Origin of the sequence: uncultured Pedobacter sp., assembly GCF_913776295.1 — a bacterium.
GTDB lineage: Bacteria > Bacteroidota > Bacteroidia > Sphingobacteriales > Sphingobacteriaceae > Pedobacter.
This window is the reverse complement of the sequence record NZ_CAJYOJ010000074.1, coordinates 1-57,671: the sequence shown is the minus strand read 5'-3', so window position 1 is coordinate 57,671 and position 57,671 is coordinate 1. Positions and strand designations below refer to the sequence as shown.

Genomic DNA, 57,671 nt, shown 5'->3' with positions numbered 1-57,671 from the left:
GATGGTAAACATTTTGCAACGGTTGATGTTACCGGTACTGGTGTACCAACGCCTAACTTTATTGGGTACAGAAACGGAACAGCTACAGCACCAACGCTACCAGCATTACAAATACCTACTATTAATACTTATGCTGATGATGCCAAAATACCGGTAGTATACAAAGCAAACTTATCTTACAACAAACTGATAAATGATAGGATAAGAATAGGGATTACGGGTTACGCAACATTAGCTCGCCATAACTATATGTATGTAGACAGAAATATGGTCGCCGATCCTTTCTTCAGATTATCAAACGAAGGAAACAGGGGAGTTTATGTACCTGCAAATAGTATCATTCCTGGTAATGGAACTACCGATTGGAAAAGAGGCCGTTTAACTAATCAGTTTGGCAGGGTGTTAGAAATGAACAGCCAAGGCAAGGTAAATCAGTTTGCAGTTGTTGTTGATGGTACTTGGAGATACTTCAAAGATGGAGAAATTTCAGCAAGTTTTACATGGAATGATACTAAAGACAATACATCGTACAATGGTAACGTAGCCAATTCAGCAACATTGTCTTTACCAGTTATTGATGATCCACGCAATTTAAGTAAAATGACTTATTCAAATGGTCAATTTAGAAACAAGGTAGTGGTTTACGGAACATTGCCATCATTTTACGGTATTAAAGCTGGGATCCGTTATTCGGGCATTGGCGGCACGAGATATAGTTTATTATCTGGTGGAAATACCAATGGCGATTTCGTGGCCACTAATGATTTAGCCTACATCTTCGACAGGTCAAATACCAACGTGCCAGCCGCACTTAGAACTGCATTACAGACCTTGTTAGATAATGGTGCAGCAAGCCAGAGCTTGAAAGATTATATCACCAAGTACGAAGGCACATTTGCGGAGCGTAATGGTGGTATCAATGGTTTCTATGGTACAATTGATTTAAGATTAGCCTATCAGATTAAATTCGGACGCGGTAGAAAACAAAGTATTGAAATCTCTGGTGATTTGTTTAACGTAGCAAACGTGTTTAAGAAAACCTGGGGTACTTCGGAAACTTTAGGTACGCAGGCATTATACGCGGTAACAGGCTTTGATGCGACTACTTCTAACTATAACTATCGTGTAAATAACACTGGTGTTGTAACTCCGTCGGGTAACCCTTGGCAGGCACAAATCGGCTTACGCTACGGTTTCTAAAAAAGATTTAGCTAACTTTCTTAGCTTAAAGTCATAAAAAAAGGGAATGGTTTTTTATCCATTCCCTTTTTTTATGTTTGTACCTAAAACAACAAAACTTAATGGGATTATTACTCAGTTACCTGAAAAGCCATAAATGGATTGTGGCTTTGGCGTTATTGCTTGCAGGTTTAAATATTGGCTTTTCTTTGATGGATCCGCTTATTACCGGAAAAATTTTAGATCGCTTCATTAACAAAAAAAATACCTTAACCTATGCTCAATACCTTTGGGGTTCAATAGGCTTAATCGGCCTTGCAATCGGAGCAGCTATGGTATCGCGGATTGCCAAAAACTTTCAGGATTATTTTACCAGCGTGATTGTGCAAAAAGTTGGGGCAAAAATGTATGCCGATGGTTTGCAGCACTCGCTGAAATTGCCTTATCAGGTTTTCGAAGATCAGCGAAGTGGCGAAACCCTGGGTATTTTACAGAAAGTGCGTTTAGATTCTGAAAAGTTTATTACTGCCTTTATCAGTATCTTATTTGTTAGTTTAATCGGGATGGTATTTGTAATTGTTTACTCCTTTACCGTGAGTTACAAAGTTACCCTGGTTTATTTTTCGGCTATTCCCATCATTAGTTTCGTCAGCTGGTTTTTAAGTCGTAAAATCAAAACCATCCAGCGGGCTATTGTTGGCGAAACTACTGCTTTGGCTGGTTCTACCACCGAATCGCTTAGAAATATCGAACTGGTAAAAAGTTTGGGGCTGGCCGATCAGGAAATTGACCGTTTAAACAAAACCACTTATAAGATTTTGGGCCTTGAGCTTAAAAAGGTAAAATATGTGCGAAGCATGAGCTTTGTACAGGGTACCACCGTAAACCTGGTACGCAGTACCATGGTATTGGTTTTATTATTGCTCATTTTTGATAACACCATTTCTGCAGGTCAGTATTTAACTTTTCTATTTTATTCTTTTTTCCTGTTCGGACCATTACAGGAGTTGGGCAATGTAATTTTAGCCTGGAGAGAAGCTGAAGTTTCGCTTGGCAACTTTAAAAAGATTTTAAGTACACCAATAGATAAGAAGCCAGAAAGCCCTACCGAAATTCAGAAAATTAATGATCTAACCTTTAGCGATGTTGGCTTTAAACATCAAACTGCTAACCGCAATGCTTTAGAAAATATTTCTTTTAAAACCCATAACGGGCAAACCATTGCTTTTGTTGGTCCTTCAGGATCGGGAAAAACCACCTTAGTAAAATTATTGGTTGGTCTTTATCCGCCAAAAGAGGGTGAAATTTTATACAATGGTATTTCAAGCAATAACATTGATTTGGATGCCCTGCGGGAAAAGATCGGTTTTGTGACTCAGGACACACAGCTGTTTTCGGGTACGATAAGGGAAAACCTGCTATTCGTAAACCCTACGGCAACTGATGAGGAATGTTACAAGGTATTAAGCCAGGCGGCCTGCCAAACCTTACTGGCCCGTGCCGACAAAGGCCTGGATTCGATTATTGGCGAAGGTGGTGTAAAGGTTTCGGGCGGAGAAAAGCAACGCCTATCTATTGCCAGAGCACTATTGCGCCAGCCAGATATACTCGTTTTTGACGAAGCAACCTCATCACTCGATTCGATTACCGAAGAGGAAATTACCAAAACCATCCGTTCGGTGTCCAGTTTAACCGATCACATTACTATTTTAATTGCACACCGTTTATCAACAATTAAACATGCTGATCAGATTTATGTGCTGGAAAAGGGCCATATTATCGAACAAGGTAAGCATGAAGAACTAATTGCACAAAATGGCCTGTACCAGGCCATGTGGCGCCAACAAATTGGCGAACGGATTGTTGAAGCTTAAGTACTTAAATTTATTCGGATGTTATTAGCAGAAATCAACAGCAACCAGGTTGCTCTGTTTGTGATTATACCGGCCATTTTATGGCTGGCCTTAATCTTGATCGCCCTTTATCATATTTCCAGAAACAGCTCGATGGGTTTTAGCGTAAAGGTTTTGTGGTTCATCATTATTCTGCTTGCACCCTTTCTGGGATCTATTATTTATCTCATATGGGGTAAAAATAAGACGTTTTAGCATTCAAAGTTGTCAACTTTCTAGCACGATCAGCTATTCAGGTTGACAACTTTTTAAATAAAATTATCCAATGGTTTATTTGCACATCCGGCCTGTTCACCATTAATAGTAGCAAAAACCCAACTATGCTAAACCTGACTGTACGGAAATACTTTTTGTTGCACGGAATAACAAACCGTACTACCATTAACAAAAAGATTGGAGGAAAGGCAGGACTACCGAAAAATCTTGCATTCTATTGCTTTCCTATCTATAAAAAGCACCCTTCACCTTCGGTTCAATATCTGCACCAAACTTGAATGATAAACATACCAACTATAGCTTGTCGACTTCTTAACTTACCAACTATTAAAATTGACAACGTTTTGTATTAAATACGCTTAGTAGTTTGATCATTGATATCCTGTAAACTTAATTTGGTTAAAGACCTTGTTTTTAACCAGGTAATACCGGCAATGGCAATCGTCATGCTTCCTCCAAATACAACCGCAGGAACCAGATTCATCAGTTTAGCGGTTAAACCCGATTCGAACTCGCCGATTTCGTTGGATGAACCAATAAACATGCTATTTACTGCTGAAACCCTTCCCCGCATCTCGTCCGGAGTAAGTAACTGCATGATGGTTTGCCTGATGATTACGCTTACACTATCAAATGATCCTTCCAAAAAAAGAAAGAATAAGGTGAGATAGAAGTTTTTAGATAAGCCATAACCAATAATGCTTAGGCCGAAACCGGTTACCGCAATTAATAAATTACGCCAGGGTTTTCCCATCGGCGAAAAGCGTGTCATGGCCAGCATCGTAATTACAGCCCCTGAAGAAGCTGCACCGCGCATCATGCCCAACCCAAAAGACCCCAAATGAAAAACATCTTTGGCAAACATGGGCAACAAGGCTACAGCACCACCAAAAAACACGGAGAACAGGTCTAAGCTCATGGCCCAAACCATCATCTTCGTTTTAAAAACAAACTGGATTCCTTCTTTTAAACTATGGAAGATATTCTGCGTAGGTACATAGGTGGCTGGATGCTTTTTGAAGGTAAATATGCAGATCAATGACACCGTAACAAGAGTGACAATGACGCCATAGGCTGCGGTAATTCCCCATAACCAATTTACTAAACCGCCAAGCAGCGGCCCGATAATGGTTGCCAGTTGCCAGCTACTGCTGTTCCACGTACTCGAATTCGGATATAATTCTTTGGGAACAATTTTGGCCATTAATGAAAATGTTGCCGGACCAAAAAAGCCCCTGGCTAAACCGATGCAGAAAACCAGGCCATACATGATCAGTACGATGAGGTCTTCCCGAAGGTGAAGATATTTACTGGTAATAATCAGCATTAAAACCGAGGCCAGCCAAACACCTGAAAAAATTTTGATTAGCAAACCACGTTTTTCACTCTTATCAGCAATATAACCACCATAAAGGGCAATTCCAATAGCTGGAATGGCTTCACATAATCCAACCAGGCCAAGTTTTAGCGGATCGTGTGTTAAATCGTAAATGTGATACCCAATAACAACGGCCTGCATTTGATAAGCAAGCGTAAAAAAGAACCGCATGCCTAAGAACGATCTAAATTCCTTATAACGTAAGGCTGCAAAGGGATCTGGTTTTACAATAACGGAATTGGGGCCTGAATCTGCCATGGATAAAAATTATTTGCAAAACTAAGCTTTGAAAATTAAATACAGGAATAGGAAAAGGCTCAATATTGATATTTATATAAAAAAGTTTTGTGACGAATAACCTAAAACTTGAAGCATAAAAAACCCGATGAAAAATTATCCATCGGGTTAAGATATGCCCCAGCTTAGTAACCTGGATTTTGTTCGAGTAAATTATTCTTATTTACTTCGTCGCGGCTAAAGGGCCTAAAATAAAGCTTATTGTCCCAAGTTCTGTTTTCTTGTGCATTTTCTTCAACCGGAGTATAAGTGTAATCGTATACGGTAGGATCGTAATGGTAAGGAGCAGTCATGCTTTTGCCAGACTTAAACTTACCGGTTACCTTGATATAAGTAACTTTTCTACCTAAAGTTTCACTGGCAATTAACCACCTGCGTGCATCATGATAACGTTGTTCTTCATAAGCCATTTCTATGCGGCGCTCGTGGCGGTAAACGGTTCTAAGCCCTGCTTGATCTGTAACGGTTACAGCAGGCATGCCTGCCCGGAAGCGGATTTTATTTAACCAGTTTGTAGCATTACTAAGTTCCCCTAACTCGATACTGGCTTCAATATAATTAAACACCGCCTCTGTATACCTAAAGAAAGGCCATGGTACATTCTGCGACATAGAAGCATCTACAATTGTTGGATCCGGATCAATAAATTTATGATAGTAATAACCTGTCCAGCTACCGTTCCAATTTTCAATGGAACTTCCACGTGTATCCAATCCTCTAAAATCAAATCTAGCACCTTTATCGTCTAATAAATCATAGATACCCGTTTGGATCTGGCTTGCGGGATCGACATCACCGGAAGCTTTATCACGTGGTTTCCAGCCAGCACCATCGTATAAAATGGTTGCATAAAAACGAGGATCTCTATTCTGATAAGGATTAGCTTTTTGCGCAGCATTTGTCCAGCTAAACTTACTGCCATCGTTCATCTCATAATCATCAACCAACAAACCTATTGGCGTATTACCGGCCCAGTTGTGGTAACCATTCGGACCATTTTGCTGCGCATGTTTAATGTTGTTTTGAATAATGAAATAACGGGCAAAAATAAGTTCTGAAGAGGCAGAAGCATCTATACCGGAAGCCTTACTTGCCCCGCCCATGGCTATGCTTTTATAATTTATTTGGCCATCTGCAGCGGGCGCGGAAAGGTTTAATTTATAACCTGTGCCTAAATCCATCACGGCTTTAGCAGCAGTTTGCGCCAACCGATAACGATCAGCCTGATTACCGCTCGCATAACTTAAAAAATCTAATTTTTGAGCAGCAATATTGGTTACTTTAGCGGTAAGCTTTGCCCTGTCATGCAAATCGCTGGCCGCATAAATCAATACCCGGGATTTTAATGCTAAAGCGGCAAGGGCTGTAGTACGGCCTTTATCTAGTGTTTTCCCTGTTAACAACCTATTGGCTTCATCGCAATCTTTAACAATAAAATTTACACACTCTTCATAGGTATTACGTTTGATCTTAAAATCATCAGTTAATGCATAGGTTTTGGTTATGATAGGCACAGCACCGTAATAACGCAGTAACTGCTGATAGAAATAGGCACGTAAAAAATAGGCCTCGCCTAGCAACTGATCTTTTAAAGATTGGCTGCTCAAACCGTTATCGCCACCTACAATCCTTTCAACAGTAGTATTACAGGCCCTGATGCGATTATACATCTGTTTATATCCCCAGGTATCGTCTACCCAACCGAGTGTAGATGGATTGATCGTAGCATTGTTAACTAAATCGATACCTCTGGTAGGATGGGTAAATAAGGCTTCATCTGAAACTGAAGCCAGCATTTGCTCAGAAAAACCACCATTTCCCAATCCATTGTAAATATCGTTAACAAAAGCCTGTGCCAGTACAGGGTCTTTCCACACCAGTTCCGAAGATATTTTATCAGGCGGATTTACATTCATAAAATCCTTCTTACAGGAAACTGCAAAAAAGGTAATCGAAACTAATATATAGAGCTTTATATTTTTATTTACTGCTTTCATATTCTTGATTATAATTGATAAATAGCTATACATTAAAACGCGGCTTTAATACCAAAATTGATTACCCTGGCCTGTGGATAATACTGACCGCTTGAATTGGTTGACTCAGGATCCCAAATTTTGATTTTATCAAGAGTAGCCAGATTCAATCCATTGGTATATACCCTTACACTATTTAAACCAACTTTTTCAACCCAGCCAGTTGGCAGGGTATAACCTAATTCCACATTTTTAAGCCTCACGTAGTTATTGCTTCGCAACCAATACGTATTGTTTAATGCATTGTTACCATCGGTATAATAAGTAGCTCCGCGGTTTGACAAACGTGGATTTACTGAACTTGGATTATCAATACTCCAACGGTTTTTATACGACCATTCTAAGAAATTACCAATATCACCCGATTCTGTAATCCCTACAATCTGCATTCCGCCGGTTGCACCCTGAATTAGAACAGATAAGTCGAATCCCTTATACTGAAGATTCAAGTTAAAACCACCGGTAAAGGTTGGCGTACCATTTTTATCCAACCGTATTTTGTCATCGGCATTGATTTTGCCATCGCCATTAATATCTTTAAACTTCATATCACCGGGCCGAAGATTGCTGGTTAATGCACTATAATTAATTGTATTGGCATTAATTTCAGCCTGATCTTTAAACACACCGTCGTACTCGTACACTAACCAGGAGCTGGTTACCCTACCTGTTGATCGTTGCCACTCCGGGGCCCCGGGTGTTTCATCCCAAAAAATGATTTTGTTTTTGGCATAACCACCGTTTACGCTCACGCCAAAATTTAAATCCCCAACCCGATCGTTATAACTCAATTTAAACTCAAAACCTTTATTATTCACCTTTCCTAAGTTAACAGGCGGTAAACGATCTACAATACCTGAGCTTTCAGGCACCGAACTACTTCTGCTAATTAAGATGTTTGTTCTCTTGTTATAAAAATAATCCAACTCAAGTGATAATCTATTCTTTAGAAAAGATGCATCTAAACCGATGTTGGTATTATTGGCTACCTCCCATCCAAAATCTAAATTAGGTACATTGCCTTCTACAAGTGTTTTGGTAACCAGATCATTAATGGTATATGTTCCAAAATTCATCAAACTCAGATATTGATATTCTTGCAATGTATTTCCAAAATAAGCTTCAGCACCCATCTGGCCATATGATGCCCTTAATTTTAAATTATCCACGAACCTCACATTCTCTTTGAAAAATGCTTCTTCTGATAAACGCCAGCCTACTGATACACCAGGGAAGAAACCAAAACGTCTGGCTGTTGGAAAAATATATGAACCATCTACGCGCCATAAAAATTCTGCCAGGTATTTTTCTTTATAATTATAAGCAGCCCTTCCGAAATAACTTAAACGAGCCCTGTTAAATAAGTTATTCGGATCGCCGGGATTATTTCCTAAAGACTGTTCTTTCTCATCTCCTGCTAGTAACTGCTCAATGACTGATGAAAGAAAATATCTTCTAAAAGCAGTAAATCCATCATTTGTTACTTTTTCGCGTGTTACACCAGCCATTAAACCAATATTGTGATCGCCGATTTTTTTATCGTAATTGATCATTCCGGTTAAGTTAATGGCCAATTGACCGCCAGCAGTTTCCCTTAGTCGTGGATCAGTATATTGCGATCTTACTGTACCTGTTAATACCGGCGTTACACCATCTGCTTCAAAAGTTTTTTTGTCCCAATCGTAAAGTGTCCAGGGCAATTGCCAGTTTTTCTGTCTGCCAGAATATTTATCTACTGCTGCAGTTCCGGTTACTTTTAGTCCCTCAACACCTGGAATTTTAATTTCTACCTTACCTGTAGTTTGAAAATAATCTCTGATATCTTTGTTATAACCGGTTAAATCTGTTGTAGATATCACAGGATTGTAACCGTACTCGATATCTCTTCCAGGTTTACCATTTGGCCATATCGCAATTTCAGTCGGTCTTCCCCGCATTAAAAACCTGAAAATATCACCTGCACCAACCGTAGGGAAATTACGGTTTTCTTCTCTTGCTGTTACACCTAAGGTTGTGGTAATATATTTACTCAGCTTTGATTCGAGATTGAAACGCAAATCATATTGCTTATATCCAGTGGCAGAATTTTTGTAATAGCCATCCTGATCAAGATAACCCAGAGAAACGAGGTACTTTACATTTTCACTACCACCATTGATCTGAACATTATGCCTTTGCTGAGGCGACCAGTTTTGAAAAGTAGTTTTAAACCAATCGGTATTGGGATACCTTAACGGATCTGATCCATCGGCAAATTTCCTGATCTCATCCGCTTTATAAGCAGCATTAATTGTTTTTCCTCCAGTAGAAGTATAGGAACCCGTAGATTTGAAACTGTTCCATGCAGCCGCCCACTCATTCGGATTGATATCAGAACCAAAAATATTCAGCTCATTTAGAATTTCGGCATACTGTACAGAATTAGTCATTTTTGGTATCCTGGTAGGCTGCTGCAAGCCGTAACTGAAATCATAAGAAAACTGAGGCTTGCCGGATTTACCCAATTTGGTGGTAATTAAGATTACTCCATTAGCCGCCTGAGAGCCATAAATGGCAGCAGATGCATCCTTTAATACCGATACACTTTCAATATCGTTCGGATTTAAGCGCTCGATACCCCCCGCACGGTTAGGTATTCCATCGATTACAATCAACGCGTTATTGTTTCCAAGTGAGTTTGTACCGCGGATCCTAATGGTCGACCCATCGTAACCTGGCTCACCACTCCCCTGCAAAGCTGTTACACCAGGCAATCGTCCGGCTAAAGAGTTACTTAAATTTACCGATGAAGATTTGGCAAGCTCGGTACCTTTAACTGAAGCAACTGCGCCAGACACAACGGCTTTCTTTTGTGTACCATAACCCACCACAACTACTTCCGAAAGATTTTGGTTATTTTCTGATAACTTTACATTAATATTGGTTTGTTTTTTTACCTGAACTTCCTGATCCGTATAACCGATATAGGTAAATACCAGTGTGGCATCTTCAGGCACTTTAATGCTAAAATTTCCTGACCCATCGGTTACAGTTGCTGCTGCGCCTCCTTTTAGCTTCACACTTACACCTGGAACAGGACCTTTTGCATCTGTAACTTTCCCCTTAACAATAATATCCTCAAAAGGAATTTTGTAAAAATCAAGAGCTTCCTTTTCATGTAATGATGCTTTGGCAGACATGCTGGCAAGTGGAGAAAAAACAAGACCACCACTGCAAACAAGAAACATGCTACTTCTGGCAAGAGTCCTCAATAGAGTTTTTTTCATAGTTTTCAATTTATTTTGGTTAGATATTGATTGTAATACAATTTAACATTGATGAGTCATCACAAATTCCTGTATTAACACGATTTATTGCTACCCGTTCAATCACCTGTATCAATACTGACTAAGGTAAAAGGATCAAAAAATCAATGTAAATTTATGAATCCCCTATCTGATGTATAAACTTATAATAGCCGAAAAACTACGAATAAGATATCCTGGCATTACAGGCCTGTAGGATAAACAGTTCATATTTGGCGCATGCAAGATAGGGATATTGGTAATTTAAAAAAGGGGGTAAAATAATAATTGTAAGGGACTAACTCGTAAAAAAATAATGCCAAAAGCAGCCCGAGTAGGACAAATAATACAATAGTAAATATTATTGTCAAAACGCAAAAAATTAATGAGATTTTTTGATTAACTAATTTTATCAAAAGAAATTCCTCTTTCTAACTTTTGCAGATATACTTTTAAAGCGGCATGTTCAGGTTTTTCTAATTTTGGATCTTCCGAAAAAAGCCCGATAACCGTATTTCGTGCTTCAGATAAAATTATCTGATCTTTAGCAAGGTCCGCAAGTTTCAAATCCAGTACACCACTCTGCTGCGTTCCGGTAATATCACCAGGTCCGCGAAGCTGCAGATCAATTTCCGAAATTTCAAACCCGTTATTGGTGCGAACCATGGTTTCTAAACGGATCTTACCCTCTTTACTAAGTTTGTTGCCACTCATTAAGATACAAAAAGATTGTTCAGCGCCACGGCCTACCCTGCCACGCAACTGGTGAAGCTGAGACAGACCAAACCGTTCGGCATTTTCAATGACCATTACAGAAGCATTAGGCACATTAACACCTACTTCAATTACAGTTGTAGCCACCATAATCTGATTTTTCCCATCAATAAACTGCTGCATCTCGAATTGTTTATCTGCATTTGCCATTTGCCCATGCACAATACTGATCTGGTAAGCAGGACGTGGAAAATGGTAACTTAACTGCTCAATCCCCGCCTCAAGATTTAAAAGATCTAACTTTTCGCTCTCTTTAATCAAAGGATAAACAATATAAACCTGTCTGCCTTTGGCTATTTCCTGTTTCATGAAACCAAACATCCTAAGCCGTTGGCTTTCAAAAAGGTGTCTTGTTTCGATAGGTTTTCTGCCCGCCGGTAATTCATCGATAATTGAAACGTCAAGATCACCATATAAAGTCATTGCCAGCGTGCGCGGAATCGGTGTAGCCGTCATGACCAGGATATGCGGAGGAATAATATTTTTCCGCCAAAGCTTAGCACGTTGTTCAACACCAAAACGGTGCTGTTCATCAATCACTACCAGCCCCAGGTTTTTAAACTGAACCTTATCTTCAATCAATGCGTGTGTTCCGATCAGAATATCGATCTCTCCACTCTCTAACTGCTCATGCAAAATGGTACGCTCCTTCTTTTTAGTATTTCCGGTAAGGATGGCAACACGCACCAGGTTATCGGTTACGAGCTCGGTAATAGAAGCATAGTGCTGACGGGCTAAAATTTCAGTAGGTGCCATCATACAAGCCTGGTAGCCATTATCATTTGCCAATAGCATGCTCATCAACGCAACCGCTGTTTTACCACTGCCTACGTCGCCCTGAACAAGCCGGTTCATCTGAACACCCCGCTGTGTATCAATCCTGATTTCTTTAACCACCCGTTTTTGAGCATTAGTTAACTCAAAGGGCAAAAATTCGTTGTAAAAGCGGTTTACCTTGTCCCCAACTTTATCGAAGGTTGCACCTTTAAATTTTAACTGGCGTAAATGTTTGTTGTGTAAGAGCTGCAACTGGATGAAGAATAACTCTTCAAATTTTAATCGTCTTTCTGCCGCATTTAAATCCTTTTGATTTTTGGGGAAATGAATATTTAACAAGGCCAATCTTTTATCTGGCAACTGATATTTATCTATAATATACTGCGGTAAATTTTCCGGAACCTGTGGGATGATCTGATCGAGAAGACCTGCAATTAAACGCTGTAGCCCCTTTGAATCAAGATTAAACTTTTTAAGCTTTTCCGTTGAATTATAAACCGGCTGTAAAGTTAAATTGCCTCTTCCAACCGGTTTGCGCTGGTATAGTTCCATTTCAGGATGTGAAATACTAAATGTCCCGTTAAAAAAATTAGGTTTCCCAAAGGCTACATATGCAGTACCAACATTAATGTTATCATCAACCCACTTTAAGCTCTGAAACCAAACCAACTCCATCATTGCGGTTTCATCTTTAAAAACAGCCACGATACGTTTTGCTCTTTTATCTCCGACTACCTTTTTACTAACTACCCGGCCAATGATCTGTATATACTGCGAATCGGGATTGATCTGATTGATTTTAAAATATTTAGTACGGTCGATATACCTGAAAGGATAGTGTGCAAGCAAATCCTGATAGGTAAACAGGCCGAGATCCTTTTTTAAAACATCAGCACGGCTCGGCCCAACGCCTTTCAAAAATTCAACAGGTGTATCTAATACCGAATTAAACAAAATATTCTACTGTTTCTTGTAAACAACACTTTTTAACAACTGTGCATTAAAAATAACGATCGATAGCAGCAAAAGCAAATAAGCAAAAAGCTGGTGCAGATCTATTTGCTCTTTAAAATAGAAAAAGGCAACGGCAAAAGCAACAATAGGATTAACATAGATTAAAATACCCAGGGCAGAGGATGGCATTCCCATCAGCGCATAGGCATTTAAAAAAAGTGGAACAATGGTAAATACAATGGCGATCAAAAATATATGCAGCCAAAATATAGATGCCGTTGGAAAAGGCGCGGCATTGAAGAAATACAATGGCAGCATCATTAATCCTGATAGAATTAACTGAACACCTAAAAAGTTAAATTTATCTAGCCCTTTGATTATTTTGAGCAAAATAACATACAAAGCATAAAAGGAGGCTATGATAATGGCCCATATTACTTCATGTAAGGATCCCGTTGCTAATAGTATAATACTGATAAATGCAACAATCAGCGCAATAATCTTGGCCTTAGTTAATTGCTCTTTCAAAATAATAAATCCACAGAGCGCCGTTAACAGCGGGCAAACCATATAGGCAAAGGCAGCCGCTTTCAAGCTTACGCTATTTACGGCATAAATATAGGTAAACCAATTTCCAGTGATTAGAAATGACGACACCACAGTAAGCAGTATTAGTTTGGTTTTATTGCGGATGCTTAATGATTTTAAGAAATTCAGATCATTTTTTAATGCTGTTCTTCTGAATAAAAAAATAGTTGCCCAAATTAAAGTGATGGAGACGAATATCCTATAATATAAAATTTCGTGTGGCGGAAATCCCTTTATGTTGCGCAAAGGGATAGACATTGTTCCCCAGATGATGTAAGGAACAATGCCGGATATAAAATATTTACTTTTATTTTCTGCCAAAACTAGCCTAAAACGGCAATTACAGAGATTTCTACGTTAACATTTTTAGGTAATACCGAAACCTGAACCGTTTCCCGGGCAGGAAAATCAGCGGTAAAATATTGTCCGTAAACCTCATTAACCTGAGCAAAGGTACCCATATCGCTTAAAAAAATAGTAGACTTAACAACATGGTCGAACGTTAAACCGGCCTCAAGCAAAACAGCTTTTAGGTTGCGCATTACCTGATGGGTCTCTTCCTCGATATTCCCAATATTTAATTCCCCGTTTTCCGGATTGATGGCTACCTGGCCAGATACGAATAAAAAGTTTCCGGCTTGCACAGCCTGGCTATATGGTCCAATTGGGGCTGGAGCATTGGTTGTTTTAATAATTTGTTTCATATGATTTGGGGTTATTTAGCAAGCCACTGAATAAGCTTGTAGATGATACCTGCAAGAAAAATCAAGATGGCCAAAGCATTAATAAAATGCATAATCCTCAAATTGATGTTATTTGGTCTGTTGGGATCTTTTTTCCTAAAGAAGTACATGGTACAAACTTAGCTAAAAAGCTTAATACGCGAAACAAAATGGCATAAAAAAAGTCCCGATTTGCATCGGGACTTTCTTAACTTTTATATTGAAATACTAGTTTCTAGCAGTTTCAACACGACGGTTCTGGATACGACCTTCTTCAGTATCGTTAGAAGCAATTGGGTTAGCTTCACCATAACCTTTTGTAGCAACCTGACTAGCGTTAACGCCAGAGTTTACTAAGTAAGTTTTAACAGAGTTAGCTCTGTCTTTAGATAATTTCAAGTTATATGCAGCAGTACCTTCGCTTGAAGCATAACCATTTACAGTTACTTTACCACCGTTTTCACGTAACACTGAAGATAATTTATCTAAAGTAGGGTAAGACTCAGTTTTTAAAACTGAAGAGTTGAAATCGAAACCGATTTTTTCGAAACCAGTTACATTGCTTGTAGCAGCTGCAGGCTCTGTTGCTTTTGGAAGAGGACAACCTGAACCATCAACAGCAGTACCAGCAGGAGTACCTGGGCATTTATCGAATTGATCAGCAACACCGTCACCGTCAGTATCTTTTTTCAAATCTTCAACAGATTTCTCAACAGCAGAAACACGGTTTTTCAATGCTTCAACTTCTTGACGTAAAGTTGGATCTTTTAACTCATCGTACATAGTAGCTAATGGGTTAGTCCACTCTAAACTTGGTTTAGCAGAAGAACCTAAAGAGAATTCTAAACCAGCATAACCGTAAGAGAATTTGTCTTTAGTTTGACCTTTTGCGTAAACTCCATCTAAGTTGTCAGCATCAACAAAGTTCATGGTATAACCTAAGTTAAAGTTAACACGCTCAGAAACTTTGAATTTAACACCAGCACCAACTGGAATATAGAAACCTTTTACGTAATCTTTAGCCTCATGTCTGTCATCAGCAGGACCAATAGCTTTACCTTTCCAATCGATAACCTGACCATTACCAGTAGTAATTTTTGGCGCATAAGCCAACATACCAGCACCAGCGGTTACGAAGAAACCTACAGCGTTTTCACGACGTAAGAAATCGATAGAACCTACGTTTACAACACCACGTAAATCTACAGCATATTGTAATTGAGTTTCGAAATCTCTAACAGCAGGATTAGTAATACCTTCGTTGTTACCTGAAAGTTTACCACGTGTTCCGTTTAATTCTAAACCAAATGAGTGACCTAATTGCTTACGGATGTTTAAACCGTAACCTAAGTTAGCATCCCATTTGTTGAAATCGTTAGTACCACCGATAGCAACTACTGGCATTAAAACACCACCATGTACACCGATAGACCAAGTTCTGTACTGTCCTCTACCGCCAAATACCTTGACAGCAGAAGAGGTTGCAGGAGCATCCTGAGCGACAGCAAGAGAAGCAACTCCTGTTAATGCCACTAAAGAAAGCGCAACACTTTTCTTTAAAGTAGAATAGTTCATAATCTTTTTTCTTTTTTAAGGGTTAAACAATTTAATTGATTAATTTTTCAGTAAAGGCAAAAATAATCAAAATTTTAAATTTTCAAACTTTTATACAAACTCCGTTCCAAACTTCACCAGTCATTAATCATTTTATTACATTTGGTCCTAGCCCACATAAAATATCACTTCATGAAATATCCTACTATTCATCAATCATTATTTATTCTAAATCGAAAAAATTTATATAATAATCTAAAAAACAATTCACTAGCTATATTCAACTCAAGTGATGAATTCCCTAGAAGTGGGGATCAGAACTTTGTTTTTAAGCAAAATCCTGATTTATTTTATTTATCAGGAATTGACCAGGAACAAACAATTTTACTGTTATATCCCGATTGTCCTAATCCTTTGTACAGAGAAGTCCTGTTTTTAAGACAGACAAACGACTACATCAAAGTTTGGGAAGGATATAAATATACCAAGGAACAGGCAAAAGCCGCTTCAGGCATCCAGTCTGTGTATTGGCTGGAAGATTTCGACAACATTTTACACAGCATCGTTAACTATGCTGAACATATTTATCTGAATACGAATGAGAACGACAGGTATGCTCACGAAGTTCCTTATCGGGACATCCGTTTCATTGAGCAAATGAAATCAAAATACCCATTGCATCATTACGAACGCTCGGCGCCCATTATGAGAAATCTGCGTGCAGTTAAATCAGATATCGAAATTGAGTTGATCAAAAGGGCATCGGCAATAACCCGGGATGCTTTTATCAGGGTGTTAAAGTTCACAAAACCTGGCGTTAAAGAATATGAGATTGAAGCGGAGATTATACACGAATTTATACGCCAGGGTGCAACGGGCCACGCTTACACCCCGATTATCGCTTCGGGCCATAATGCCAACATCCTACACTATAACGACAATAACCAGGTTTGTGAAGATGGGGATGTAATACTTTTCGATTTTGGAGCAGAGTATGCCAATTATAATGCAGATATGAGCAGGGCCATCCCAGTTAATGGCAGGTTTACACAAAGACAAAAGGATGTATATAATGCCGTGTTACATGTCATGAAAGAATCGATCAAACTCATTAACGAAGGAACGGTATGGAATACCTACCATGAACAGGTTGGTGAAATCATGACTGCGCAATTAATTAATCTCGGACTCCTTTCTACCACAGACGTAAAAAAACAAAACCCGGCGTGGCCAGCCTATAAAAAATATTTTATGCATGGCAATTCACATCATTTAGGTATTGATGTACATGACTTTGCCGGAAGATACACTCCATTTACAAATGGGAACATCCTTACAGTTGAGCCAGGCATCTATATTCCAGAAGAAGGCTTAGGCATCCGTTTAGAAAACAATATTCTCATCACTGCAGATGGAAACATAGATTTAATGGCGGACATACCATTAGAAGCAGAAGAAATCGAGGAAATGATGAACAGTTAGTCAGTCTTCAGTTGACAATTTTTAGTTTTCAATTAACCACTTTAAACAGTTAATCCTTACTAAACTCATCCGCAAAACGATAAATATTGAAATCACCTTGTTTTAAGGCTGCCTGAATTTTTTCAAGCAGCCTTTTTTTATCGATATGCTTCATTTTTTGGTACTGTATAATCTTCCATGCTTTTTCAGCAAGCAAAAAAGATTTCCGGCTATCATCAAAAAATTCAGCATTAACAACCCACTTACACAACTCGTCGATACCTATGTTTTTATCGGCAACAGTTTTTAAGACCGGAATGGTTTTTACGCCTTGTTGAACGATTTTCTTTAGGTTATTGGCAAAAGTATCCGCGCCTTCCCGATCAGCTTTATTAACCACAAAACAACCGGCTATTTCCATTAAACCAGATTTGATATGCTGAATTTCATCCCCGGATTCAGGCACCAATACCACAATGGTTTTATCTGCCAACCCTGCAATTTCTACTTCCGATTGTCCTACTCCAACCGTTTCCACTATAATCAGATCAAAATTAGCTGCCTTTAAAATATCAACCATTTCGATCGTTTTTGCCGAAATACCGCCTAAGGCTCCACGTGTTGCCAACGAACGGATAAAAACATCTGGATGGTTAAACTGACCAGCCATGCGGATGCGATCGCCCAGCAAGGAGCCAAAATTAAATGGAGAGGTCGGATCTACTGCTAAGATGGCAATGCGTTTCCCTTCAGCAATAAAATAACCGGTTACTGCATTTACCAACGTGCTCTTACCTGCGCCCGGCGGCCCCGTAATACCTAGAACCGGAACATCAGCCCTACTATCTAAACTTCTTAAAATCGAATCAGCCGGCTCAATATCGTTTTCAACAAGTGTTAGTGTTCTTGCCAAAACCTTATAATTACCTGCTTTTAATTCGCTTGGAATGGATAGATGCGTATTCATCAATAAAACTATCTTTGTACAAATAAACAAAAATTATCAGCTAGAAAAAGCGCCCCCATAATGAAAGTTACCGGTTTTACCTTTTTAAGAAATGCTATTGCTAACGATTACCCTGCAAAAGAAGCGATACTTTCTGTACTGCCATTGTGCGATGATTTTATTGTAGCATTGGGAAACTCTACAGACGAAACTGCTGAAATGGTTAAAAGCATTGATCCAAAAATCATAACAATTGATACCATCTGGGATGAAAATATGCGCGAAGGCGGACGTGTTTTTGCCGATGAAACCAATAAGGCACTAGCTGAAATCAGTGCAGATACCGACTGGATGATTTATATACAGGGCGATGAAGCTATACATGAAGATTACCTCCCGCTGATCAAAAAAGAAATGGAAACAGAATTGACCAATAACCATGTGGAGGCCTTACTTTTAAAATATAAACATTTTTATGCTTCTTATGATTATCTGGCTCAATCCAGACGTTGGTACAGAAGAGAAGTTAGGATCATTAAAAACCTGCCTGGAGTTCGCTCCTACCGGGATGCGCAGGGTTTTAGAATTAACGACAGAAAACTCAAAGTTAAGCTAATCGATGCATACATTTACCACTATGGCTGGGTAAAACCCCCAAAAGGATTACAAGGCAAAGTGCGGAATTTTAACCAGTTTTATCAGACAGACGAATGGATTGAGGAAAATTATCCGGTGCAAGAAACCTATGATATGCACAATGCCGATCGTTTGGTTCATTTTAAAGGCAGCCATCCAAAAGTAATGCAGACCAGAATTGCAGCCGCAAACTGGAAATTTGATAAAGATCTCACGAAAGAAACACCGAAAATGAATTTTCGGAGAAGAATTTTGCAAAAAATTGAAGATCTCACCGGATGGAGGCTATTTGAGTACCGTAACTATAAAATCATAAAGTAGACTTCAATTTAAATCTGCTTATATTTGCATTATTAATTACTTCTTTAATGAAAAAGCCCAATGTCTTAGTCACCTTCGATTCCATGAAAGATGCCAACTGTGGTTATTTTTCTTTTGGAAAGGGATTGGGAGATGCCTTGATCAAAGAAAACAAAGGAAAATTCGAGTTCAAGTTTTATCTTTTTAAACACACTCAATATCTTTTTAACGGACTAGTTGATATTATCTACCTATCCAGGTTGGACCGTTTATTTTTTAAACGAAAAAATGACTTCGACGTTGTTCATCTTTCCGATCAAACCTGCAGATTAAGGCCTAATAGAGTGAATGCAAAAAAAATAATGACTGTTCATGACATGAACAAGGTTCATTTAAAGTTTAGCAAACCACACAGAATCAAGGTATATCTGAAAAAATTAGGTAAACTTATTTCGCAATGTGATCAGATTGTATGTATATCGCAGTTTGTAGCGAATGATGTTGTGCATTACTTCCCCGAAGCCAAAGCAAAGGTTAGTGTGATTTATAATGGTGCAGATAAATTGATTTCGGATGAAAAACATTGCCCGGACTTTGTGCCTCCAAAACCTTTCTTATTTACGATAGGCTTATTATCTGTTCAGAAAGGCTTTCACTTGCTCCCGGCTTTATTAAAAGGAAATGATTTTCACCTCGTTATTTCGGGCAGAGAAACCCCTCATAAGCAAATAATCTTGGAAGAAGCTCAGAAATATAACTGTTTAAACAGGGTACATATTACAGGACCAATCTCTGATGAAGATAAAGCCTGGTACTATAAAAACTGTGATGCCTTCTTATTTCCTTCTGTTGCCGAAGGTTTTGGTCTTCCTGTAATAGAAGCGCTTCACTTTGGAAAACCTGTTTTCCTTTCAAAATTTACTTCACTTCCTGAAGTTGGCGGCGATGTTGCCTATTACTTTGACAATTTCGACCCCGTGCATATGCAAGAGGTATTTAACAATGGAATGATGGATTTCACCCAAAATAACTGTGCTCAAGAAGCTATAGTACAGGCCGAAAAATTTTCATGGGAAATAGCGGCCAACCAGTATATGGAGCTATATCGTGAATGCCTTAAAAATTTCCTACCGTAATAAGAGAGTGGTCTCGAGCCATTCTTTCGTTCTATTCTGCAGCATTAATGTTAAATAATTGAAATATATCGGCAGTAAAAAGATCCCATCTATCCATTCTTAAAAGCCAGGAATTGTAATTTTAAACCTTACTCTTTTCAAAAAACCGCAACGTTTAATTGAAAAGCTTAACTTTGCTGAGTTTTTATATAGATTTTTTAGGACAATACCTGAACCATCTTCCTTTTTACATATTCCATTTTATATAAAATGAAGACTTATTTTCGTTTATTATCATTTGCCAAACCCATAGAAAAGTTTGCTATACCATATGTTATTGCAACTCTGCTTTCGATTCTATTCGGAACCTTTAACTTAGCATTGTTATCGCCACTGTTCGAAACACTTTTAAATGCAAACAAGCAAGCTTGCCAAACACCTAGCTTAACAGATAAAGCAGCTTCCTCATTTAGTTTGTTAGGAAAATTAAGAGACTTTGTTAATTATTCCATCAAAGTTAACACTATAGAAAGTACGTTGATGTACATCTGCATCATTATCGTTATCTCTGTATTGCTTTCCAATTTGTTCAGATATTTTTCTCAGCGTTACATGGAAGATTTAAGAGTGCATACCTTGCTTAACTTTAGAAAGCGGGTTTTTAACAATGTGATGAATCTTCATATAGGATATTTCAACAATGAAAGGAAGGGTGATATTATTTCTAAAGTAGCCTCTGATGTTCAGGTTGTTCAGTTTACAGTTACAAATACGCTTCAGGTTGTCTTTAAAGAACCTGTAACATTAATCGTATATGTTATTCTTCTATTTAATATATCAGCAAAGCTAACTTTATTCTCTTTGTTAGTAATCCCGATTTCCGCATTTATTATCAGCAAAATTGTAAAAAGATTAAAGCAACAAGCTAAAGAATCGCATGAATCTTTCGCTAAAATGATTGGCTTTTTAGATGAAGCCTTGAGTGGGATTAAAATTATTAAAGCCTTTAACGCAACAGAACGGATCAAAAATAAATTTAACCAGGAAAATATATTCTATTCTAACCTGACGCGCAAAATGGTTAGACGTCAACAACTGGGCTCGCCGGTTTCCGAATTTCTAGGTGTTTTAATGATTTCCGTTATCGTTTGGTATGGGGGATCATTGATTTTGCATAATGATAAAAATGCACTGGCTGCATCAGATTTTATTGCTTACATTGCTATTTTTTCTCAGGTAATGCGCCCTGCAAAAGCATTAACAGATTCATTTAGCGGTATACATTCAGGAATTGCCGCAGGTGAAAGGGTTTTAGAACTAATCGATACTAAACCATTATTGTTAGATCAACCGGATGCCAGGGCGCTTGATGGGTTTAACAATACAATCAGTATCCAGAACATATCCTTCGACTATGGAGAAAAACAAATACTGAACTCAATAAGTTTTGATATAGAAAAAGGCAAAACAGTAGCCTTGGTTGGTCCTTCAGGAGGAGGAAAAAGCACCTTAATGGATTTACTGCCGCGTTTTCATGATCCAAAATCAGGAAGTATCAAAATTGATGGTTACGATTACAGGGACCTTACCGTAGAAAGTATCCGCTCACAAATGGGCATTGTGAACCAGGAATCTTTTCTGTTTAACGATAGCATTTTTAATAATATAGCTTTTGCAAAACCCGATGCTACAGAAGAAGAGGTAATTGCAGCTGCCAAAATTGCCAATGCGCACGATTTTATATTGAATACCGAAAATGGTTATCAAACCAGCGTTGGCGATAGGGGGAACAAACTATCTGGAGGTCAGAAACAGCGGGTATGTATTGCAAGGGCAGTATTGGCTAATCCGCCAATTATGTTGTTAGACGAAGCTACTTCAGCATTAGATACCGAATCTGAAAAATTGGTTCAGGATGCGTTAAATAATCTGATGAAAAACCGCACCTCAATTGTTATCGCACACCGCTTAAGCACCATTCAGCATGCTGATCAGATTATAGTGATTGATAAGGGTGAGGTTGTAGAAAGCGGAAGCCATGGGGAATTGATGAATAAGAATGGCTTATATAGACGTTTAATCGACATGCAAGCCTTTAACGACTAATTTCGGATGAAGAAAGTATTATTTTTTATGCCCGATAATCCGCTTAAAAAAAATGCAGGCAACAGAACCCGGGCTTTAAGCATGTTAAGCTACTTTAAATCAAGAAACTTTGAAATTGATTTTGTAAGCGAATATTATACCGGCCTCTGGAGCGAAACAGATATTAAAGCTTTTGAGCAATCAGGCTTAGCCGATAACACTTATGTGATCAAAAAAAAACCATCAAAAAAAAACTTACTCTTCTATCTCCTTTTTTATAAGCTCCCCAATTTTTTCTATCAGAATAAAGCCTGGTTTTTTCCGCTTAATTTCCCTGAGCTGGTTACGTTAAGATTTAAGCGGGCCTTTAATAAAATCCTAAAAAAAAACGATTACGATTATGTCTTCATCAACTATGCCAGTTGGGCTACATTGGTAGCGCATAACCCTCATATCAAAAAGGCAATAAAGGTAATTGACACCCATGATTTTATAACGGCCCAACTTCAGAGAAAGGTTAATATTGGCCAATCTTTTAAAGAAGAGATCAGAAGGATTTCGTTATTTGATCTTGCATTAGCCATTTCTGTTGAAGAGCAGTATATTTTTAGTCAGTTCTGTAAAAATAAAGTGGCTCTGGCTCCAATGACGCTGGATAAACCCCAAAGCGTCGGCACGGTCGGAGAAAAATCATTCGATTTAATATATGTCGCCAGCGATAATATACACAATCAAAAAGCTGCCAATTGGTTTTTTAAAGAGGTATACCCATTATTGCCAACCAATGTGCAAATATGTGTTATTGGTCAAATTAATGAGCACCTTTCCATAAAGGCACCAAATATTACATCGATAAATTTTGTTGAAGAACTTTCAATCTATTACAATAATGCTAAAGTGGCGATTTGCCCTATGCTAACAGGTACCGGAACTAAAATAAAAGTAATAGAAGCACTATCTTACGGTATGCCAGTTGTTTGTAATACCAGAGGAGTTGATGGGTTAATTGACAAAAACAACAATGGTTGTTTAGTAAGTGACGACCCGGTTGAATTTAAAAATTACATTATGCAACTATTAACAGATGAGTCTGCCTACCAAAAACAAGCAGAAAATGCATTGGTTAGCTTTAATCTTAATTATGAAAAGGAAAGTTGCTATAAAAATCTTGATAAAATATTCTCGAAATGACATTATTTTTTACAGTAGTCACTACCAATTATTTGCCTTTTGCCGTATCATTGTTAGATTCTGCTAAACTTTTTCATCCGGAATTTGAATTTTACATCTGCCTTGCAGATTACCTAACCAATGAAGAAATTGCATCAGATGATCTAATGCAAAAATATCCGATTATCCAGCTTCACGAATTAGGAGTTGAGGAATTTGACTTCATTACTCAAAACTACAATCCAATGCAGTTAGCTAACTGCTCAAAGGTATTGTTTGCAAAACATTTCCTCGACCAGGGGCATATCGACCAGGTTATTTTTTGTGATTCAGACACTTACTTTTTTGGGAAATTGCCCTCAAGTACAATTAATAATGAAGATATCGTAATTACACCTCACTTTACACGGCCACCAGATATTAATATGAAGCGGCAGGAGCTGGAAGTTTTAAACGCTGGACTATATAACGGAGGTTTTTTTAGGTTGAAAAAATCAGAAGAAACTTTCTCTTATATTTCTTGGTTGAGAGAAAGGTCTGTTAAAGAATGTATATACGATTTTAAAAGAGGTTTTTATGGAGAGCAATTATGGCTAAACCTGGTTCCCCTATATTTTAAAAATGTATTCATAGAAAATAATCGGGGAATGAATGTAGCTTATTGGAATCTGCACGAACGAAATATATCATCGCATGACGGAAAATTTTTCGTCAACGATACTATACCACTGTGTTTTTTCCATTATAGCGGATGGGATTATTACAATCCATCAGAAATTTCTAAATGGGCTTTATTCACAAAAGAGATGAGGCCAGATTTAAAAGCACTGTTGAAAAGGTACGCTTCGTCCCTAAAACAAAACGGATACGAACATTACATCGATAGGATCAACTACTATACAAGTAAAAACAACACTAACAAAAAGTCATTTTTTAGTACTTTGAAGAATAAGTATTTTAATTCTAAGTGACATAGTAAGTTTAAAATATAAGTACCTCTTGAAGAACTATTTCAAGGCATTTCATCCAGAATATCCTCTAAAATTGCAACTTGTTTTTTCACTTCGTAATTAAGAACTTGTCTTTTAATTTCTTCTTTCTTGAAAGCAGAAAAATTACTTTCAATTTCTTTCATTGAATCAGCTAAATCCTCAATTCTCCAAGAATTAATAACTCTACCAGTATCTGGCTTTATAAATTCACTAATCCCCCCCGAATTAAATCCTACAATTGGTTTACCTAAAGTGGCAGCCTCCAACATTACCAATGGAAATGAATCTTCTCTTGATAGTAATAAAAAGGCATCCGCTGAATTAAGATAATTATAATATTCATCCCGCTGAATACCTAAAAACTTAACTCTACCGGGAAACTTAGTTTGTAAAGATTTCTCAGTATAATAATATAAGCCAGTAAATTCATCTCCTCCAATCCAAATAAACTTAAAATTTTGGGGAACTACCTCAAGCAAAGCAACCAAAAAATCAATTCCCTTTATTAAAGATGTTTTTCCAGAAATAGCCCACACGAAATCATCGCTACTAAAACCGGTTGCCGCTTTTACTTCTTGAGCTAATTTTGTATAAGTTATTTTATCAGTGTCAACAAAACCATACAATAGTTTCACATCCGTTCTACCCATATCTCTTATCTTATTACACACAGCCTCAGAACAACCGATAAGAATTGATGAATAATTGATAATTCTTTTTAAATCACTATATGTTATAAAATTATAAGCAATCGTAAGTTCGTGCACATGTGTTATGATTTTAACCCCTAGTTTTTGTGCTATTTCATAAACCTCTGGAATTATAATAGTATTAACATACCAAAAATCAATATTATTTCTTTCTTGAATTCGTTTTAACTGATATTCAAGTGGATTGATCCTAAAGCACTTTAAAATTGCCCTGAATGCCTTTTGAAAAAATTTTCTACTCTTTTTATATGGTAAAAAGTATTTAACTTGCGTAGGTAAAGCATCAATAAGCTCGCCCTTTTCTTTACAGAATATTATAGGAGTAAACTTATTTTTATTCAGATGATTTAAGGAATACCACAAAAGCATTTCTGAACCTCCTCTACCTAAATTTTGTGTTATAAATAATATTCTTTTCATCACGAAATAATCGATTGAATAAAAATAAATCAGTTAATTTGTAAAGTTCTACTTAAGATGCAAAATAAAGAATAAATAGTTTAAAATTTTATTTGTCTTATCTAGATTATTTTATTCCGCCTTTCGTGGTATTTCGAAATTTATAAATTCATTTTCAGAATAAAAAATAACGGTTTATTCGAAAATAGCTAATACTTATTAATGAAAATTATAAAATTCTTAGGTGGTTTAGGCAATCAAATGTTTCAATATGCTTTTTACAAATCGTTACAAAATAGAGGCATTAAGGTATATGCAGATCTATCTGATTTTGAAGAATATCCTTTACATAATGGTTATGAATTGGAAAATATTTTTAACTTAAAAGTAAAAATACCGAACAAATTTCTTCTAGAATTATTTAGGCCTGATCAATCAAAATGGATATTTAGAAAACTCAAAAGGATATTAAATTTAAAGAACACATGCAGAGTTGAAGAAAGCGAATTTAATTTCGATGCTTCTTTTCTAAATAATACTAACAATTATTATTCTGGATACTGGCAAAACGAAGGTTATTTTAGGAATATAGCGGATAAAATAAAGCATGAGTTCATATTCCCAAAAATCAAGGAAATAGAAAATCAAACCGTTTTGCAGCAGATTTTAAATACCGAAAGTGTGTCAATCCATATAAGAAGAGGAGATTACTTAAAAGATCCTTTACTAGGTAACATCTGCGATTTAAATTATTATGAGCAGGCGATATCGATCATAAATCTGAAAGTTAAAAATCCCCGGTATTTTGTCTTTTCTGATGACATCGTCTGGTGTCGACAAAATCTTAAATTGCAAAATATTACATACATAGATTGGAATGATGGAAGAAATAGCTATCTCGACATGCAGTTAATGAGCAACTGTAAACATAATATTATAGCAAACAGCAGTTTCAGTTGGTGGGGGGCATGGTTAAACAATAATGGTGATAAATTAGTTATCGCTCCAAAAAAATGGGTGAATAATATAAATGTTGATGATACCGATATCTGCCCTAAAAGCTGGATTAAGATATGACAAGTCCTGTAATAACTGTTTTTATGGCTGCTTATAACTCTTCCGGGTTTATAGAAGAATCGATAGCAAGCATTTTAACCCAAACTTTTAAAGATTTTGAATTCATTATAATAGATGATGGATCAACTGATGACACTGCTTCGGTTGTGAAGAAATTTACTGATAGCAGGATCAGGTTTATACAAAATGAAGGCAATAAAGGATTACCCTATACTAGAAACAGGTTATTGACCCTTGCTAAAGGCGAATACATCGCAATTTTAGATAGCGATGATATTGCCTATCCCAATAGGCTACAGCTACAATTAGATTTTTTATATGCGCACCCTGAAATCGCACTATGCGGAGGGCATAGTAAAATAATCGATAAAAATGGATTAGAATCCAACAATGAAATTATTGCGCCAACGGATGACTCAATAAACATGCGCATCTTATTCACAAATCCTTTTGTAAATTCCAGTACCATGTTTAAAACACAGGCTTTCAAGGAAGTTAATGGATACAGAGATTATGCGTTAGCCGAAGATTTTGACCTTTTTATCCGGATTTCAGAAAAATATAAAGTTGCCAATATTGATGCCTTCCTTGTCAAGTACCGCATACATGGTGAAAACATCACGATAAAAAGATCTGAAGATCAAGAAAAAAACGAACTTCAAATACTTAAGTACATTCAGGATAGCCTTGGCATGCCGTTTAACATTACACATCTAAACCTACATAAACAACTATTTACCAATAACTTAAAAAAAACATCTTTTTTAAGTTATTTCGATCTATTAAATGCAATGAAAACCGCCAATACGAAATCAAAGCGATTTGATCAACAAAAGGTGAATCGGTTTTTATTTAATAAATGGTTTGAAATACTCAAGTCAAAAAAAGCAAATGTCAAAGCATTAAATTGGTACTTTAAAAAGGAATTATACCATCCGTCTTTCTTTAACTTTAAACAATTTAGGAAGGTCTTTAAAATCAGTCTCAGGGGGTTAATCAGTTAATTCCCCACAGTCCACTTCATTTTAGTTTTTGAAATAGCTTTAGTCAGGAAAAAACTCACCGTATATACAACTAAAAATCTAAACAATAATATTGCTGTATTTAACCATACGCTAAATTCAAGGAAGTTTAATTTTAATGGCTGAAAGATTAAAGGAAGTCCTCTGCCAATGATAACAACATGGATTAGATATATGCCAAAAGTAGTTTCACGAGGGCGTAAATTACGTTGAAGCCAATTTAAACTACCTACTTTTAATAATAAAGCGAATATTACTAATGAATATATAATGTTAGTGAAACGTAAAGTATTATATGCATCTGTTATTCTAATGCTATTGAGGTAAGTAGACTCTCCAACGGCAATGCAAAAGGCAACAACTGCTAAAATTATCATTTTAAGCCAGGAGGTGTTCTTAATTATTGCTATTACCCTATCATAATATTCGTTAAAATAAACACCCAGCCATAAATAAAATACAAATCCAAAAATTGCTGTGGTATGGGTCGTCGCAATCCAGCTTTGGTAAATATTTATACTATAAAATAACGAAAAGAGCGCAAGTACCAAACCAAGCCAAGGGCTGTATAAATACTTTTTAAACAGCAACAAAACAGTAATACAAATCAGAAAGTTAAGGATAAACCAATATGGACTAATTAGTACAAGTTCGGTAAAGGTTTCAAAAAAGTAAAGAAAGAAATTAGATCCCATCAATCCCATAGCACTTCCTCTGCTATGGGCAATAAAACGGTCCAAAACACTGATGGCTATCAACATCAATATCCAAAATATCCAAGGTCCAATGGTTTTCTTAAATCTGTTTCTGAGATATTGGACAGGTGTATATTCATCAAACTTATGGTTAATCAAAAAGCCTCCGATCAGAAAAAAAGCAATTGTACTGAATTTAAAAGATTGAATAATGCAACTTTCGACAATGTTTTCTAGCTGACTACTATAGTGATTTGGAGTAACAACTCCACAGTGTTCAATAACGATCCCGATCATAGATATGCATCTGATTGAATCGACAAAAGAAAAATTCTTTATCTTATGCGCTGTAACTTGTATTGGCTCAGTATCCATTGAATATCATTCTTAAAACAGTCTGCTAATATCTACAAAAAACGGTCTTATAAAAAAGATCAAGTAATTTTTAACACAGATGTATAAATAATATTACCCTTACTCGGATATGAGGCTGCATAATTTAGTATGAAGTTCCTTTAAAAATTGCATTAAATAATTATATTATCTTAGTTGTGCTAATAATCAGGATTTAGTATGATAAAAAAAATAAGAAAGCTATTTTCAAAAGACAATTCCAAGATGCTTAAATTCAAAGCAGAATTTCAGCATCTACTTGAAAAAGAAAGGCGTACAAATAAGCGTTTTGCTTTGGATGAAGAAAATCTTTACCCATGTTGTTTTATAATACAGCAAAAACGGGCTTTGACAGGCATTATGTTTATCATCCTGCCTGGGCAACAAGAATCATTATAAATAACGCACCTGCCAAGCACATAGATATCTCTTCTACACTGCATTTCTGTTCTACGCTTTCGGCAATTTTAACTGTTGAATTTTACGATTACAGACCAGCAAAATTAGAATTGGCAAATCTTAAATCGCTACCTGGTAATTTAATGAATTTACCTTTTGAATTCTATTCAATTGAATCCCTATCATGCATGCACACTGTAGAACATGTAGGATTAGGTAGATATGGAGACCCGTTGGATTATGATGGTGATATTAAAGCAATAAAGGAATTGAAGCGGGGATTAGCTGTTGGCGGTAGTTTGCTATTCATTGTTCCGTTAGGGTCAAAGGATGTCATCTGTTTTAATGCTCACCGCATTTATTCTAAAAACCAGGTTTTATCATTATTTTCTGAGCTAACTCTTAAAGAATTTACTTTAATACCAGAAGATGAAGCAGATGGAGGATTAGTTGTTAACCCATCTGATGAGTTACTTAAGAAGCAGTTTTATGGTTGTGGATGTTTTTGGTTTACAAGAGAATAGATGTAAATATTAAAAGAGCCTCAATATTATTGAAGCTCTTTTACTTTTCTGGAAGTATTATACTTTAAACTTTTACAGCTTTAAAAAATTAATTCGGAAATGCATGAAATGGTTGTCCGTTGTAAGACCAACCTGGGAATGATGCATTTCTATTAGTGGTATAAAGATGTCCTCCCGATGAGCTATAAAATTCATAAACCGGTACTGTACCTGTGGTTGGAGTCTTATATACATAGCAAAGTATGCCATCATAATTATACCCGCCAAATCCTGGATATCTGTTTGTTGTCAATACACGATTATCAATACTCGGATTATAGAATTGATATAGAGGAACCGCACCTGCATATTGCGTGGCGTAAACTTTAAAAGGTTCTGCATTGTGATGATAATTACCCCAATACTGCTCCATATTTGGGCCTAAATTATAGGCATGTCTATTAGTTACTGAATTATAATACTCATAAAATATTGTGGGCAATAAAGAAGCCTGGTTAACTGCGAGATATTGTATGATGTAATTCTTTACTGCTAAAGCTTTTGCCTGATCTGGAATAAAATCGTAGATAGGCAATAAGCCATTGCTTGGAATATCTATCAGTACCGAATTTTCTAATGTACAGCTATTTTGCCAAGCTGAAATGTTTATTGTTGGAGTTGGGTTCGGATTAGTGGCATTCCCGATAACGACATCGCCTATTAAGCTTCTAGTTGGATCTCCTCCACTAGTTATATAATGTAATTTTTGGGCAGAATTTTCTAAAGTATAGTTAGTATCATAAGTATATCCTGTATTTAGATTGAAAATCTTTTTTACATGAATATCTACTCCGGCCGAACTTGCCGTAATTCTATCGGACTTTGAAGTTTCTGATTGATAGATAACATCCAATTTTCCTCCCAGTATAATATCAGCTAGAATATGGGTACCATACATATTCACAATAGCCTCTGGTGTTTGGTTTTGAACAAAAGAAAGGAACTCTGGATCTAAGTAAGACAGAAGTACATCCCTTTGTGCATTCAATTTAACCCTCTTTTGCTGAATCAATAAATTATAGCTACTGTAAATGTTTTTAGATGAAAAACTATCAGTATAATTGTAACTCCCAGTTATAGTGGTTCTGAACAATGACATACCCAAGAAGTCAGCACCAAAAGTGTTACTAAAACGTGTAGTTAATTTATTCAAATAAGAAACGGCATCGCTCCCAGCTTCTAATTTTCCGCCTGTTTTAGTTGAAAGATCCCATATTACTCTTGTGGATTGGTCAGCCTGCAACTTATCAACGTTAATGACAGGAAGAGTAGCTGCGCTGGCATTCGCAAATTCCCCTAGGACATTATATCCATAACCCAATAAATCATTTTTTCCATCTCTTCCAAAACCTGCAAGTGCATTGTGGTTATTAGTTAGTCCTTTCTCTTCCAAAAGCTCATTTTTCTTGCAACTGCTAAATGCTGCTATCACCAAGCACAGCAGGCAAATAATTTTTAATTTGTAATTGTTTTTCATCGATAGTTATCTATATTTTTTTTTACAAAACTACCGACAAGAAAAATCAATTATGATAAGGCTAGATTATCATATTACCAATAATAATAACTTTAGAATCTGATTAAATAGTATGGGGCACAAAACATATGATTACATCTCCTCCAATCTAAAAAGACCTTAACGCCTCAACTTCATCCTATTTTCAATCATCCCGATAGAATCATTACTATTAACTAATACATGGATTGCATTTGATCTCAGCTTTAAAGTACTGGCACTTTTTTTGGGTTGCGCTTGGATTTTCCCATCAATCAAAGCAAGAGTAGACTTTAAACAGATCTCTTCTAAATCACCTAATATCGGATTGTTAGGCATAATAATATTCAAATCAGGCTCCATACCGTTAAAGTAATCGGACCATCCTTCCGCGTTTTTAATAAGGAAACTGCTCAGGTAAACACTATACTGATCAATATTAATGGCGAAGAAACCAATTGGTTTTCCATAAGTCTTTTCGCCTATTAACTTCACGTTGAAATAAGGTTGTAGGCAACTGATCAATAATTCACTGGCAGATGCCGTTCTTCCAGATACGATGACATAAATATCCTGAATACTTTCCAAGCTGCCTTTTTTATTAAATGTGTACGTATTGCCAGCTTCGGTATAATCAACATCAGCCAATGTAGCCATCCGTCCATTGTACGTAACCGCTTTGCCTTTTTCATCTAAGTATGGCTGACGCCTTAAAATCTTTGCATTTCCATTTTGAAGGGAAGAGTTAAATTCTTCCGAATACATTTTTTTGCCATTTAATATACTAGGTACAATTAAATCGGCAACATATTCTGCAGTCTCTACATAACCACCACCATTTGAGCGCAAATCTAAAATCAGAAATTTAGGTTTATCTGTAGCTATTTTATTAAAAACCTGATCTAATTTGGATTTGGTATTGCTTGAAGATGGGAATGAACCTAATGCGACATAAGCAATTACCTTTTCGTTTAAATGAATAAGACGTGTAGCCAAAACAGCTTCATCATTTACTATTCCTGCACGCGCACCACCGCCATTTCTTCCTAATTGAAGGTACGAGTATTTAGGTACGTAATTATTGTTTGAAATCTCAAATGGCTTACCTGTTACCTGGTTAATTTTAAATTGAGAAATATCAAAAAGTTCACTTCTAAATGCACTTATTTCGGATTGGGCATTGCCATATTTTTCTCTTGGTTTAAAAGTGCTATAATCCGGCAAAACATCGTTCCATAAGTAAATCTGTTTTGCATACAAAAAAATGGAGTCAAGTGTAAATTGAGTTCTTGTACCTGTGGTTGGTGATAAAATTTCTTCCATATTTAGGTCATTCGGTTTATCTTTTTTACAGCTAGTGTAGGCAACAACTAATAATAAAAAGATAATACTTGTTATTCGGTTACAACCTGGATTATAAATTTTCAATCTTTTAAAGGTTAAATTCAATCGGAATACAATAACTTTTTTGTTTCTTTTTGCTTTCCCGCAATCCAAAACATACGCAAATAAACTGATTTTATTTACTATTTTTGACAATTCCTTATTATCATTATTTATATTATTAGATACACAATAGGTGAATATTAAAAATACATAGCCGTTAACGTCTCATATTATGTTGGATATAGGGAATACCTTAAGAAAGTACAGAAATAAATATAAGTACACACAGCAATGCGCAGCTGATGTAATTGGAATAAGCAGGGTTGCTTATCGAAAATGGGAAAACAATGAAGTTGATTTTTCTCTTTCACAGCTTGGTAAAATAGCCGAACTTTATGAAATTTCGATTCAGGATATTATTGTAGAATCAGGATTTAAAAAGGCTAAGGCAATTCCCAAAAAGCAAAAATCACATCAATATTTTTAAGATAGCATTTTCACGACCTTATGGTTAGCAAGCTATAGCCGAATCGCTTCTATTGAATCTTCTTTGGTAATCAACTTACAAACACATGTCAAACTGAAGTCAGGATATGCTTCTATAAATTTCTTATACTTGTTAGGTTTAAACTGAACATCATTATATTTAACCTCATAGGCAAGGCCTTTCTTTAATTGCTCTTGTACCACAAAATCCACTTCGTTACCGTCAGCCGTACGCCAAAAATGCAAACGATCAGTATCATACAATTGCCTTAACCTGCAATAAACATAATTCTCCAACAATTCGCCTTTGTCAGCCCTCTCATTTAACTTCGAAAAATTATTTAACAATGCGTTACGCAAGCCGTTATCATTGAAATAAACCTTTGGCATTTTAGTTAGCTCTTTCCGAACATTACCGTAAAATGGAGAAAGCAACTGAACAATGAACGTTTTTTGCATCAGGTAAATATAATTTTCTACTGTAGAACCGGCCATCTGCAGGGTATTGCCCAATTCATTGTTATTGAGCAGATTGCCAGTTTGATCGGCTAACAGTCTGGCCAGCTGAAAAAACTTAAGCTCTTCCTTAATACCTGCTTCCAAAGCATCTTTTTTCATATAACTATTTACAAGTTCTTTGAGCATGTCCTGCTTCTCTTGTTCTGTATCTGCCAAAACAACAGCAGGATAACCACCGTAAATCAAATATTCATCGAACAGCACATTTATACGGCTACGCTGTAATCCCTGGTAAGTAACTCGTTTTTTCATTTGTTCCCACTCGGTAATTAAGCCATTCTCACCTTTAAAATGGAGAAACTCATCAAAGGCCAAAGGAAAAAATTCAAATACCTTTTTTCTCCCCGCTAAACTATCCTTAAAACTTTTATCAATGTAAAAAGCGCTGCTGCCCGTAGCGATGATTTTTAATTTTGGCGAATACTTATCATACAAAAGCTTTAAAAAATTACTGGGGTCTTTTGCATACTGAACCTCATCGATAATAATATATAATCTTTTATCTGCAGGAACATCACCTAGCAATAATGTATAATTAAAGATATTTTCAGCATGACCATTTACAGCTTCTAAAATAGCAGGATCTTCGAAAGTCAGAAAATAAACCAATTCATTAGCCTGCTCTAACTGCTCCGCCAATTGCTTAACAAGTGTAGTTTTGCCGATCTGCCTTGGCCCTATAATAATGGTGTGCTGAGGTTTACCTAAGTGGTTTTTTAATGATTCTAAAGCTCTTGACCTTTCCATAAACATAACTATCAAACAAAAATATCGATAATTTTAAGATAAAAACTAAAAATTATCCGATATTTTTAAGATACAAACTAAAAATTATCCGATATTTTTAAGATAACAATTTTTATTGCCATAAAAAAAGTGGCTCATTTTGGAGCCACCTTATTTCAAATCTCTTAAACTAATTAAAGCTTTCTTGCTACTTCAACCTGTTCGTAAGCTTCTACAATATCGCCAACTTCGATATTGTTAAAGTTCTGAATATTTAAACCACATTCGTAACCTTTCGATACTTCTTTTACATCATCTTTAAAGCGTTTCAATGAGGCCAGCTCACCAGTGTAAATTACCACACCATCGCGTACTACGCGGATTTTGCTGTTACGGGTAATTTTACCATCCAGTACCATACAACCTGCAATGGTACCCACTTTGGTGATCTTGAATGTTTCACGAATCTCCACATTAGCCACAATTTTCTCTTCAAATTCAGGATCCAACATACCTTCCATTGCCGATTTAATCTCATTGATCGCATCGTAAATGATAGAATATAAACGGATATCAATTTGCTCAGCTTCTGCCAGTTTACGCGCACCTGTTGACGGACGCACCTGGAAACCGATAATAATCGCATCTGAAGCTGAAGCTAACAATACATCGGATTCTGAAATCTGACCAACACCTTTACTGATAATATTGATCTGGATTTGCTCGGTAGACAGTTTCAATAATGAATCTGATAACGCTTCGATAGAACCATCCACATCACCTTTAACAATGATATTAAGTTCTTTAAAGTTACCGATTGCCAAACGACGACCAATCTCATCTAGAGTAATGTGTTTCTGTGTACGTAAGCCCTGTTCACGTTGTAACTGCATCCGTTTGTTTGCAATATCACGTGCCTCAGTTTCACTCTCTAAGGCGTTGAAACGATCACCCGCTGTAGGCGCACCCTGCATACCCAAAACCTGTACGGGTTGTGATGGGCCTGCTGAATGAACTTTAGCACCACGCTCATTGGTTAACGCTTTTACACGCCCGCTGTAGCTACCTGCCAAAATTGGATCTCCAACTTTTAGGGTACCACCCTGAACCAATACGGTAGTTACAATACCGCGTCCTTTATCTAATGCAGATTCGATTACCGTACCTGTAGCACGTTTATTAGGATTGGCTTTCAGTTCTAATAATTCAGCCTCTAATAATACCTTATCTAAAAGCAAGTCAACATTTAAGCCGCTTTTACTTGAAATTTCCTGCGATTGATATTTACCACCCCAATCTTCAACCAGGATATTCATCACCGATAACTGCTCTCTTACCTTATCTGCATTGGCACCTGGTTTATCTACTTTAGTAAAAGCAAATACCAATGGAACGCCTGCTGCCTGTGCGTGGTTAATGGCCTCTTTTGTTTGAGGCATCACTGCATCATCCGCAGCGATAACAATAATGGCAATATCGGCTGCCTTGGCACCACGTGCACGCATCGCCGTAAAGGCTTCGTGACCTGGAGTATCTAAGAAAGTTACTTTTTTACCTGAAGGCGTAGTTACCATGTAGGCACCAATGTGCTGGGTAATACCACCGGCCTCACCAGCTACCACATTTGCTTTACGGATATAATCCAGTAATGAGGTTTTACCGTGATCGACGTGACCCATGATCGTTACAACCGGAGCTCTTTCAATTAAATCGGCCTCGTCATCTTCTTCCTCAATTACATTGTCTTCCTCTTCATCTGGTTTTATGAATTGAATTTCATAACCAAACTCATCGGCAACGATGGTTAAGGTTTCAGCATCTAAACGTTGATTAATGGAAACAAACATGCCCAGGCTCATACAAGTACCAATAATTTTGGTAACCGGTACGTCCATCATGTTCGCTAACTCATTAGCTGTAACAAATTCTGTTACTTTTAATATTTTCGATTGTGATTCAAGCTCATTTGCTGCTTCCTCGGCATTAAAGGCAACATCATCACGTTTCTGACGACGAAGTTTAGCCCGTTGCGCAAATTTACCAGATTTACCTGCACCACTTAAACGGGCAAGTGTTGCTTTGATCTGATCTTGAATTTCTTTTTCAGTAGGTTCTTCTTTAGGTCCGCTTGGTGTAGCATTTCTATTTTGGAAACCTGGCCTGTTATTGTTATTTCTATTTCCCTGATATGGCGTACCACCCTGTCCGGCTGGCCTGTTACCCTGGTAGGGCGTACCACCACCTGGCCTGTTGCCCTGATAAGGTTGGCGGGGCTGACCTGGTGCACCTGCAGGATTATGTTGCCCTTGCTGGCCCTGACCGCCTTGTTGACCTGGTTGTCCGGGTGCTCCCGGGGTTTTCTTGCGTTTACGCTTACGTTTAGCAGCTTCACTATCACTAGATGATGCTACCGGACCGTTTCTTCTATCCGGCGTTGTTGGTAAAACAATTTTACCAATAATGTTCGGACCTGTTAATTTAACGGTACGCGCTTTAATTACTTCAGGCTCGTTGCTCGCTGGTTTTGCTTCAGCTGGTTTCTCTTCGGCTTTAGGCTGTTCAGCTGGTTTTACAGGCCCAGCTGGTTTTGCAACTGGTGTTTCTGCAACTGGGGCCGACGCAACAGGAGTTTCTTCTTTTTTAACCTCAAACGGTTTTTCCTCCGCTTTAGGCTGCTCTACCGGCTTTACAGGTTCTGGTGCTTTAACCACTGCCGGTTCTGCAACAGGCGCAGGCACAACAGGTGTTTCCTCTTTTTTAGCCGGACGTGTTTTCGGATTAAGATCATTTAAATCGATCTTTCCTACAATTTTAACCCCAGGTAATCCGGTTTCTTCCCCTTTATTTTCTTTTACTGGCTCTACTGCTGCCGCAGGTGCTGGTGTTGGCGCTTCAGCCTTAGGCGTTTCTACAGCCTTTGGTTTTTCTACCGGAGGGGTAAATGATTGAGCATTTTTAATTAAAATCTCCTCATTTTTCTCAAAATCGGCATTTTTCTTCGGCGCTTCTACTGGCTTTTCAGTTTCAGGCTCGTCGCGACGTATTTTACCAATCACTATTTGTTTGGCTTCTTCTCTTACGATCTTATCTCCCTGATACTCTTTTAACAAGGCATTATACATCTCACCCGTAAGTTTAAACATAGGACTCTTCTCGGCAGAGAAGCCCTTTTTGTTTAAAAACTCAACGGCTGTACCCATGCCTATATTAAGTTCTTTAATAGCTTTAATTAAAATGATTGGTTTGTCGTCTGACATTTAGCTCCTGTTATTTTTTATAATAAAACAAAAGTAGTGTTTATTTGGCAATTACACCACTTATTCAAATTCTGACTGTAAAATCTGAACCACTTCCTTAATGGTTTCTTCTTCTAAGTCGGTGCGTTTTACCAAATCTTCTACTGTAAGTGCTAAAACACTCTTAGCAGTATCGCACCCGATAGCCTTTAATTCATCAATAATCCAGCTATCAATCTCATCTGAGAATTCTTCTAAATCCACATCCTCATCGCTTTCTTCACCTGCTTCACGGTATACATCAATTTCATAACCAGTTAATTTACCAGCCAGTTTGATGTTGTGTCCGCCACGTCCGATGGCCAATGAAACCTGATCTGGTTTTAGATAAACCGATGCATGTTTGGTTTCATCATCCAATTTGATAGACGTGATTTTAGCCGGGCTCAATGCACGGGTGATGTATAACGAAATATTATTAGTGAAGTTAATCACATCAATATTTTCGTTTTTCAATTCGCGAACGATTCCATGGATACGTGATCCTTTCATACCCACACATGCTCCTACCGGATCGATACGGTCATCGTACGATTCAACCGCAACTTTGGCACGCTCTCCCGGCTCACGAACAATCTTTTTAATGGTAATCAAACCGTCGAAAATTTCCGGAACTTCCTGCTCGAACAGGCGTTGTAAAAATTCTGGTGCAGTTCTCGAAATAATAATCTTCGGATTGGCATTGATCATTTCTACCTTAGAGATTACTGCTCTTACAGAATCTCCTTTTTTGAAATAATCAGCAGGAATCTGCTCGGTTTTAGGCATTAAAAGTTCGTTACCTTCATCATCTAAAACCAACGTTTCCTTCTTCCAAACCTGATAAACCTCGCCGGTTACAATTTCACCAACACGATCTTTATATTTTTTGAAAATTTCATCTTTCTCTAATTCCAACACTTTAGAAACGAGTGTTTGGCGTGCAGCTAGGATTGCTCTGCGGCCGAAGCTTTCTAAAGTGATCTGCTCAATATAATCATCGCCAACTTCTAGAGTAGGATCCAGTTTGTGTACATCAGCAAGTTCGATCTCTAAATCATCATCCTCAGAAAATCCATCCTCCATCACTTTTCTTGTTCTCCAGATCTCTAAATCCCCGTTATCAGGGTTCACAATAACATCACAGTTTTCGTCTGTTCCGTATTTTTTACGCAACATGCTACGAAAAACCTCTTCCAGCACACTGATCACCGTTGGGCGATCTATATTTTTGAAATCTTTGAACTCTTGAAAAGAGTCGATCAAATTAATTGTTGTAGTACTCATTTTACTTAAATGAAATTAACACACTTGTTTCTAATATATCATTAAACGGAACATCTGTCTGAATTGCTACCGCCTTTTTCCCTTTTTCTTTAACCGATTCTTCAATCAGGAGATTATTTTCTGTAACCGCCAGCAGTTTCCCTTCTTTCTTAGATCCTTCTTTCAATCTGATGCTTACCGTACGGCCAACATTTTTATTGTACTGGCGGATTAATTTCAAAGGTTCGCCAACACCCGGCGAAGAAACCTCTAAATTATAAGCCTGATCTATTGCATTTTCCTCTTCAAGATGAAAACCAACATGCCTGCTTATGGCTACACAATCCTGTATGCTAATACCTTCGTCGCCATCAACATGAATAATCAGTTTATTGTTTGGCAACATTTTCACATCAACCAAAAACAGTTCTGGCCGATCTGCAATTTTTTCCTCTACGAGGGCTGCAACTCTCTTTTCTACCTGCATATTTTAACCTGATTTCATAGAAAAAGGGGACATTGTCCCCTTCTCTTTTCTTCGATTACGATGCAAATGTAGTAATTTTTTACAAAAAATCAAACACCCACACGAATTATTATGCTAATTATTACCGTCTAAGTGTTTGCTGCTGTGCCTTTAAGTTCTGTCTACCCTTTCCCATAACCAGATCACCAATGGTCGCAAATTTTACCCCAATGTAACTTTCTACCCGATATTCCTTACCTTTTAAAAAAGGCTGATCGGGCCTAAACACGAGCGAATCGCCGGATATTTTAATTTCCCCAGGCACTTCCTGCTCATCCTGGATACTATCCAGATCACCTGGCCTGACCAAAACCGAGATGATATTCGTCGTATCAGCTTTACCCTGATAAGCATTTTTAACCTGCAAAAGGCTTGCCTCATCAATATTCTTAATGATTACAGAAGCACTATCTCCCGAAAACTTAATGACTGGTTTTTTGTTTCTATTCGAACATGAAAACAAGGATATGGAAACCCAAAACATAACCGAACAGATAAAATAGTATTTAAACATTTATAAAAATAACAATTATGAGATTTATTATCGAAATCCTTTTAACAGGACTGGCATTTTTTATAGGCGCCAAACTGGTGCCCGGGGTAAGTATTGATGGCTTCGGAAATGCCATTATCGCTTCGGTACTGATTGCACTGGCAAATGCAACAATCGGGTTTATCCTCAGGCTATTAACCTTTCCGATCAATTTCTTAACCTTGGGGCTGGTATCATTTATCATCACTGTTTTAATGATTTTACTGGTTGATAACATGATGACATCTTTCAATACTTCGGGCTTTATTGCTGCAGCATTTTTAGCAATTGTGGTTGCTTTGATTAAGGCAGTATTTAGTGCTGTTGCGGGAGAGAAGGAATAATTCAGTTTTCGGTTGGCAGTTTTCAATCAAACTGCCAACTGAAAATCGATAACTGAAAACTAACGAATCACTTCTCTTGAAATCACCATTTTCTGGATTTCAGATGTCCCTTCATAAATCTGGGTAATTTTAGCATCGCGCATTAAACGTTCCACATGGTATTCCTTCACAAAACCATAACCACCGTGTATCTGTACCGCTTCTACGGTTACATCCATAGCCACTTTTGAAGCATAAAGTTTTGCCATAGAACCTGCCTTGGTATAAGGCAAACCCTGATCTTTTAGCCAGGCAGCCTTATAAACCAACAGCCTTGCTGCCTCTATCTGCGTAGCCATATCAGCCAGCTTAAAAGCAATAGCCTGATGTTCAGCAATCGGTTTCCCGAATGATTTACGCTCTTTGGCATATTGTGTAGCCAGCTCAAAAGCACCCTGTGCAATGCCCAAAGCCTGTGCAGCAATACCGATCCTTCCCCCCTCTAATGTTTTCATCGCAAATTTGAACCCGAAACCATCTTCACCAATCCTGTTTTCTTTTGGCACTTTAACGTCATTAAACATCAATGAGTGGGTATCAGATCCACGGATGCCGAGTTTATTTTCTTTTGGCCCAATCGTAAAACCTTCCATTCCTTTCTCAACAATAAAAGCATTTATACCTTTATGCTTCAATTCAGGATGGGTTTGTGCAATAACCAGGTAAGTTGATGCAGTACTTCCATTGGTAATCCAGTTTTTGGTCCCATTAAGCAGATAATAATCTCCTTTATCTTCGGCTGTTGTTCGTTGCGAGGTGGCGTCAGACCCGGCTTCGGGCTCCGACAAACAGAAAGCGCCAATTTTTTCACCAGCGGCCAGGGGCTTTAAATATTTTTCCTTTTGGGCTTCAGTGCCATAGGCTTCTAAACCATAACAAACCAATGAGTTATTTACCGAAACCACTACAGATGCAGAAGCATCTATTTTAGAAAGCTCTTCCATTACCAAAACGTAAGAAATGGCGTCAAGTCCGCTTCCATTATATTTTTCACTCACCATCATTCCCAGAAAACCAAGCTCTCCGAGTTTTTTGATCTGCTCGGCCGGAAATTTCTGATGTTCATCTCTTTCAATTACGCCAGGCTTTAATTCTTGCTGCGCAAAATCACGTGCAGCCTGCTGGATCATTAATTGTTCTTCATTTAATTCAAAATGCATAACATTTATGTATAAAAGGTTGGTAAATCAAATGTAGTATTTCTGATCGAAATTACTATGGCTGCATAGCAATTTATTTTTATGATACGGCTTACCCCCATGCTGAAATTATTTCAACACGCATTTACCATTGAAGATCCTGAAATGAATTGGTTCCGGTAAACCCGGCATCAATATAAAAAGAACTATTTAGCTTCCTTTTTAGTTAAAATGAAGAACAAACTTAAACTTCCTAACACCAGGATCAGCAAAAACTGCGAGGAATGAATAATGGTTGAATAGGCTAAGCCATCTTTGAAAGATATTCCATACAATACTAATGACTGGGCAACCATCCAATGAAAAACACCAATACCGCCCTGAACAGGCGCCGCCATAGCAAAGCCTGAAAAAACAATCGCCGTGAATGCAGCATTCAGATTTAACCCGGAAGTAGCTTGAATGGAAGAAAATGCAAAGTACATGGAAAGCTGGTAGAAAAACCAAATACCCAATGTGTAGGTCAGGAACAAACCTTTTTGTTTTAGCTTGTTATACGAGCCAAAGCCCTGACGCAGATTTACAAAGATGCGCAGGAATTTTTTACTGAATTTTTGCCTGAGAAAATAAACCGCAATAGCACCGAGCAGAAATATAACGACACATAAAACAATTAACCACCAATAATTGAAACTATCTAATTTTTTAGCCAGGTTAAGATATATGGTTTGATAAAGAAAACCGGAAACGATATCATATTGAAAAATGAGCATGGCCAAGCTGGTCAGAAAAAGCATTACCACATCAAATAACCGCTCCGTAATAACGGTTCCGATGGAAGCAAACATCGGCACTTTTGCGGCTCTATGAACAACCGAGCAGCGACCAATTTCACCGAAGCGTGGCAAAGCAAGATTGGCCAGATAACCAATCATTACAGCATGGTACGCATGCCAAAAGCTTACCTTATAATGGATAGATTGATATAACATCTGCCAGCGTAAAGCCCGCAATATATGTGCAATTAAAACAGAGATGGCAGAAATAACGACCCAAAAATAATTAGCCGTTTTTATTTCCTCCCCAATCGTTTCTAAATCCTGACCCCGAAAAGCTAAAAACAAGACGCCTATCCCAATTAAAAACAGGATGATAAATTTTAGCGCTGTTTTGAGGTCGAATGTCACAAGGTTATTTTAGCAAATGGTTGTTATCGTCAGGAAAAACCAGTATTGGATTATATTTTTTGGCCTCATCTATCGGCAATGAGCCGTATGACATGATGATGAGCACATCACCTAGTTGAGCCAAACGTGCTGTGGCGCCATTTAAGCAAATGGTTCCTGTTCCGCGCTCACCTTTAATCACGTAAGTTTCGAAACGCGCACCATTGTTATTATTTACAATCTGCACTTTTTCATTAGCAATAATGTTAGCCGCGTCCATCAAATCCTCGTCTATCGTAATACTGCCTACATAATTCAATTCGGCTTGTGTTACCCTAACACGGTGTATTTTCGATTTTAATATTGTAATAACCATTTGGCAAAGTTAGTAATCAGTTCGGAGTTTTAAACAATGGATGATGTAATATGGGAAATGGATGATGGTTCATGACTCAAGAACTGATGTTTGGCAGCACGTAACAAGATCCATAAAACTAAGAGTATACATCAGCCATCTTACTTCTACCATTTTACGTCACTTTATAATCATATTATCGATTAATCTTGTTGAGCCCACTTTCGCAGCTACCAGGACAACTAAGTTATCTTCCTCTTTTGATTTGGCTGGTTCCAGTGTATTCCCATTGGCAATGGTAAAATAATCAAGTTCAACTCCATCGATATCATGGTAAAATGCTTTAGCTTTACTTTCTAATTCTGACAGCGAGTAATCATTAAAATGATCGATTACAAACTGCAACGATCTGCTTAATACCAATGAGTGTTTACGGTCTGCAGCAGATAAATGGATATTCCGGCTACTCATGGCTAAACCATCCTCTTCGCGGATAATGGGGCAGGTTATAATGGTGATGGGCAATTCAAAATAGGCCAGCATATTTCTGATCATCAATACCTGCTGGAAATCTTTTTGTCCGAACATGGCCACATCAGGCTCTACAGCATCAAACAGCTTTTTTACAATCTGCGTTACGCCCTGATAATGGCCTTTCCTAAACTCACCTTCCAACAGAAACTCAGCTTTACCTAAATCAATATGCCAGGCCTCATCTGCACCAGTTGGGTACATTTCTTCAACATCGGGCATAAACACGGCATTACAGCCGGCATCAGACAGCATGGCCAGATCATGTTCGATGGGGCGTGGATATTTTTCCAGATCTTTAGGATCGGTAAACTGCGTAGGATTTACAAAAATACTGCAGATAATGATCTCTGCATGTTGCTGGGCCAGTTTGATCAATGAGATGTGGCCATTGTGCAGGGCACCCATGGTAGGCACCAAGGCTATTTTTTTAGCTGATGCCTTTAACGGCTGCAAAAAAGCCTTAAGCGCTGCTTTGGTTTTAAATATTTCCAATTTTGGACAATCTAAATTAAAGCCGTAAAGGTGTAAATTAATCTAAATGAAACCAAACAAATGCTTGCTATATTGATAAATAGTATTATTATGCTTACCTTTGCAGCTCATTATCTTTTATTTAACTTAATATTTTCTTAAAATATGGAGATGGCAAAAACGAAGCTGCTGATTGTTACACACGAGATGTCGCCTTTCCTCGAGCTTACTAAAATTTCTGAAATTACGCGCCAATTGCCGCAGGCTATGCAAGAAAAAGGATTCGAAATCCGCATCTTGATGCCAAAATTCGGCAATATCAACGAAAGAAGAAATCGTTTACATGAAGTAATACGCTTATCGGGAATGAACATCATTATTGACGACAATGATAACCCTTTAATCATTAAAGTAGCCTCCATCCCAGCTGCACGCATGCAGGTTTATTTCTTAGACAATGAAGAATATTTCCAACGCAAGCAGGTATTCAGAGATGCCAGCGGAAAATTTTTCGATGATAACGACGAACGTACCATTTTCTTCTGCAAAGGCGCATTAGAAACGGTTAAAAAATTGGGCTGGGCACCAGATATTGTTCACTGCCATGGCTGGATGAGCGCTTTGGTTCCTGCTTACATTAAAACTACTTATAAAAACGACCCTACCTTTAAGAATTCCAAAGTGGTGTATTCTGTTTATGAGGATGGCTTTACAGAGAAATTGGATGCCAATTTTGCTACCAAGGCCGTAATGGCCAATATGACGGAAGATGACACTAAAGCATTTTTACCATCTGATTGCGACAGCATGCATATCGGCGCCATAACCCACTCAGATGCAGTGGTTTTAGGAGATGAAAACCTAAGCAAAGATGTGTTAAAATTTGTTAAAGATTCTAATAAGCCAACATTAGCTTTTAACTTAACCGAGAATTTTGAAAACTTCTATAGTTTTTATGAAGAAATTTCAAATGATGAATTGGTTTCTGTAGCTTAATCAGGTATTATTATTTTAAATATGAAATTTATAAAACAAGACTTATTAACCCTGTTGATAGGTCTTTTTCTTTTTGCATCATGCAAAAACCCCGATGGTGTGGGTTTAGATGTTGACCCTAATACGGCCATTACCGGAACTTTAGTGGTATCGCCCGTTACTACACAATTGGTGCGTGAAACTGCAGCAAATACTTCAGGATTGAACCGCTATCCCTTAGGGTACATGACTGATCCCGTTTTTGGTAAAACAGAAGCTGGTATAGCGATGACCGTTTATCCGGTTGTTAACACTGATTTCGGTACCTCTCCAGTATTAGATTCAGCTGTACTGGTACTAAAGTTCGATGAATCCAGCAAGGTAACCAAGTTTTACGGTGATACTACCAATTCTAAATACAGTATAGATGTATTCCAACTGGCCAATAAAGTAACCACTTATAAAAGTTCGGATGTTCAGGCTATCAATAATACTTTATTAGGGAATTTTACCGGCAAACTGGCTCCAAATACCAAGCAAAAGGTATATGATATTGTTACCGGCAAAGCAGATACTTTAAAAACTGTACCCGCGCAGATCAGGATACCTTTAAACAAAGCATTTATACAAAATGCCATACTTAACCAGGGTACTGCTGGAACTGCGACAGATAGCAAGTTTATTGAATCGTTTAAAGGTTTGTACGCACAGGTTAATAAAACGTCTTCTACAGGTGTTGGCGGCATTGTCTTCTTTAACTTTTCAGGAACCGATTCTTACCTGCAACTTGTTTGGAAAAAAACAAATACTTCCAATGGCATAGATACTGCCACTGTAAATTTCCCTATTGGAAAACTCGTTTCAAACGGTAGTGGTGGTTCTTTTATTTCGGGTATAGCTGCCAATATTAAACACGATTATACAGGCACAGAAATAGAGAAACAAATTGCTGTCCCAACGCCAACTGATCCAACCCAACAATATAATGTAACTTATTTACAAGGCTTAGCAGGTGTAAAAACTAAGTTAAAGTTCCCTCAGTTGACAAACTTTACCAGTACTTACGGGAAAGCAATTATCAATAAGGCAGAATTAGTGGTAGAGATTGGTGAGAGTACTCCTGCATATCCTTTTAATGCCGCCCAACGTCTTTCCTTATATCGTTGGGATATTGCCCAACAACCTGCAAACATACCTGATTATACCACATTTTCTGGTAGTACCTCTGGTGGTGCAGCACTCTTCGGCGGTTATTTCGATTCGTTAAAAAAACGGTACATCTTTATTGTAACAAGTTATGTGCAAAGCCTGATTGATAAAAACATGGAAGATTATGGCACATTCCTGGCGCCTACGTCTTACACGGATTTCCAGATCGTTCCCAGCGCTACTTCTGCTGAAAGATCAATTATTGGCGCCAGCAACAGCACTACAAATAAGATCAAGCTAAATATTTATTATACAAAGATTAATTAAGACTTTCAGTTAAATCATCAGAAACTCCTGCCTCGTACCGGCAGGAGTTTTTTGTTTAAATTCAAAAAATAAGCGCATAAAAAAAGCCACCTCTCATCAGGTAGCTTTTTCAAATACTTTAAATTTTAATTAAAACGGAAGATCACCATTTTCATCTGACGGGCCAATTGTAAATTCATCATCAATTTTAGTCTCAGTATTTTGATGAGTAGGTGTTGCCGTACCTTGCTCAAAATCGCTTTTCCTGCCCAACATGGTAAAGTTTTCGGCTACAATTTCGGTGACGTATTTTTTAACCTTTTCTTTATCTTCAAAGGATCTTGTTCTTAGTTTGCCTTCTATATAAACCAGTTTTCCTTTTTGCAGGTATTTGGAAGCAACTTCGGCCAATCCGCGCCATAACACAATATTGTGCCACTCTGTTTGCTCCACTCTCTTGCCGTCCTTGTTGTATGTTTCCGATGTAGCTAATGGAAAGCTGGCTACCGTTACGCCACCGTCTAAATGCCGCACTTCAGGGTCTTTGCCTAAGTGGCCTACTAAAATAACTTTGTTAATCCCAGACATAAATATTTTTGGTTAGTTGTTTCTTTTGCAAATGCATCAGATAAGACGGTTAGTTATTCCATTTTACCCTGATAAAAGTATTCCTGAACAAAATCATGAATTACTTTTGGCTGCGGCAAATCATCTAATTTAATTAATGAAACCCAATTAAGTTCCTTTTGTTTATTAAAGTTAAATATATAATTTTTTAATACAAAAAATTGTAAATGGATTATTTGGTGAGTTAAAATATGCTTTTTAGCGCTTATAAAACTAAATTCGGCATGATCTCCAAATACAGATTTCACCTGATCAACAAATAATGAATTGCTCCAATCATATTTTTCAGTCGTTTCTATACTTGGGAAATCATATAAATGCTGCCATATATCCCCCGCCTGCCTTTCCCTAACCAATACTTGTTCATCTTCCAAACAAATAAAGTAATTGATATACCGATGTTTTTGTTCGGCCTTACGGATTTTAACAGGCAGTGCATTTACCTGGCCGTGGTTAAAAGCATAACAATCCTGCCGGAGCGGACAAATGCCGCAATCAGGCGATTTTGGCTTGCACTGCATGGCGCCAAACTCCATGATAGCTTGATTATACAGGGCAGGGTCTTCTTTATAAAGCAAATCGTTTGCTAGTGCATAAAATTCTTTTTTACCGGCAGGGCTATTTATCGGGGTAGCCAAACCATAAAACCGGGAGAGTACCCTGAATACATTTCCATCCACTACCGCCCGGGCTTCTCCTGATGAAAACGACGAGATTGCAGCAGCAGTATATTCACCTATTCCTTTTAATTTTATAAGCTCATCATGCAGATTTGGGAAGATTCCGTCGTAATCTTTCACCACAGTCTGAGCGGTTGCGTGCATATTTCTTCCTCTCGAATAATAACCAAGGCCTTGCCAAAGCTTTAAAACCCTGGTTTCGGTAGCACTTGCGAAATCTGCAACTGTAGGAAAATTTTCAAGAAAGCGATTGAAGTACGGAAGTCCCTGCTCTACCCTGGTTTGTTGCAATATAACCTCTGACAACCAGATGGTATAGGCGTCATTGGTGTGCCTCCAAGGCAAATCTCTTTTATTGAGCCGGTACCAATGGATGAGTTCATTTTGAAATGTCATTAATGCAAATTACGGTCTATTTATCCAATTAAAAAAAAACTTGCAATAGCCTGATAAGTGTGGCGATAAAAAAATCATCTTTTATTTCCCTATCTCATTAAAAAGCAATACTTTTGCAACCCCAAAACAGCAGTAATATTAAAACATAATAATATAATAAATAATAAAATATGACTAAGGCAGATATTATTTCAGAAATATCAACAAAAACCGGAATTGAGAAGGTTGATGTACAGGAAACAGTTGAGGCATTTTTCAAGGTTATCAAAACCAGCATGATTGGCGGGGAAAATGTATATGTTAGAGGCTTCGGGAGCTTTGTTGTTAAAAAGAGAGCGCAAAAAACCGCGAGAAATATCTCAAAAAACACTGCAATAATCATCCCTGAACACTTCGTTCCGAGCTTTAAACCAGCAAAAGTATTTGTTGATAAAGTGAAAAGTAATTCAAAAAAAATTAAAGTAGAAGCCTAAGTCTTAAGATATGAGTAGCAACATCAGATCAAAACAAACCATTGTTATTGGAGCGATTGTATTGCTTGTTGCATTCTTATTTACGAGAGACATTAAGGGTTTAGTTAAACCAACGGAAGAAAATGGGAAAATGCCTTCAAGTGGCCCAATGGCCGGAGCAACTTCTCCTTCATCAACATCGGTATTAAACCTCGAAACTTCATCTACTGCTGCAAAAAATGTAATCAACAAGAATTTGGCTACAGATATTACGGCTTTAGAAAACAGTTATAAAGGCGCACATGGAGCAGAAAAGATCGAACTTGCCAAACAATTAGCCCAGAAATGGGATGATGTTGAACAGATTACACCTTCTGCCCTGTATTTAGAAGTTGTAGCCGAAGGCGAACCATCAACAAAATCATGGTTAGCCGCCGGAAATCAATTTATAAAGGCTTTTGAAAGCACACAAGACAGCTTAGCGCAGCCTGCTTTATTGCAGAAAGCCAACATGTCTTACAAAAACGCATTAGAGAAGGACTCTACAAACATTGAAGCTAAAACAGGCTTAGGTGTAACCATAGTAAACGGCCTGGGTGCGCCAATGCAAGGCATTGCAATGTTACTGGAAGTTGTGGCTAAGGAACCTAAAAATGTAAAGGCAAACATGAATTTAGGATTGTTCTCGATAAAATCAGGTCAGTTTGACAAGGCAATTCCCCGTTTTAATACGGTAATTGCTACAGCTCCAACTCCTGAAGCCTATTTTTATTTAGGAACAGCTTTAGAAAATTTAGGCAGAAATAAAGAAGCAGTTGATGCTTACCTATCAAGCAAAAAATTAGCGGCTAACCCAACCTTATCTTCTTTCATTGATAAGAAGGTGGCTGAACTAAAGAATAAAAATTAATTAACAGATTAATAAAAACATTTAAAACTTAAAACTATGCCAAGCGGTAAAAAAAGAAAGAGACATAAAATGGCTACCCACAAACGTAAAAAACGTTTAAGAAAAAACAGACATAAGAAAAAATAGTTTCTTATTTTGATTAAGCCAGTTAAACCTCATAACAAACGTTGTGAGGTTTAAACAATTTATACGATTTTTAAATAGTATATGTTTTTGGCTACGTCAATGTTTTATTTACTATCCATTTGTTAATAGGCGAAAGCCTTAAATCTGTAGCTGTTGGTAAAAGAATTAATTATCAATTCGACTCCTGCCGGAGTTACCATAGCGTTGATTGAAGACAAACAACTTGTTGAGCTTCACAAAGAACAAATCAATACTAATTATGCCGTAGGCGATATTTATTTGGGCCGCATTAAAAAAATTATGCCGGGTCTGAATGCTGCTTTCGTGGATGTTGGTTATGAAAAAGATGCGTTTTTGCATTACTTTGATCTGGGCCCTCAGGTGCAATCTTTAATTAAGCTAACGAAGATCAAGCGTAATGGCTCGGTTACAGGCACATTATTAGATAATTTAAAGCTGGAAGCTGATATTAATAAGGCAGGCAAAATTTCTGATGTGCTAAGTAAAAACATGCTCCTACCTGTACAAATTGCCAAAGAACCAATTTCTACAAAAGGTCCGCGTTTAAGTTCCGACATTTCGATTGCCGGCAGGTATGTGGTACTGGTGCCATTCTCCAATACCATATCTGTATCAAAAAAAATTAAAAGTAATACCGAACGTAATCGTTTAAAAAAGATTATTGAAAGTATTAAACCTCAAAATTTTGGGGTCATCATCAGAACCGTTTCTGAAGGCAGAGGGGTTGCCGAAATGCAAAAAGATCTTTTGGATCTGATTGCTAAATGGGAAAATTTCATAAAAAAAATGCCTTCTACCGAACCTTCAAAAAGAGTTTGGGGAGAAATGGACAGATCATCAACGTTAATCCGTGATATTCTGAATCCTGATTTTACAAATGTTTACGTCAGTACTCCCGATCTGTACGATGATATCCGTTCTTATGTTCACGATATTTCTCCGGAAATGGAAAAAATCGTTAAACTTTACAAACAGAAAGAACCGATATTTGATCATTTTGGTGTAGAAAAGCAGATCAAAAATGCTTTCGGAAAAACGGTAAACTTACCAGGTGGTGCTTACTTAGTTGTTGAGCATACCGAAGCACTCCACGTCATAGACGTAAACAGTGGAAATCGTACTGCCAGTAAAGAAAATCAGGAAGAAAATGCTTTACAGGTAAATAAAGAGGCGGCTAAAGAAATTGCCCGTCAATTGCGCTTGCGCGATATGGGCGGTATTGTGGTCATCGATTTTATCGATATGCACAAACCAACAAACCGTAAAATACTATTCGATTATTTGCGTGAGCTGATGTTATTGGATAGAGCTAAACATACCATTTTGCCTCCAAGCAAATTTGGTTTGGTACAAATTACCAGACAACGTGTTCGTCCGGAAATGAATATTGTTACGGTAGAAAAATGCCCGACCTGCGATGGGACCGGGGAAATTAAAGCGAGTATCGTTTTAATGGATGATATTGAAAACAACCTTAATTATATTTTAAGAGAGCAGAACGAAAAAGGAGTCACACTTTGTGTACACCCTTATATCGAAGCTTATATTACAAAAGGCATTTTCAACCTTCAACGCCGCTGGTTCTTTAAATACGGCCAGTGGATTAAAGTTAAAGCGCAATCATCGTATCATTTAACTGAGTTTCACTTTATCTCTGCTAAAGACGAAGAGATTAAATTGTAACTGAAAAAATTAACTGAAAGCCTGGATCAAATCCGGGCTTTTTGCTTTTTAGATGTCTGGATTTTTTGCTAGTCGGGATTTGTAATCCCGACTTCAGAAAGAATTACTTGTGTGGATTGCAAATCCATAAATCATACGGCCGGGATTATAATCTCGACCATCGGTATCCAAACTTCAATGAGAAAGGTTAAATTCGTAATCTAAATTTTAATCAATTGGCAAAATCAAAAACCGCGTATTTCTGTCAAAGCTGTGGCTACGAATCGGCAAAATGGCTAGGCAAATGTCCCTCCTGCAATCAATGGAATACTTTTGTAGAAGAAATTGTAGAAAAAAGTCCGGTATCGGTTCCGACCTGGAAAAGTGATACTACCAGTCGCAAACTGAGTAAGCCAAGTAAGGTTAATGAAATACAATCATCAACTGAGCGTAGAATATTAACCAGTGATAAAGAATTGGACCGCGTATTGGGTGGTGGCCTGGTGGAAGGATCGTTGGTATTAATCGGTGGCGAACCGGGTATTGGCAAATCGACCCTGATGCTACAACTGGCCTTAAATTTAAAAGGTAAAAAACTACTGTATATCTCCGGAGAGGAAAGCGAACAACAGATAAAAATGCGGGCGGAAAGGATTCAGGAAAATCCGTCGTCTAACTGTTACATCCTGACGGAAACGTCAACGCAAAATATCTTTAAACAGATCGAAATTTTAGAACCGGAAATTTTAGTGGTCGATTCTATCCAAACGCTCCATTCAGCCCATATCGATTCTACTCCCGGCAGTGTATCGCAGGTAAGGGAATGTACAGCGGAATTATTACGTTTTGCGAAAGAAACCGGTGTACCCGTTTTCCTTATTGGCCACATTACTAAAGATGGTGCTATTGCAGGCCCAAAAATACTCGAACATATGGTTGATACAGTTTTACAATTCGAAGGCGACAGGCACCATGTTTATCGAATTCTGAGGTCGATCAAAAACCGATTTGGTGCAGCTGCAGAATTGGGTATTTACGAAATGCAGGGAAGTGGTTTAAGGGAAGTTTCCAATCCATCGGAGATTTTACTTTCACAGCGTGATGAAGAGCTGAGCGGAATAGCTATTGCCGCTACTTTAGAGGGCGCCAGGCCGATGTTGATTGAAACGCAGGCCCTCGTAAGTTCAGCTGCTTACGGAACCCCGCAACGCTCCGCAACAGGTTTCGATACCAAAAGAATGAATATGCTCTTAGCTGTTTTAGAAAAACGCTGTGGTTTCAGGTTAAGTACACAGGATGTTTTCTTAAATATTGCCGGCGGAATCAGAGTAGAAGATCCTGCAATTGACCTGGCGGTATTGATTGCCATTATTTCTTCTCATCAGGATATCGCGGTGTCTTCCAAAAATTGTTTTGCGGCAGAAGTTGGCCTGTCAGGAGAAATTAGGGCGGTAAACAGGATTGAACAACGTATTGCCGAAGCAGACAAGCTGGGTTTCGAAACCATTTATATCTCTAAATACAATTTGAAAGGGATTTCAATCGAAAAATACAACCTAGAAATTAAGGCTGTTGCTAAAATAGAAGAGGTATTCAGTTTGGTTTTTGGATAAGGGTAATGATGTGGAATTTACTCAACAACATTCCTCATAAAGAAGATAATTTTCCACATTCTATATCTCGTTTAACAAATGACAGGCACAATCAGCAACAAAAATAATTGCCTGAATATAAGTACATTATCAAAACATTCAAACCAAACCTAAAGTTTTGGTTTTTGGTTTGCCATAGAAAAAAAGATGAAGTAAATCATTGCGTTTGATTTACATAACATTAGGGATGATTTTCCCCGCTAACGGATGTTAGCGGGGCTTTTTTGTTTCCATATTTAGCAAAATTTAGATAACTTTGATTAGACCATAATAAAATCATTTATATAATCATGAAAAAAAATATCCTGAGCTTAATTTTTTGTCTGTTTACTGCACTTTCATTTGCACAAACGGCCTATAGCGGTCAAAAATTTGGAGAAGAGGTTAAACCCGGTGATGTAAAACCGGTTGCCAAGATGGAAGCTGCCATGGGCGACAAAAAGGCTGTCGATATGAAAATCGAAGGTAAGGTGGTTGATGTATGTAAGAAGAAAGGCTGCTGGATGACATTAGAAATGCCGAATGGCGACCCTATGCGGGTAACTTTTAAAGATTACGCTTTCTTTATGCCAATGGATATCGTAGGTAAAAAAGTGGTTTTGGATGGCTTAGCCAAGAAACAGACCATTTCAGTAGAAACCTTGCGTCATTATGCAGAAGATGCTAAAAAATCTCCTGAAGAAGTAGCCAAAATTACTGACCCGAAAAAAGAACTGGCTTTTGAAGCTAAAGGGGTTGTGATTTTGGATAAGTAATTTCCAGAATCAAACATGATCGTGTTCGTCACCCTTAATTTATTTCAGGGTATTAAAGATGCTGACCACAAAGTAGCCACAAGGCAAATGAAAACAATACCTCTACTTGTAAAATAAATTCAGCATGACGAAACAGAAAAACGAGGCCAAAAAATAACCCCGGTGCAGAATCTGCAACGGGGTTTTATGTTTAACAGGATTTCAGATTACAAAACCCAGTTCCAGCCAAATTCATCAGGCGCTAAACCGTAACGGATATCATTTAGTTTTTTAGCAATGCCGTTTGAAATATGTCTCGTAGCAGGATCGGTTAGCTTATAGATCTGGCCATTATAACCCATTTCGCCTACGTGCGTTACCGTTGCTGCAGTTCCGGCGGCGAAAGCTTCAGTTAAGCTTCCGTTCTCTATCCCGTCAATTACTTCCTTAACAGAAACCCTACGCTCTTCAACTTCTACTCCGGCTTCTTTAGCCAGCTTGATAATTGTATCACGGGTTACACCATCTAAAACGGTACTGCGCACCGATGGCGTAATCAATTTACCATTCATTACAAAAAGCAAGTTGGCTGTTCCAGCTTCTTCAATAAATTCATGGGTTACCGAATCTGTCCAGATCAATTGATCATAACCTTCTTTTTTAGCTTGCTCAAAAGGGTATAAAGAACGCGCATAATTTCCGGCTGTTTTGGCAAAGCCTACACCACCTTCGTCTGCACGCGTAAATTCAGTTTCGATTTTAACTTTTAATGCACTACTGTAATACGGGCCGGTCGGTGTAGTTAATAAAACAAATTTATAGGTATCCGATGCTTTAACACCTAAAAAAGGATCCATGGCGAACATTACCGGACGGATATACAAAGCATAGTCTTCCTGGTTCGGTACCCACTTCTCGTCAACATTGATCAGCGCGGCTAAACCCTGCATAAAAATTTCTTCAGGAACAGCCGGCATCGACATCCTGGCTGCTGATTTGTTAAAACGCTCAAAGTTTTTATCCGCACGGAATACGCTGATTTTTCCATTTGGCTGACGATAAGCCTTTAACCCTTCGAAAATTGCCTGCCCGTAATGAAGTGCAGAAATTGCAGGGCTCATCGGAATAGGGCCATAAGGAAGAATTTGTAAATTTTTCCATTCGCCATCCTCGTAATCGGCAGTAAACATATGATCGGTAAAAACCTTACCGAAAGGTAATTGTGAAAAATCAGTAACCGTTAATCGTGTTTGATCTGTTTTGGTGATTTTTATATCTAATGTCTCGGTCATACTTTATTAATTTTGAATAACTGATTCTGAAATGCGTGAATGTTTGTACTATACCATTCAATCATTCTGTTATTCTCTGATTCCATCATTGATTATTTGCGCAAATTAAGAAAAAGCAGTCTTTTTTAATAGCTTTTTGCAATATTAATCTTTGTTTTTGAGTGTTTTAAGTACACTAAGCACCCAGCCTTTACCCCACTCTTCCATTTGCATATCCGTCCATAAAAACGGATAGAAGATTCGTTTCTGAAAACGCGGAGGCAGATACTTTTGCCAGTTGGTTCCGCCCGTTGCGGCAATATCAACCGGATCTTTTTCCAAATAACGTACTGCCGATTTATAATGCGATAAAGGCCATTCTACGTTAACGTACAGATCAAGTTTACGTAATTCATCAGCAAGGGCGGAAACATCAGCTCCATTAGCTTGCAATTGATGGTATAGCGCCGAAAAATTAGTTGTAACACGGTTTTTGGCCAATTGCAGAAACTGTGCGGCGTACTTATCGATAAATTGCTTTAACGTTAAAGTTTGCTTTCCGGAAGCCAGTTCAGTTGCACCAAATTTCCAATAAATATGTTCGAATTGTTCTTCTATCGTTGCATTAGTTAGTTCTACCCGTTTGGATTTGTCTACTAACCGGATAAAATCGGTAGCACAGATCTCAATCATCCGGTACTGACCCGATTGGAACCCACTGGCAGGCAACAACGACATGCGGAATTTCAAGAACTGTTCTTTCTCCATACCATCAACCATAACTTCAAATGAGTTGGTTAATGCATTGAAATAGGCATTGATCCGTTTTACCCGTGCAGTAAAAAATTCTGCGGTTAAATTTTCATGTTCTGCAATCTGTCTGCACTCGTGCAGGGCAAGCTTAAAATAAAGCTCGGTAATCTGGTGGTACATGATGAAAATCTCTTCATCAGGTATCGGTGTTTTAGGACTTTGCAGACTTAGCAAAGTATCCAGATGGATGTAATCCCAATAGGTTAAGAAATCGGCATATAGAAGACCATCAAGGTATGATGCCATATCCTGTCCCATCGCCGTGTATTTTTCCTGAAGTCGATGTAGTTTGTCTTTTATCTCGGGTGTAAAATCCATGGTTTAAAGTTAGCTGCACAAAGGTGATAAAGATTTTGCAACAAATAACTAAATTTTATACATTTGAAACAACGGCGATGGGGTACCGCCAAAACCGCCCAAACAGGCTGATGACTCCTACGATTTTTATTTAAAATTGAATTCAAATGCCTGTTAACAAACTAACAGAAGGATTTCTTCTGTCTATCAAACACTTTATTAAACTCGACTTCGGATTACTCTTAATAAGTACGGTAAAGTGGCTGTTTATCTCTGCCATATTAGGTGGAATTATTGGCTCTGCTTCTGCTCTTTTTTTGGCGACATTAAACTGGGCAACAGATTATCGCGGGCAACATCTGTGGCTAATCGCCTTTTTGCCTGTCGCTGGTTTAACTATTGGCCTTGCTTACCATTACTGGGGTGCAAAGGTTGTTAAAGGAAACAATCTTTTGATTGAGGAATTACAATCGCCGAAAAATGTGATTCCGCTGATTATGGCGCCACTCATTTTTGCGGGTACGATTATCACCCATTTATTTGGCGGATCGGCTGGAAGAGAGGGCACGGCTGTACAAATTGGGGGAGCCTTTGCCGACCAATTTACCAAACCGTTGAAACTAAAAGCCAGAGACCGCAAGGTAATCCTTATTTGTGGAATCAGTGCGGGGTTTGCCTCTGTTTTTGGAACACCCCTGGCGGGTGCCGTATTCGGACTAGAGGTTTTTGTGATTGGAAGTTTAACTTACGGTTCAATTCTTCCATCGTTCATTACGGCAATTATTGCCGATTATGCCTGTAAAACCTGGGGAGTTGGGCATACCCATTACTCCATAGCTGCTGTACCCGAAATAAACTCAGTAAACCTATTGTTATCCTTAGGTGCAGGCATATTGTTTGGCCTTGCAGCCAGAAGTTTTTCTGCATTAAACCATTCGTTTTCCGCTCTTTTTGCCAAAATTAAATACCCACCGCTGCGTCCGTTTATTGGCGGAATAATTTTAGTCGGAATTATTTACCTCATCGGTAATACACGATATATCGGCCTGGGCATTCCGGCAATTTCCGAATCGTTTATCAAACAAGAGGCTTATTATACCTTTGCGATTAAATTATTTCTAACTGCACTGACCTTAAGTGCGGGGTTTAAAGGTGGTGAAGTTACTCCACTTTTTTTTATCGGGGCTACACTGGGTAGCTTTTTAAGTTTTTTTATTCCCTTACCAATAAGCTTGCTGGCAGGCATGGGTTTCGTAGCCGTTTTTGCCGGAGCAGCGAACACGCCTTTAGCCTGTATTTTTATGGGAATAGAGTTATTTGGTGCATCATCGGGAATTTATATTGCCCTGGCCTGTGTTACGGCTTACCTATTTTCGGGCCATACCGGGATTTATAAAGCGCAGACTGTTGGAGCACCTAAACATTTGTTGTTGAAGAGACATCAGTTTTTGAGGTAGGTGAGCGTGGGACACCATATTCTGAACGCAGTGAAGAATCTTCTTTACCAGACACTGAATTGAAGAAATATTTCAAAATAAGTAGAAGAAAATTAAAGATTCTTCGCTGCACTACCATTGACGTTATTTTGCAATTGTCTATTAATGAGTGACTTGCGGAACCTATGCATTTCGGCGTAGCTAGGCCGTAGCACCGTATCTCCGTTCCGCTTAAATCCGGCCTAACAAATTTTTCGGGCTCCACTGACA

The 57,671-nt window shown here is 37.8% G+C and carries 48 protein-coding genes and 1 riboswitch (1 of these 49 running past the window's edge); of the genes, 22 read left to right on the top strand and 26 right to left on the bottom strand.

What is annotated here, in order from left to right; all coding sequences use genetic code 11:
• The 3 genes from QZ738_RS16955 to QZ738_RS16945 form a co-directional block, all read left to right on the top strand.
• A protein-coding gene (locus QZ738_RS16955; protein WP_293788920.1) for a TonB-dependent receptor crosses the window boundary here: on the top strand, positions 1 to 1,200 show its final stretch. Its footprint begins 1,974 nt before the window's first position; only the last 1,200 of its 3,174 coding nucleotides appear in the window; the start codon falls outside the window, past its left edge; the stop codon is at positions 1,198 to 1,200.
• 101 nt (positions 1,201 to 1,301) lie between these two features.
• A complete protein-coding gene (locus tag QZ738_RS16950; RefSeq protein ID WP_293788919.1) occupies positions 1,302 to 3,053 on the top strand; it encodes an ABC transporter ATP-binding protein in 1,752 nt (583 codons plus the stop codon).
• An 18-nt stretch (positions 3,054 to 3,071) separates the two neighbouring features.
• Positions 3,072 to 3,287: a PLDc N-terminal domain-containing protein gene (locus QZ738_RS16945; RefSeq protein WP_293788918.1), complete on the top strand. Its 216-nt coding sequence runs from the start codon at positions 3,072 to 3,074 to the stop codon at positions 3,285 to 3,287.
• Between the two features lie 370 nt (positions 3,288 to 3,657).
• On the opposite strand, the gene QZ738_RS16940 is transcribed toward QZ738_RS16945, so the two are convergent.
• From QZ738_RS16940 to QZ738_RS16910, 8 genes are all read right to left on the bottom strand, one after another.
• On the bottom strand, positions 3,658 to 4,944 hold the full coding sequence (locus QZ738_RS16940; protein ID WP_293788917.1) for an MFS transporter: 1,287 nt from the start codon (positions 4,942 to 4,944) through the stop codon (positions 3,658 to 3,660).
• A 164-nt stretch (positions 4,945 to 5,108) separates the two neighbouring features.
• Complete coding sequence (locus tag QZ738_RS16935; protein ID WP_293788916.1) at positions 5,109 to 6,980, bottom strand: RagB/SusD family nutrient uptake outer membrane protein; 1,872 nt, start codon at positions 6,978 to 6,980, stop codon at positions 5,109 to 5,111.
• Positions 6,981 to 7,012: 32 nt separating this feature from the next.
• Positions 7,013 to 10,285: a TonB-dependent receptor gene (locus QZ738_RS16930; protein ID WP_293788915.1), complete on the bottom strand. Its 3,273-nt coding sequence runs from the start codon at positions 10,283 to 10,285 to the stop codon at positions 7,013 to 7,015.
• A gap of 417 nt (positions 10,286 to 10,702) precedes the next feature.
• Positions 10,703 to 12,808, bottom strand: a complete 2,106-nt coding sequence (recG, locus tag QZ738_RS16925) for an ATP-dependent DNA helicase RecG (RefSeq protein WP_293788914.1) — start codon at positions 12,806 to 12,808, stop codon at positions 10,703 to 10,705.
• A gap of 6 nt (positions 12,809 to 12,814) precedes the next feature.
• Entirely contained in the window at positions 12,815 to 13,717 is a 903-nt protein-coding gene (locus QZ738_RS16920; RefSeq protein ID WP_293788913.1) for an EamA family transporter, read from the bottom strand.
• Between the two features lie 2 nt (positions 13,718 to 13,719).
• The gene (locus tag QZ738_RS16915) at positions 13,720 to 14,100 is read right to left on the bottom strand and encodes a RidA family protein (protein WP_293788912.1); all 381 of its coding nucleotides are present in this window, start codon (positions 14,098 to 14,100) and stop codon (positions 13,720 to 13,722) included.
• A gap of 11 nt (positions 14,101 to 14,111) precedes the next feature.
• A complete protein-coding gene (locus QZ738_RS21380) occupies positions 14,112 to 14,249 on the bottom strand; it encodes a DUF6728 family protein (protein ID WP_317039670.1) in 138 nt (45 codons plus the stop codon).
• 97 nt (positions 14,250 to 14,346) lie between these two features.
• A complete protein-coding gene (locus QZ738_RS16910; RefSeq protein ID WP_293788911.1) occupies positions 14,347 to 15,693 on the bottom strand; it encodes an OmpA family protein in 1,347 nt (448 codons plus the stop codon).
• A 171-nt stretch (positions 15,694 to 15,864) separates the two neighbouring features.
• Here QZ738_RS16910 and QZ738_RS16905 point away from each other — a divergent pair, with 171 nt between their 5' ends.
• Positions 15,865 to 17,154, top strand: coding sequence for an aminopeptidase P family protein (locus QZ738_RS16905; protein ID WP_293788910.1), 1,290 nt, complete (start codon positions 15,865 to 15,867; stop codon positions 17,152 to 17,154).
• Between the two features lie 49 nt (positions 17,155 to 17,203).
• Here QZ738_RS16905 and meaB read toward each other — a convergent pair whose 3' ends face one another.
• The gene (gene meaB / locus QZ738_RS16900; RefSeq protein WP_293788909.1) at positions 17,204 to 18,100 is read right to left on the bottom strand and encodes a methylmalonyl Co-A mutase-associated GTPase MeaB; all 897 of its coding nucleotides are present in this window, start codon (positions 18,098 to 18,100) and stop codon (positions 17,204 to 17,206) included.
• Between the two features lie 60 nt (positions 18,101 to 18,160).
• Here meaB and QZ738_RS16895 point away from each other — a divergent pair, with 60 nt between their 5' ends.
• The 5 genes from QZ738_RS16895 to QZ738_RS16875 all read left to right on the top strand — a co-directional run bounded on the left by QZ738_RS16895 (position 18,161) and on the right by QZ738_RS16875 (position 24,356).
• Positions 18,161 to 19,036, top strand: a complete 876-nt coding sequence (locus QZ738_RS16895) for a glycosyltransferase family 2 protein (protein ID WP_293788908.1) — start codon at positions 18,161 to 18,163, stop codon at positions 19,034 to 19,036.
• A 47-nt stretch (positions 19,037 to 19,083) separates the two neighbouring features.
• The gene (locus tag QZ738_RS16890; protein WP_293788907.1) at positions 19,084 to 20,151 is read left to right on the top strand and encodes a glycosyltransferase family 1 protein; all 1,068 of its coding nucleotides are present in this window, start codon (positions 19,084 to 19,086) and stop codon (positions 20,149 to 20,151) included.
• Between the two features lie 249 nt (positions 20,152 to 20,400).
• Positions 20,401 to 22,236 carry an ABC transporter ATP-binding protein gene (locus QZ738_RS16885; RefSeq protein ID WP_293788906.1) on the top strand — a complete coding sequence of 612 codons (1,836 nt, stop codon included), beginning with the start codon at positions 20,401 to 20,403 and terminating at the stop codon, positions 22,234 to 22,236.
• A gap of 6 nt (positions 22,237 to 22,242) precedes the next feature.
• Entirely contained in the window at positions 22,243 to 23,406 is a 1,164-nt protein-coding gene (locus QZ738_RS16880; protein WP_293788905.1) for a glycosyltransferase, read from the top strand.
• Positions 23,403 to 24,356, top strand: coding sequence for a hypothetical protein (locus tag QZ738_RS16875; protein WP_293788904.1), 954 nt, complete (start codon positions 23,403 to 23,405; stop codon positions 24,354 to 24,356). The genes QZ738_RS16880 and QZ738_RS16875 overlap by 4 nt, the downstream gene beginning before the upstream one ends.
• Positions 24,357 to 24,397: 41 nt before the next feature.
• Here the strand turns inward: QZ738_RS16875 and QZ738_RS16870 are convergent, their stop codons facing one another.
• Complete coding sequence (locus QZ738_RS16870) at positions 24,398 to 25,507, bottom strand: glycosyltransferase family 4 protein (protein ID WP_293788903.1); 1,110 nt, start codon at positions 25,505 to 25,507, stop codon at positions 24,398 to 24,400.
• A 201-nt stretch (positions 25,508 to 25,708) separates the two neighbouring features.
• On the opposite strand from QZ738_RS16870, the gene QZ738_RS16865 reads away from it, so the two are divergent.
• Both QZ738_RS16865 and QZ738_RS16860 read left to right on the top strand, forming a co-directional pair.
• Entirely contained in the window at positions 25,709 to 26,563 is an 855-nt protein-coding gene (locus QZ738_RS16865) for an alpha-1,2-fucosyltransferase (protein ID WP_293788902.1), read from the top strand.
• Positions 26,560 to 27,567, top strand: coding sequence for a glycosyltransferase (locus tag QZ738_RS16860; RefSeq protein WP_293788901.1), 1,008 nt, complete (start codon positions 26,560 to 26,562; stop codon positions 27,565 to 27,567). The genes QZ738_RS16865 and QZ738_RS16860 overlap by 4 nt, the downstream gene beginning before the upstream one ends.
• Here QZ738_RS16860 and QZ738_RS16855 read toward each other — a convergent pair.
• The gene (locus QZ738_RS16855) at positions 27,564 to 28,655 is read right to left on the bottom strand and encodes an acyltransferase (protein WP_293788900.1); all 1,092 of its coding nucleotides are present in this window, start codon (positions 28,653 to 28,655) and stop codon (positions 27,564 to 27,566) included. The genes QZ738_RS16860 and QZ738_RS16855 overlap by 4 nt on opposite strands.
• 335 nt (positions 28,656 to 28,990) lie before the next feature.
• Between QZ738_RS16855 and QZ738_RS16850 the strand changes: the two genes are divergently transcribed.
• The gene (locus tag QZ738_RS16850; protein ID WP_293788899.1) at positions 28,991 to 29,596 is read left to right on the top strand and encodes a DUF268 domain-containing protein; all 606 of its coding nucleotides are present in this window, start codon (positions 28,991 to 28,993) and stop codon (positions 29,594 to 29,596) included.
• Positions 29,597 to 29,684: 88 nt separating this feature from the next.
• Here QZ738_RS16850 and QZ738_RS16845 read toward each other — a convergent pair whose 3' ends face one another.
• Together QZ738_RS16845 and QZ738_RS16840 are read right to left on the bottom strand one after the other, a co-directional pair.
• The gene (locus QZ738_RS16845; RefSeq protein ID WP_293788898.1) at positions 29,685 to 31,112 is read right to left on the bottom strand and encodes an MAC/perforin domain-containing protein; all 1,428 of its coding nucleotides are present in this window, start codon (positions 31,110 to 31,112) and stop codon (positions 29,685 to 29,687) included.
• A 159-nt stretch (positions 31,113 to 31,271) separates the two neighbouring features.
• Positions 31,272 to 32,453, bottom strand: coding sequence for a S41 family peptidase (locus QZ738_RS16840; protein WP_293788897.1), 1,182 nt, complete (start codon positions 32,451 to 32,453; stop codon positions 31,272 to 31,274).
• 295 nt (positions 32,454 to 32,748) lie between these two features.
• On the opposite strand from QZ738_RS16840, the gene QZ738_RS16835 reads away from it, so the two are divergent.
• Positions 32,749 to 33,003: a helix-turn-helix transcriptional regulator gene (locus QZ738_RS16835; RefSeq protein WP_293788896.1), complete on the top strand. Its 255-nt coding sequence runs from the start codon at positions 32,749 to 32,751 to the stop codon at positions 33,001 to 33,003.
• Between the two features lie 32 nt (positions 33,004 to 33,035).
• Here the strand turns inward: QZ738_RS16835 and QZ738_RS16830 are convergent, their stop codons facing one another.
• From QZ738_RS16830 to QZ738_RS16810, 5 genes are all read right to left on the bottom strand, one after another.
• The gene (locus QZ738_RS16830; protein WP_293788895.1) at positions 33,036 to 34,268 is read right to left on the bottom strand and encodes an ATP-binding protein; all 1,233 of its coding nucleotides are present in this window, start codon (positions 34,266 to 34,268) and stop codon (positions 33,036 to 33,038) included.
• Positions 34,269 to 34,441: 173 nt separating this feature from the next.
• Complete coding sequence (gene infB / locus QZ738_RS16825) at positions 34,442 to 37,504, bottom strand: translation initiation factor IF-2 (RefSeq protein ID WP_293788894.1); 3,063 nt, start codon at positions 37,502 to 37,504, stop codon at positions 34,442 to 34,444.
• Positions 37,505 to 37,564: 60 nt separating this feature from the next.
• Positions 37,565 to 38,809 carry a transcription termination factor NusA gene (gene nusA, locus QZ738_RS16820; protein ID WP_090503332.1) on the bottom strand — a complete coding sequence of 415 codons (1,245 nt, stop codon included), beginning with the start codon at positions 38,807 to 38,809 and terminating at the stop codon, positions 37,565 to 37,567.
• 1 nt (position 38,810) lies between these two features.
• Positions 38,811 to 39,275 carry a ribosome assembly cofactor RimP gene (rimP, locus tag QZ738_RS16815; RefSeq protein WP_293788893.1) on the bottom strand — a complete coding sequence of 155 codons (465 nt, stop codon included), beginning with the start codon at positions 39,273 to 39,275 and terminating at the stop codon, positions 38,811 to 38,813.
• A gap of 121 nt (positions 39,276 to 39,396) precedes the next feature.
• Positions 39,397 to 39,828, bottom strand: coding sequence for a hypothetical protein (locus QZ738_RS16810; RefSeq protein WP_293788892.1), 432 nt, complete (start codon positions 39,826 to 39,828; stop codon positions 39,397 to 39,399).
• Between the two features lie 17 nt (positions 39,829 to 39,845).
• Between QZ738_RS16810 and QZ738_RS16805 the strand changes: the two genes are divergently transcribed.
• The gene (locus QZ738_RS16805) at positions 39,846 to 40,190 is read left to right on the top strand and encodes a phage holin family protein (RefSeq protein ID WP_205057668.1); all 345 of its coding nucleotides are present in this window, start codon (positions 39,846 to 39,848) and stop codon (positions 40,188 to 40,190) included.
• A 59-nt stretch (positions 40,191 to 40,249) separates the two neighbouring features.
• Here the strand turns inward: QZ738_RS16805 and QZ738_RS16800 are convergent, their stop codons facing one another.
• The 4 genes from QZ738_RS16800 to panC all read right to left on the bottom strand — a co-directional run bounded on the left by QZ738_RS16800 (position 40,250) and on the right by panC (position 43,915).
• Entirely contained in the window at positions 40,250 to 41,389 is a 1,140-nt protein-coding gene (locus tag QZ738_RS16800; protein ID WP_293788891.1) for an acyl-CoA dehydrogenase, read from the bottom strand.
• Between the two features lie 185 nt (positions 41,390 to 41,574).
• Positions 41,575 to 42,555 carry a lysylphosphatidylglycerol synthase transmembrane domain-containing protein gene (locus QZ738_RS16795; RefSeq protein WP_293788890.1) on the bottom strand — a complete coding sequence of 327 codons (981 nt, stop codon included), beginning with the start codon at positions 42,553 to 42,555 and terminating at the stop codon, positions 41,575 to 41,577.
• Positions 42,556 to 42,559: 4 nt separating this feature from the next.
• Positions 42,560 to 42,910, bottom strand: a complete 351-nt coding sequence (panD, locus tag QZ738_RS16790; RefSeq protein WP_047800032.1) for an aspartate 1-decarboxylase — start codon at positions 42,908 to 42,910, stop codon at positions 42,560 to 42,562.
• 159 nt (positions 42,911 to 43,069) lie between these two features.
• The gene (panC, locus tag QZ738_RS16785) at positions 43,070 to 43,915 is read right to left on the bottom strand and encodes a pantoate--beta-alanine ligase (protein WP_293788889.1); all 846 of its coding nucleotides are present in this window, start codon (positions 43,913 to 43,915) and stop codon (positions 43,070 to 43,072) included.
• Positions 43,916 to 44,065: 150 nt separating this feature from the next.
• On the opposite strand from panC, the gene QZ738_RS16780 reads away from it, so the two are divergent.
• Together QZ738_RS16780 and QZ738_RS16775 are read left to right on the top strand one after the other, a co-directional pair.
• Positions 44,066 to 44,890 (top strand): glycogen/starch synthase, encoded by an 825-nt coding sequence (locus QZ738_RS16780; protein ID WP_293788888.1) that lies wholly within the window; start codon positions 44,066 to 44,068, stop codon positions 44,888 to 44,890.
• A gap of 21 nt (positions 44,891 to 44,911) precedes the next feature.
• Positions 44,912 to 46,345 (top strand): DUF4270 domain-containing protein, encoded by a 1,434-nt coding sequence (locus QZ738_RS16775; protein ID WP_293788887.1) that lies wholly within the window; start codon positions 44,912 to 44,914, stop codon positions 46,343 to 46,345.
• 129 nt (positions 46,346 to 46,474) lie between these two features.
• On the opposite strand, the gene QZ738_RS16770 is transcribed toward QZ738_RS16775, so the two are convergent.
• Both QZ738_RS16770 and mutY read right to left on the bottom strand, forming a co-directional pair.
• Complete coding sequence (locus QZ738_RS16770; protein ID WP_293788886.1) at positions 46,475 to 46,912, bottom strand: single-stranded DNA-binding protein; 438 nt, start codon at positions 46,910 to 46,912, stop codon at positions 46,475 to 46,477.
• A gap of 53 nt (positions 46,913 to 46,965) precedes the next feature.
• Positions 46,966 to 48,027, bottom strand: a complete 1,062-nt coding sequence (gene mutY, locus QZ738_RS16765; protein WP_293788885.1) for an A/G-specific adenine glycosylase — start codon at positions 48,025 to 48,027, stop codon at positions 46,966 to 46,968.
• Positions 48,028 to 48,197: 170 nt separating this feature from the next.
• On the opposite strand from mutY, the gene QZ738_RS16760 reads away from it, so the two are divergent.
• The 5 genes from QZ738_RS16760 to QZ738_RS16740 all read left to right on the top strand — a co-directional run bounded on the left by QZ738_RS16760 (position 48,198) and on the right by QZ738_RS16740 (position 53,605).
• Entirely contained in the window at positions 48,198 to 48,500 is a 303-nt protein-coding gene (locus QZ738_RS16760; RefSeq protein ID WP_055909222.1) for an HU family DNA-binding protein, read from the top strand.
• 10 nt (positions 48,501 to 48,510) lie between these two features.
• Positions 48,511 to 49,389, top strand: a complete 879-nt coding sequence (locus tag QZ738_RS16755) for a tetratricopeptide repeat protein (RefSeq protein ID WP_293788884.1) — start codon at positions 48,511 to 48,513, stop codon at positions 49,387 to 49,389.
• Between the two features lie 279 nt (positions 49,390 to 49,668).
• Complete coding sequence (locus QZ738_RS16750; RefSeq protein ID WP_293788883.1) at positions 49,669 to 51,219, top strand: Rne/Rng family ribonuclease; 1,551 nt, start codon at positions 49,669 to 49,671, stop codon at positions 51,217 to 51,219.
• A gap of 215 nt (positions 51,220 to 51,434) precedes the next feature.
• Positions 51,435 to 52,811 carry a DNA repair protein RadA gene (gene radA / locus QZ738_RS16745; protein WP_293788882.1) on the top strand — a complete coding sequence of 459 codons (1,377 nt, stop codon included), beginning with the start codon at positions 51,435 to 51,437 and terminating at the stop codon, positions 52,809 to 52,811.
• Between the two features lie 329 nt (positions 52,812 to 53,140).
• Positions 53,141 to 53,605, top strand: a complete 465-nt coding sequence (locus QZ738_RS16740; protein WP_293788881.1) for a DUF4920 domain-containing protein — start codon at positions 53,141 to 53,143, stop codon at positions 53,603 to 53,605.
• A 206-nt stretch (positions 53,606 to 53,811) separates the two neighbouring features.
• On the opposite strand, the gene QZ738_RS16735 is transcribed toward QZ738_RS16740, so the two are convergent.
• Both QZ738_RS16735 and QZ738_RS16730 read right to left on the bottom strand, forming a co-directional pair.
• Complete coding sequence (locus QZ738_RS16735; RefSeq protein WP_293788880.1) at positions 53,812 to 54,876, bottom strand: branched-chain amino acid aminotransferase; 1,065 nt, start codon at positions 54,874 to 54,876, stop codon at positions 53,812 to 53,814.
• Between the two features lie 144 nt (positions 54,877 to 55,020).
• On the bottom strand, positions 55,021 to 55,986 hold the full coding sequence (locus tag QZ738_RS16730) for a tryptophan 2,3-dioxygenase family protein (protein WP_293788879.1): 966 nt from the start codon (positions 55,984 to 55,986) through the stop codon (positions 55,021 to 55,023).
• A 64-nt stretch (positions 55,987 to 56,050) separates the two neighbouring features.
• Positions 56,051 to 56,113: riboswitch (Fluoride riboswitch) on the top strand.
• 19 nt (positions 56,114 to 56,132) lie between these two features.
• On the opposite strand from QZ738_RS16730, the gene QZ738_RS16725 reads away from it, so the two are divergent.
• On the top strand, positions 56,133 to 57,422 hold the full coding sequence (locus QZ738_RS16725) for a voltage-gated chloride channel family protein (protein ID WP_293788878.1): 1,290 nt from the start codon (positions 56,133 to 56,135) through the stop codon (positions 57,420 to 57,422).
• The last annotated feature ends 249 nt before the right edge of the window (positions 57,423 to 57,671 follow it).

Excerpts from the sequence above, each read along its gene's own strand:
- QZ738_RS16950 (WP_293788919.1), top strand. The coding sequence starts at position 1,302 with ATGGGATTATTACTCAGTTACCTGAAAAGCCATAAATGGATTGTGGCT.
- QZ738_RS16945 (WP_293788918.1), top strand. The coding sequence starts at position 3,072 with ATGTTATTAGCAGAAATCAACAGCAACCAGGTTGCTCTGTTTGTGATT.
- QZ738_RS16940 (WP_293788917.1), bottom strand. The coding sequence starts at position 4,944 with ATGGCAGATTCAGGCCCCAATTCCGTTATTGTAAAACCAGATCCCTTT.
- QZ738_RS16935 (WP_293788916.1), bottom strand. The coding sequence starts at position 6,980 with ATGAAAGCAGTAAATAAAAATATAAAGCTCTATATATTAGTTTCGATT.
- QZ738_RS16930 (WP_293788915.1), bottom strand. The coding sequence starts at position 10,285 with ATGAAAAAAACTCTATTGAGGACTCTTGCCAGAAGTAGCATGTTTCTT.
- QZ738_RS16915 (WP_293788912.1), bottom strand. The coding sequence starts at position 14,100 with ATGAAACAAATTATTAAAACAACCAATGCTCCAGCCCCAATTGGACCA.
- QZ738_RS21380 (WP_317039670.1), bottom strand. The coding sequence starts at position 14,249 with ATGTACTTCTTTAGGAAAAAAGATCCCAACAGACCAAATAACATCAAT.
- QZ738_RS16910 (WP_293788911.1), bottom strand. The coding sequence starts at position 15,693 with ATGAACTATTCTACTTTAAAGAAAAGTGTTGCGCTTTCTTTAGTGGCA.
- QZ738_RS16905 (WP_293788910.1), top strand. The coding sequence starts at position 15,865 with ATGAAATATCCTACTATTCATCAATCATTATTTATTCTAAATCGAAAA.
- meaB (WP_293788909.1), bottom strand. The coding sequence starts at position 18,100 with ATGAATACGCATCTATCCATTCCAAGCGAATTAAAAGCAGGTAATTAT.
- QZ738_RS16895 (WP_293788908.1), top strand. The coding sequence starts at position 18,161 with ATGAAAGTTACCGGTTTTACCTTTTTAAGAAATGCTATTGCTAACGAT.
- QZ738_RS16890 (WP_293788907.1), top strand. The coding sequence starts at position 19,084 with ATGAAAAAGCCCAATGTCTTAGTCACCTTCGATTCCATGAAAGATGCC.
- QZ738_RS16885 (WP_293788906.1), top strand. The coding sequence starts at position 20,401 with ATGAAGACTTATTTTCGTTTATTATCATTTGCCAAACCCATAGAAAAG.
- QZ738_RS16880 (WP_293788905.1), top strand. The coding sequence starts at position 22,243 with ATGAAGAAAGTATTATTTTTTATGCCCGATAATCCGCTTAAAAAAAAT.
- QZ738_RS16875 (WP_293788904.1), top strand. The coding sequence starts at position 23,403 with ATGACATTATTTTTTACAGTAGTCACTACCAATTATTTGCCTTTTGCC.
- QZ738_RS16870 (WP_293788903.1), bottom strand. The coding sequence starts at position 25,507 with ATGAAAAGAATATTATTTATAACACAAAATTTAGGTAGAGGAGGTTCA.
- QZ738_RS16865 (WP_293788902.1), top strand. The coding sequence starts at position 25,709 with ATGAAAATTATAAAATTCTTAGGTGGTTTAGGCAATCAAATGTTTCAA.
- QZ738_RS16860 (WP_293788901.1), top strand. The coding sequence starts at position 26,560 with ATGACAAGTCCTGTAATAACTGTTTTTATGGCTGCTTATAACTCTTCC.
- QZ738_RS16855 (WP_293788900.1), bottom strand. The coding sequence starts at position 28,655 with ATGGATACTGAGCCAATACAAGTTACAGCGCATAAGATAAAGAATTTT.
- QZ738_RS16850 (WP_293788899.1), top strand. The coding sequence starts at position 28,991 with ATGTTGTTTTATAATACAGCAAAAACGGGCTTTGACAGGCATTATGTT.
- QZ738_RS16845 (WP_293788898.1), bottom strand. The coding sequence starts at position 31,112 with ATGAAAAACAATTACAAATTAAAAATTATTTGCCTGCTGTGCTTGGTG.
- QZ738_RS16840 (WP_293788897.1), bottom strand. The coding sequence starts at position 32,453 with ATGGAAGAAATTTTATCACCAACCACAGGTACAAGAACTCAATTTACA.
- QZ738_RS16835 (WP_293788896.1), top strand. The coding sequence starts at position 32,749 with ATGTTGGATATAGGGAATACCTTAAGAAAGTACAGAAATAAATATAAG.
- QZ738_RS16830 (WP_293788895.1), bottom strand. The coding sequence starts at position 34,268 with ATGGAAAGGTCAAGAGCTTTAGAATCATTAAAAAACCACTTAGGTAAA.
- infB (WP_293788894.1), bottom strand. The coding sequence starts at position 37,504 with ATGTCAGACGACAAACCAATCATTTTAATTAAAGCTATTAAAGAACTT.
- nusA (WP_090503332.1), bottom strand. The coding sequence starts at position 38,809 with ATGAGTACTACAACAATTAATTTGATCGACTCTTTTCAAGAGTTCAAA.
- rimP (WP_293788893.1), bottom strand. The coding sequence starts at position 39,275 with ATGCAGGTAGAAAAGAGAGTTGCAGCCCTCGTAGAGGAAAAAATTGCA.
- QZ738_RS16810 (WP_293788892.1), bottom strand. The coding sequence starts at position 39,828 with ATGTTTAAATACTATTTTATCTGTTCGGTTATGTTTTGGGTTTCCATA.
- QZ738_RS16805 (WP_205057668.1), top strand. The coding sequence starts at position 39,846 with ATGAGATTTATTATCGAAATCCTTTTAACAGGACTGGCATTTTTTATA.
- QZ738_RS16800 (WP_293788891.1), bottom strand. The coding sequence starts at position 41,389 with ATGCATTTTGAATTAAATGAAGAACAATTAATGATCCAGCAGGCTGCA.
- panD (WP_047800032.1), bottom strand. The coding sequence starts at position 42,910 with ATGGTTATTACAATATTAAAATCGAAAATACACCGTGTTAGGGTAACA.
- QZ738_RS16780 (WP_293788888.1), top strand. The coding sequence starts at position 44,066 with ATGGCAAAAACGAAGCTGCTGATTGTTACACACGAGATGTCGCCTTTC.
- QZ738_RS16775 (WP_293788887.1), top strand. The coding sequence starts at position 44,912 with ATGAAATTTATAAAACAAGACTTATTAACCCTGTTGATAGGTCTTTTT.
- QZ738_RS16770 (WP_293788886.1), bottom strand. The coding sequence starts at position 46,912 with ATGTCTGGGATTAACAAAGTTATTTTAGTAGGCCACTTAGGCAAAGAC.
- mutY (WP_293788885.1), bottom strand. The coding sequence starts at position 48,027 with ATGACATTTCAAAATGAACTCATCCATTGGTACCGGCTCAATAAAAGA.
- QZ738_RS16760 (WP_055909222.1), top strand. The coding sequence starts at position 48,198 with ATGACTAAGGCAGATATTATTTCAGAAATATCAACAAAAACCGGAATT.
- QZ738_RS16755 (WP_293788884.1), top strand. The coding sequence starts at position 48,511 with ATGAGTAGCAACATCAGATCAAAACAAACCATTGTTATTGGAGCGATT.
- QZ738_RS16740 (WP_293788881.1), top strand. The coding sequence starts at position 53,141 with ATGAAAAAAAATATCCTGAGCTTAATTTTTTGTCTGTTTACTGCACTT.
- QZ738_RS16735 (WP_293788880.1), bottom strand. The coding sequence starts at position 54,876 with ATGACCGAGACATTAGATATAAAAATCACCAAAACAGATCAAACACGA.
- QZ738_RS16730 (WP_293788879.1), bottom strand. The coding sequence starts at position 55,986 with ATGGATTTTACACCCGAGATAAAAGACAAACTACATCGACTTCAGGAA.
- QZ738_RS16725 (WP_293788878.1), top strand. The coding sequence starts at position 56,133 with ATGCCTGTTAACAAACTAACAGAAGGATTTCTTCTGTCTATCAAACAC.